Origin of the sequence: Spiroplasma sp. SV19 (genome assembly GCF_030060925.1) — a bacterium.
Taxonomy (GTDB): domain Bacteria; phylum Bacillota_I; class Bacilli_A; order Mycoplasmatales; family Mycoplasmataceae; genus Spiroplasma.
Genome location: NZ_CP045455.1, coordinates 173,015 through 230,685, shown reverse-complemented (window position 1 = coordinate 230,685; position 57,671 = coordinate 173,015). Strand labels below are relative to the sequence as shown.

The window sequence follows — 57,671 nt, the reverse complement described above, 5'->3', positions numbered from 1 at the left end:
TATAATATTGTGGAATCACAATATCAACAATATTTTCAAAACCTAATGGATCAGTTGTTCGTTCTAACTTGTGAACCATTAATTTATCTGTATTAAATAATATGATTTCATCTTGTTGGTTTAACATATGTAAAGTATCATTCGGTTTTGCCAGAAAAATCCATTTTACCAGTTCAGTTGTCTTTTTATTGACTTTAAACATTCTTGTCCCTTTAACTGGTCGGGTTGATAATGGTAATTCTTTTACCGTAATTTTTTTACCTGCATTAAGATTTGTAATTAAAACAAGATTATCTTCTTTACAATAGCCAGCACCAACAACAATATCATCTCGTAAATTAATTGACTTAACACCAGCTGTTCGTAATCCTAACGTTGGAATTTCTTTTGCCTTATATTTAACAATAAAACCATTTGCTGTAGTCACAACCAGATATGAATGTTTATCAACTAATTGACTAGCAACAACTTCATCATCACCTTTTAAATTAATTGCTTTAATAGCTCTACTAATTCGCGTTGCTTCAAAATCTTTTACAGCTGTTTTCTTGATCATTCCATTTTTGGTTGCTAACATAATATATTGTTCTGGCTTATTAAAGTCATTTAGTAAAAAGGCACTAATAATTTTTTCTTCGCCAGGTAATTCTGAGATAGTATTAACATGCTCTCCAATGTCTTTAATCCGAACTGATTTAATTTTATAAACAGGAATAATTACATAATTTCCTTTTGAAGTAATTAATAAAATTTTATCTAAACTATTAGCTTGAAAATCAGCAATTCATAAATCACCTGGTTTACGTTTAAATTCTTCTGTTGATAATTTAACAAGTTGGTTATTTTCTAATGCTTTTAAATAACCATCACGAGAAATTCAAATATTTAAATCTTTTTCAATAATTGTTTCTGTCTTTTCAATTTCAATTGTTTCAATTTCATCTTCAATAATACTACGACGGGGGCTATGAAATCTTTTTCGAATTAATTCTAATTGTTGAATAATAACATGGTTTAATTTATTAATATCACTTAAAATTGCTTTTAAATTAGCAATTGTGGCAATTAATTCTTTTTGTTCTGCTTCTAATTGCAAAATATCTGTTGAAGTTAAACGGTACAAACGTAGTTGGACAATCGCTTCTGCTTGCACTTTACTAAAGGCAAATTTAGCAACTAAATTATTGATTGCATCAGTACGGTCTTTTGAATGGCGAATTGTAGCAATAACTTCATCTAAAATACTAATTGTTTTAATTAATCCGGCCACAATTTCCAACCGTTTTTCCGCACGGGCTAATTCAAATTGTGAACGATTAGTAACAACTTCTTGTTGATGTTCAACATAGTAAGTTAAGATTTCTTTCAATCCTAATTGTAATGGCTGCTTTTTGGCAATTCCAACAATATTAAAATTATATGAAACTTGTAGATTAGTATTTTTCAATAAAAATTTACGAATAACTTCAACATTAGCTTGTTTTCCTAGTTCCACAACAATGCGTAATCCTTCACGATCAGTTTCATCACGAACTTCTTTAATATTTAACCCTGGTTCATTGTATTTAATATCATCAATTTTTTTAACTAAATCTTGTTTAACAACTTCATATGGAATTTCACTAATAACTAAGGCATTATTCTCATGTTTAATTTTACTTCGAATAATAATTTTTCCTTTTCCAGTTTGATAGGCTTCTAAAATCCCATTTTTTCCTTGAATAATACCACCGGTTGGAAAATCTGGTCCTTTAATATATTTTATTAATTCAGTGATTTTACTTTTTGGTTTTTTAATAAAATGAATTGTTGCATCAATGATTTCATGTAAATTATGTGGTGGAATATTTGTCGCATACCCAGCAGCAATTCCAGTAGAACCATTAACTAATAAATTTGGAAATAAAGCAGGTAAGACAACTGGTTCTTGTTCAGAATCATCAAAATTAGGAGCAAAAGCAACTGTTTTTTTATCAAGGTCTTGTAGTAAAAATGATGAAATTTCACTTAATCGAGTTTCAGTATAACGCATTGCTGCGGCAGGATCACCATCAATTGAACCATTATTACCATGCATGTCAATTAACGGATAACGTACTTTTCAATTTTGTGATAATCGCACCATCGCATCATAAACAGACGTATCACCATGGGGGTGATATTTCCCGATTACTTCTCCAACAATACGAGCTGATTTTTTATAACTACTATTAAAAGTTAACCGTAATTCATTCATCGCAAATAAAATGCGTCGTTGAACTGGTTTTAAACCATCGCGAACATCTGGTAAAGCACGATCTTGAATAATATATTTGGCATAACGGCCAAACCGTTCAGCCATAATATCATTTAAAGTATAAATTAATTCATTTGTCTTTTCGCTATTGCTCATTTTTAGATTCCTTTCTCTAAATTAAAGTTCATCATTTTTCGATTAATTACAAATTTTGGATAATTAATTTGATAAAATAATTTTTGTCCTAGTGTTGTTAGGATTCAACAATCTGTTTGTTTATGATAAACAAATAATTGTCGGTCGTGTGTTAGCAATAATAATGTGCGGAAATATTCTAATGTTCGCTCATTAACCATATTAGCTAACTTAATTAAGTGTAATAATTGTGCTAACATTTTTTCATTATCTGAAATTGTAAAGTCAATTTGATTATAAATCGTAGAATTTGTTTTAATTACATAATTGCCTTTTCTTTCTGATCAATTAACTTCGTATTGATAAGTAAGGCAACCTTCAATTAGCATCAATTTATAAATTGTGATCTTCATTGCTGTTAAATCTTTCTTAATTTCTTCAATAAAGTTTATTTGGTTATAATCTTTTATTGGTTCTAAATTAATAAAATCATTAATTTTTCTAAACGACATTAAAATTGTTAAAACATTATAATTATAATAATTTAATTCTTCTTTGATTATATTATCATTAAAAAAATTAACTCCTGGTTTTGTTAATAAATATATGTTACTACTTGGTTCTAACTGGTAAAGTTTCTTATCTTCTTTAATAACCTGTGCTCAAAAAACTTCCTTTGCTTTTGTTTGCTGCTTTGTTAAAGCTAAACTTTCATAACACCAAGTTAAAGTGTCTTGATCGTGTAATGGAATGTCAATTGCATTAACAATTTGATAATCACTATCTTCACTATCATTTAATGTTAATAATTCTAATGTTATCATATTTATTTTTTCCTTAAGGTTAATAATTCATAACTGAAAATTTTGATATTGACTAAGTTTTACATTAGTTTGATTCAAATCAGTAATTAATTCTTTAATTGCTGGTAGTAACATAATAACTCCTATTGATTAACAATTGGCTGAAAATCATCTTCTAATGTAAACTTAACATTTTCATCAATTCAGTCTTTTCGTTTTCTCGCATCATCACCCATTAAAGTTACAATTCGTTTTTCTGCCATAAGAGCATCATCAATTGTTACTAGAATTAATTGCCGTGTTTCAGGATCCATTGTTGTTTCTCATAATTGTTCAGCATTCATTTCCCCTAATCCTTTGTAACGTTGTAATTCAAACTTATCTTTTAAGGTACTTAATTTTGTTTTCAATTCATTTTCATCTCACGCATAATCTATTTTTTTATTCTTCGTATTTAAAATTTTAAATAGTGGTGGTAAGGCAATATAAACGCGATGATTTTCAATCAATGGACGCATATAACGATAGAAGAATGTTAATAATAATGTTTGAATATGAGCACCATCCGTATCAGCATCAGTCATGATAATAACTTTTCCATAATTAGCATCATCAATATCAAAGGCATTGCCGACCCCAGCACCAATAGCATTAATCATGACATTAATTTCTTCATTATTCATTAAGTCTTGTAGCTTTGCTTTTTCAGCATTAATTACTTTTCCTCGTAATGGTAAAATTGCTTGAAAACGACGATCACGCCCTAATTTAGCACTTCCGCCCGCTGAATCCCCTTCGACTAAAAAGATTTCATTACTTAATTTATTTCGGTTTTGCGCTGGAGTTAATTTCCCAGTTAATAGTCGATCGCTATTCCCACGCTTTTTATTATTGCGAGCTGCTTCACGGGCTTTACGGGCTTCTTCACGAACATTTCGTGCCAAAAGTGCTTTTTCAATAATAGCGTAAGCACTTGTTTTATTTTCTGTTAATCAAAATCCAAATTGTTTTGTCACAATTATTTCTACTGCTGTGCGAGCATCATAAGTTCCTAATTTTCCTTTTGTTTGCCCCTCATATTGAATTAAACTTTCGGGGACTTTTACTGAAATAATTGCCGTTAAACCTTCTCGTGTATCAGTTGAATCTAAATTTTTATCTTTTTCTTTTAGTAAACCTTCTTTGCGGGCATAATCATTAATAACTTTTGTTAAACCACTCCGAAAACCAACAACATGACTTCCTCCTTCACTTGTTTTAACATTATTAGCAAAACTAAGTAAATTTTCATTAAATTCAGTAGAATATTGTAAAGCAACTTCCACTTCAATTTCCTTTTCAAGACCCTTCATCATTACAATTGGAGTAATGCTTTTTTTGCCCTCATTCATATAACTAATAAATTCTTCTAATCCATTATTAAATAGATATTCTACTGTTTTACCTGCGCGATCATCAGTTAAAGTAATTTTGACACCACTATTTAAAAACGCTGATTCACGGATTCGTTCTGAAATAGTTGAAAATGAAAAATCAATTACTTTAAAAATCTTTGCATCAGGTAAAAAAGTAACAGTTGTTCCTGTTTCATTTGTTGGTCCAAGTTTTGTTAATGGTTGTTTTACTTGTCCACCATTAACAAATTTAATATGTCAAATTGCTTTATCACGATAAATTTTAACATCAAAAATTGATGATAAGGCATTAACAACTGAAGAACCAACTCCATGTAATCCACCTGACGTTTTATATCCATCACCACCAAATTTTCCACCAGCATGTAACACGGAAAAAATGATTTCTGGAGTGGATTTTCCCGAAGCATGTTTCCCTGTTGGCACTCCACGGCCATTATCATGCACTGTAATGGCATTATTTTTGTGAATAGTAATATTAATTTCATTACAATACCCAGCTAATGCTTCATCAATTGAGTTATCAACAATTTCTCATACTAAATGATGTAATCCACGGACATCAGTTGACCCAATATACATCCCGGGACGTTTACGAACGGCATCTAATCCTTCTAGAATTTGAATTGATGATTCATCATATTTTAAAGTTTTATTTTCTGTACTCATATTTTAATCATTCCTTTTAATTCTAATTTTTCACTATAACTATCATATATTATAATAGTTTTATTTACAATTATTTACCAAATTATTTCTAATATACTATATAATAGTAAAAGAGAGGTGACAAAATGACGTTATATGGATATGTAGGAACCGTAATTGCGGCAATTATTGGATACTTTATTGGATCTTTTAGTTGATCAATTTTTATTAGTAAAACCCTTTATAAAGTTGATGTTCGCGAATATCATTCCAAAAATGCTGGTGCGACAAATACTAGTCGTGTTTTAGGCAAAAAATGAGGTTTTGGAATTATGTTTTTAGATATGTTAAAAGTTACAGTAACAATGTTTATTGCCTTTGGAATTAGTTGTATTAATATTAACGGGGTTAATTTTGGCTCAACTAGTTATTACATTCCAGCCTTTTTTGTGCTAATTGGTCATTCTTATCCCATTTATTATAAGTTTAAAGGTGGAAAAACAGTTTCCTCTTTTCTGGGTTTATTATGAATGACTAATCCCTACTATTTTTTAATTGCAACTGTCGTCTGATGAAGTACAATCTTTATTTGAAAACGTGTTTCGGTTTCTTCCATTTTAGCTGCTTTATTTACTGGTGCTTTATGTTGAATTCCTCAACTAAGCGGAATTAATAGTATTAATTTCAATGGTGATTTACTCCAAAATTCACATGTTGTTTGAATGAATTACTTACATTATGTTAATTACAATAATTATTATGATAGTTTAGCATTAATTAATATTGTTATTACTTTAAGTTCTCTTTTCTTAATTTTTAAACATCATCAAAATATTGTTCGTTTATTTAAAGGAACTGAAAAACCATATGATTTTAAAGGTAAATCTGATTTGGCAGCCGGAAATATTGCCACTAATTCTAAACATAATTCAGTTAAAAAGCATAATTAAAAAAATTGTAAATTATTAAATAATTTACAATTTTTTTAATCTGTTAAAAATTTCATAATTACATCATAAATCAGCAAACTAGCTTTGGGTAAATTTTTTTCAAATTGACTATCAGCACTATCGCCATTTAACTCTAAATAATCACTAACAATTTTAATGCTAATCATTGGTAACTGATGCTTTGCTGCAACTTGAAAAAAGGCAGTACCTTCCATATCAACTACATCAATTTTATTGTTAAACTTTGTTTTAATATGGTCAAAATATTCTGCTTTATCAATAAAAATATCGCTGCTTCCTAAAACAGCTTGTTGACTGTCTAAAATTTTTGTTTTAGCTAATGCTAATAATGCTTTATCGCTATGATAACTACTTAGTTCGCCAGGAATTTGACCAACTGTATATCCAAATGCTCGCGTGTCAGCAAAAGTATAATATGCTTCAGAAATAAGCAAAACACTTAATAATGGCATTGTTTTTTTTAAGCTTCCCACAGTACCAACATTATAAATTGTTTTAATAGCATAGTCATTAATTAGAGTTGCTAAACTCATGGCCGCATTTACTAATCCAATTTTACTAATTGCAAATAATCATGTTCCCTTTTGATACAATTTAATATGATTATATTTAATAACTTCCGTTGGTTGTAAGGCTGCTATTGTTGCAGATAATTCAGCTTCCATCGCACTAATAACTAAATTCATCGTATTATTTTCCTCGCTTTCATTCTTGATAAGTTAATTTAAGGTTTTTTCCTAAATGCGCAAGACCAGTTTGCATTACAGCCCGGTCAAATTGCATTGTCAATAATGCTTGAAATGCTTTTGTCAAATCTTGTTCTGCTAAGGCACGATAACCTTCAACACCAGGATAATTTCGTTCTGCACTAATTTTATCTGCAATAAAAACTATCATTTCAAATAGCGTCATTTGTGGATGACCAACAGTATGTCATTTTATTGCGGATAAAATTTCATTATCTGTAAAAAGAAGATCATATTTTAAGTAACAATATCCTGTATATGAATGTCAAGTTGGAACTGGTTCAGTTAAAAAACTTGGTAAATATTTTGTTAAATATGCTGCTTGTTTTTCTTTTGGTCATTGTTTTGTAATATCATGATAAGTTCCCGCAATTAACGCTTTGTGCGCATCTAAACCATATCGTAATGCTAATTCCTGTGCTTTTTTCCCAACATTTAGACAATGTTGATAACGCTCAGAATCCATATTTTTTTCTAAACGTTCTGGTAAATATAATAAGTTATTATTAATATAATTTGTAATGGTTGGTAATTGTAGAGCAATATTTTCTCCTTCTCGTAACATTGTTGAAGATAAATGTAAATTATTAGTAAAAGGAATCAAAATGGCTTGATATTGTTGCAAAATAGTTTGCTTGATTTGTTCATTTCGTTGAAAAATAATAAATGTTTGCATTTTTATTAATTCAGCAATATTATTTCATTTTCCTAATGTTTGCAATTGATCAGAACCAATCATAAAATAAAACTGATATGTTGGAAATTGCTGTTGTAATTTTAAAACAGTATTATATGTTGTGCTAGGTTCTGCATTCTCCAATTCAATTAAATTTATTTTAACATATGCAAGATTACTAACTGCTAATTTAATCATTGCTAATCGATCGTTAACAGGCGATAATTTTCGTGTTTTAAAAGGATTTTGATTTGTTGGAATAATTCACACTTCATCAATATCTGTTTTAGTTTTAACTAGTTTAATCATTGCCAAATGGTCAGTATGAAATGGATCAAAACTACCACCAAATAATGCTATTTTCATAATTATTTCCTCCTTATCACTTCTTTTCTATTAACTTCACCCTAAATGAAAAAGAAAGAATAATTATTCATCTTTACTTTTAATTCCTAAATCAACCAAAACATCTTCAACAGTGTCACGAACAATATGTTGAAATTGTTCCACTGATAAAGTAATTGTAAAATCGCTATTTTGTTTTGCAACAGAATAATCTTCTTGTGATAATTTTTGTTTAATTTTAGTAATTTCTTTTTTATTACCAATAATTGCAATGTTCTCTTTTTTTGCTTGTTTTGAACCTTTTTTCTCTTTTGGCTCACCATTTTGTTCTAATTCCAACTTGTCATCATCTCGGTGTGAAATTTTAATGCGATCCATAATATAAGCCATCCGGTCATTAAAATTACGTTCTTTAATTTGATTTAACATTTGTTGAAATTCATTTGGCTTTGATTGTGAACTGTCACGAAGATTTTTTAATTGTTCTAATCGTTCTAATAAATTTTCATGTTCATTAACATTGTTTTCTTCTTTATATTTATTTATTTGACTACGTGCGTTTTGAACAAGATTATGAATATTTGTAACATTTTTTTGATCAACATTTTGTTTACCACTAGGTTCTAAATTATCTTTTCTTACTGGTGTTGATGTTGTAGTAACAACACTTTCTCGGAAATCAATTCCACTTGCTGCTTCAATATCATCATCAAAACTACTAGCTGTTTCTAAATTAACAATTATGTCCTGCTTTTTCTTTCTTTTAAATCACTTAAACATATCTTTTCCTCTAACTTCTATTATATATTATATAATAAATTCTAAAATTTCTTGCAGTTTTTTCTAACAATGTTATGATAATAATGTAATTGACAGAGGTAGCTTATTAGTTTTTAATAAGTTTGAGAAATACTCTTAGAACCTGATCTAGTTAAAACTAGCGGAGGGAGTTCAAATTCATTATTTATTAATTTAATAAATTTAGTTTGTGTAAGGAGATTTTTTTATATATGGAACAAAAACCATTTTTTAAATGCAGTTTAAAACAACAAGAAATTGTTTTGTGATACAATAAATTAACAATTTTTATTCCAATTAGTTTATATTTAGGGTTTTTAATTAGCCTTAATGTTTTACCACTAACAAAATTAAGTACCATTTTGCATCTAGAACATGACCAAAATTTTAAAAGTCTATGAATTTTTTTCATTGCAATTTGTGTCTTTGGGTTAATTTTTAGTATTATATATACCATTAGTACATGATTAACAACTTATGAAGAATATATTAATTATAAAATGCAGTTTATTATTTTAAATATTATTAGCCTTAATATTATTAATTTAATTAGTAATATTATTATTTATAGTTATGAAATAAAAGTTAGCGATATTCTTTTTGCAAAAGCAAGTCGGAAAAAACGATTCCTAATTAATTTAGGAATTTGAAAATGAAAAACATTTGATTTTGTGATTATTGCAATGTTTGCCGCAGTAACTCTTGTTTTAGCTTTTTTAGAAACCATTATTCCAAACTTACCCCACGGTGGAAGCATTGCTTTAAAATATATTCCCTTAACAATTATTGCTTTTATTCACTCAGCGTTAGCGGGATTTATCACGGGAACAATTAGCGCATTAATGTCACTTTTATTTATTCCATCAGGATTTATTGTTTCGCCATGATCATATTTACTAGATTACTTTATTCCAATGATTATCCCAATGATTGCGGGATTCATGCGCTTTAAAGTTAATAATGATAAAAAATATATTACATATATTAATTATATTATTATTTGTTTTAGTATTATTAGTTTAATTTATGTTTCGCAAGTGTTAGTTGGGGCTTTAATCTGAACAACCTTATTTCCGGACTCAGTTTGACCAGGTTATACGAATTGATTATACGCAATTGTTTATAACTTTATTCACAGTTTTATTTTTACTTATCCAATCATGCAAATTGTCATTCCCCTAGCGCTCCGTAGTTTAGCCCCTGTCTTTTGACAACGTTATCTAAAATATGAAGGATAAGATATTTTACAAAAAACTAGGTGTTTTCTTCCCTAGTTTTTTTATTATTATGAAGTTTAATTTTTTTTAATAATAATTCTCATCATGTATCATGTAATTTAACTTTTGTTTTTTGTTGATAAATTGGCTTAAATAAATAAATTAGTAATAATCCTAATCCGATTATTGGAATCCCTAAAATAAAACTAATTAAGAACTGTCATGGTCGAGTTAAATCTTTTAATCCTAATGCTCAAGCAATATCGCCAACAATATAATTTTCACCAAAATATTGGTTAAATAATTCAACTGTAACAATGACAATAATTCCAGTAAGAAAACTAGTTTGAATTGCCTTTCGTGAAAACTGATAATTTGTTAACCCATATAAATAAACATAGATAAAACCAAATAAGGTAAAAGTATGGCCAAAATAAAAGACATAATAACTTCACTCTAATATTGTTGGTTGCTTACTTGGAAAGATTAAAGTCAAAATTGGTCCCATAATTCCCAATGGAAAAAAACAATCTAAAAAAATCTTATTTGGATAAAATAACATTATTAATGCTACTCAAGCAACAATCGTGCAAGAATATAAAGTAAAATAATTTGAAAAATGTTGTCATCCACCATGACTTAACATTTCTCACATTCGATCTGCTTCAACAATAACTAACCAAATGGCAATTCCAACCCGTAAATAACAATACTTGGTTGTTTTTGCATAAAAATTTGGAAAAATTCATAATGTTGCTCATAACAAAATAGATAAAATAATTGCTAAAACCCATGAAAAAATAACCATTTAATAAATTCTCCCTCTAGTTTTTTCTTTGTCATTAATTCTTACACAAAAAATGCAATTGACATTCTTTTATGATAATTGCATTTTTTTACTAATTGTATTAACAATATTTTCAACATTAAAGCCAAAATATTCTAGTACATCAAGGAATGGTCCTGATTGGCCAAAAGTATTGATTCCAAAGTTTAACCCTGTATTTGAAGTATATCGTTCCCAACCAAAGGTTGTTCCTAATTCAATTGAAACAATTAGAGCAGTTGGCTCTAACAATTTTGTTTTATAAGTAATGTCTTGCTTATCAAATAATTCCCACGATGGCATTGAAACCACTTTTACATTAATCTTTTTATCGTATTCTAATTTTTTAGCAACCGCAATGGCCATACTGACTTCACTTCCTGTTGCAAGTAAAACAACATCATTATGATGTTCTGAACCATAAACTTGATAAGCTCCTTTTTTAACCATTTCGACACTAGAATGTTCTAATTCCGGTAAGTCCTGACGAGTAATTAAAATTGCGCTTGGTGTATGACGAGATTGGAGCGCAAAATGATAAGCACCTAATGTCTCATTAAAATCAGCTGGACGAAAAACATTTAAATTTGGTTGGCTTCGTAACATTGCCAATTGTTCAATTGGTTGGTGTGTTGGGCCATCCTCACCAACAGCAATTGAATCATGTGATAAAACATAAACAACAGGAATTTCCATCAAAGAACTTAACCGAATGGCTGGCTTCATATAATCAGCAAAAACAAAAAAACCACTAGCAAAAGGTAATAAACCACGATGTAAACAAATTCCATTATTAATAGCTGTCATCGCAAATTCACGAACACCATAAGCTAAATTTCGTCCTTTTCGATTTTCCGCACTATAAACACCATCTGCCCCTTTTGCTTTTGTACTACCACTTAAGTCGGCACTTCCACCAATTCAATTCGGAATAATGCTTGAAATGCGATCAATAATTGCCCCACTACTAATGCGCGTTGCTTGTGGCTTAGTTGGTTTTAAATCACTAAACTGTTTTGGATCAAAAGTGAAATTCCCATGAATTGCTTCATCCACTTCTCTTCCTAATTCTGGATTTTCTTGACAAAATGCTTTGTACATTTTTAATCATTCTTCATACTTTTTAATTCCTCGAATTTTAACATTAACTTCAAAATCATCATAAACTTCGCCAGGAATGTCAAATGGTTTCTCTGTTCATCCTAGTAAATTACGAACTGTCTCAATATCTGTTCCTAATGGCGCACCATGCACTGCGGGAGTTCCTTGTTTAGTTGCTCCAAACCCAATTATTGTTTTTACTTCAATTAAAGTTGGTTTGTCACTGTTTTTGGCCTTAATAATAGCTTCGTTAATTGCTTCAACATCATTACCATCTTTAACTAAAAGATAATTTCAATTTGCTGCTTGAAAACGATCATCAATTTTTTCACTTTGAGCAACATTGACCATATTATCTAATTGAACATCATTTGAATCAAATAAAACGATTAGTTTATTTAATTTTCAATGTCCCGCTAAAGAAATTGCTTCTTGTGTTATCCCTTCTTGTAAATCACCATCCCCACATAAAACATAAGTATAATGATCAAAAAGTGAATATTTTTTAGTATTATACTTTGCTGCTAAATGTGACTCAGCTAAGGCTAAGCCAACTGCAGTTGCAATTCCTTGTCCTAAGGGACCAGTAGTAACATCAACTCCTGGAGTTAAATGTGACTCGGGATGACCAGGAGTAATTGAATCAATTTGGCGAAAATTGCGTAAATCTTCAATGTTAAGATCAAATCCTGATAAATGTAATAAAGAATATAGTAACGCGCTACCATGTCCTGCCGCTAAAACAAAACGATCACGGTTAGTTCATTTGTCAACTTGCGGATTAACATTTAAATGTTTTGTAAATAAAGTATACGCCATTGGGGCAGCTCCAAGGACAATGCCTGGATGCCCTGAATTTGCTTTATTAACTGCTTCAATTCCTAACATTCTAATTGCATCAATTGATTTTTTCATTCTGTATTCTCCTTTTTATACACTGTTTAATTAATATTCATATTAACATTGTACAACGAATTAAAAAAAAGATATTTATAATTTACAAAATAATTATTTAAAATTGTACTTTTTTTAAATTATTAATTTATAATAAGAAAAAGTTAGAATTTTAAAATAGAAAAAGAGTGGTGGTAATGGTTAAATATTTATTTAAGAGTCGTGATAATGTACTTTAATTAACTTATATAAAATAGCATCAAAAACAAATCAAACAAGCAAAGGATGTGATAACAAAAATGACAACTGAATTACGTAGTTGAAAAGTAACACTAATTATTCAAGGAATTTTAATGGGAGCATTATTTTCATTTTTACCTTTTGAAATTTATCAAAAATTTGGACTATCAAAAATTTGATTTTTCCTATTGATTCCTATCGCAATGTTCTTTTTTACACCACTATGAGCAAAAATAAAGAAGAAAAAAGATAATATTTTTATCTTACAAATCAATAGTTTTTTTCTTTTTCTTTTTATCTCTTTACTGATGATGCTTAATTTTTTTGATAATAATTTAATTATTTATTTCTATCCGTTGTTACTCTTTACAACTGGAATTTTTGTTGCTGGAATGGTACCTTTTACAATGGAAATTATTCGTAGTTATGCCCGTCAACATCAATTGAAAATAAATCCAAGTCTTTATTTTACTTTGGGTAGTGTTTTTACCATTATTATTCCTTTTTTATTTCAATATTTTTTAAATGACTTAGGAACTAATATTGCATTACAAACATATTTTACTCTTATTACCTTAATTAATTTTAGTTTAATCTTTTTTAATTCTAATTTAAAAACAGAAGAAGTTACCTTTAAAATTAATCCAACAAGTTGAAAAGTATTACGAAAAAACAAACAATTTTGAAGTTACTTATATTCATCAAGTTTTTTATATAGTATTAACGAAGTATTTGGTTACTTGTTGCCAGTTTTAATTTTTAAAAATACAACATTCATGATTATTGCAATTGGAATTTTATATGTTATTCGAAAACTAAGTTATTTAATGGGATATTTAATTAAGACAAGTAATATTGCCATCAAACGTGATGTTTGTTGAAATACTATTATTGCTATTATTGCCGTTGGTCTATTATTAGGACTAACAATTTCTTATTTTACCCAACAAACACACTTAAACCACCTTTTATATTTAATACTTGGTCTTGGTGGTAGTCAAATTTTAATTGGACTTTGTTTAGGACATTTAAGTCGAATTCAAAAAAATAATATTATTAACTTAGTTGGTACTGAACATCTAACATTAGCCTTAATGTTTGAACATGTTTTTGGCCATGCTATTTTTAGTTTATTATTAAGTATTATCATTATTCCGATTATTATTAATTTTTATACAATAATGATAACTTATATAATTATTTATAGTATTATTATTGCAATGCTAATATTAAGTTTATGCTTTATTTTAATAAAACCAGGCAAACAGCCAGTAGAAAAAATAAACGAGTAATTTGAAAATTAATTAAATAAATAAAAAAGACATCTTTTAATATTTTTATAAAAGATGTCTTTTTTAAATCAATTTTCTATATCTCAATTATTTTTTTATAATTGATTTAACTGTTTCATCAACAGTTGACTTTAAAGTTAACTCATACATGACACTATCTTGAACATGCCGTGGAACAACTAATAAAATTTCATATTCAATACCATTTTCAATCATCCGATCACCTACTTGATAAACAGTTTGAAATTCAATAGCATTAATGCTATCATTTTCAGTTGTATAATCATAATCATTTAAATTAAAGCCTACTTTTTCACGAAATGCTTTATCCTCAATAACTGTTGGGTCATTAAATTCTAACGGAAAAGCTTTAAAAACTTCTTCATCTGCTGATTGATTATCATCTAATTCTAACTCAGTTTCTTTTAATTCTTTTTCAACTTTTTTCCGGTCAAAAATTGAACTTAAAGAAAGTTTTTTCTCACTTTTTGTTTCTGTTAACATTTTTGTTGATAAAAATTGTTGAGTTGGAAAATCATTAACAAAATTTTTATCGCGTTTAGGCATAATATATTCTGTTGGTTTAACTAAACTAATTGGACGTTCAATCCCACTATTTGTTCGCTCAAATTCATCACGATCAACTGTTTTTAACATTTCAGCGCGTTCTGACTGCTGTCCTAATTTTTCTTGAATCACATTTAGATCCTGCCCAAGACGTTCAACTTGCTCTTCATTAGTTCGAATTGAAGAAACCTTTGCTTTTGGAGTAATTAGTCCTGTAAATTTTTTTAAAGCTTTTACATCATTATGCAATTTAATTAAATACTCTTGTATTTGATTCATATTAGTTTTTAAATCATTTAATAATTGATTATCTTTACTTTCAACCGCTGGTACTGATTGTAACAATACTTCTGTTGTTTTGCGCAATGTTAATAACCACACTACTATTGTAATTAAAAAACTAAATCCACATATAGGAACAATAATTATTAAGAAAAAATACCCTATATTAGTTCCTGATAAAACTCTTATTTGAGGATTACCAAGTAATTTATGGATTTGGTTGCCAGCAACTACAATAAATATAATTGATAATAATAGAAACAAAAGCATGAAAATAAAAAAGATGAGAAAAGTAATTTGTGTTTTTGTTAATTTCATTAAATTAAAATTAAATTACGCTTTGCTTCTGTTAAAAGTTCATAACCAGTTTCTGTTACTAAAATATCATCTTCGATTCGAACACCACCTACGTCAGGAATGTAAATTCCTGGTTCAACAGTAATAATCATTCCTGGTTCTAATGGAATATCACAAAATGGTGACACGCGTGGAAATTCATGAATTTCGATACCAACCCCATGTCCAGTTGAGTGAGTAAAATATTCACCATAACCTTTACTTGTGATATAATCACGACAAATTTTATCAATTGTTGCGGTACTAACACCCGGTTTAATTGCTTTAATACCTAGTTCTTGGGCCTGATAAACAACATCAAAAATTTCTAGCATTTGTTCAGATGGTTTCCCTAATCCGATCGTACGAGTGGTATCAGAACAATAGCCCTTATAAATACAACCAAAATCAATTGTAATTAATTCATTATTTGCAATAACTTTATCTGTTGCTCGCCCATGTGGTAAAGCACCACGCCATCCTGATGCTACGATTGTGTCAAAACTTGGTTTATCTGCTCCCGCTTCAATAAAACTATTAATAATAATTTGTTCAACTTGGCGTTCAGTCATTCCTGGCTTAATTTTTTTAACTACATTATTAATGGCAATATCACCAATTGCACATGCTTGTTTCAAAGCACTAATTTCCTCATTTGATTTAATTGTTCTTAATTCAGTAAAATCAACAGGTTTTAATTCAATTGATGTTAAACTTGCTGCTAAATTTTGATAAGTTAAATATGTTAAATAATCACTTTCAAAAGCTAATACTTTTACCTTATTTTTGATTAGATCATTTTGTAACATACCAAAAAAACCACCAGCATTATTTGTTATCATTTCTTTAACATGTGTGACATTTTTAGCTTGTTCTTTACCAGCGGTAATATATCTACCATCTAAATACAAAATTGATTCATTTTTTGTAAATAACAAATATCCTTCTGATGATTTAAATTCAGAAAATCAAAAACGATTAATAGTAGAATGAAACAAAATTCCATCAACCTGATGCTTTTCTAAATATTGTTCTAATTGTGTCTGTTTATTTAATTTAAATTTAACATATTCTTTCATATTCCTTCTCCTTTTTTCTTATATATAAATTTAACCCTTATTTTTTTAGAATACAAGGTTTTTTATTTAATTAATTAAATTCTGTAAAATTTCTTCTAGACTATTAATCTCCTTTTGACCTAATCCATTTTGATAACCATAATGAATAATACTTGTTTTATTACTTTGTAAAAAATCAATTACTTTAGCATATAATCCTGTCTGTTTAATCACTTCTTCAAAAATAATAATTTGTTGATAATTATCTTCCCTAATTTGCATTAGCATGGTTTTATCAACTGGATTAATAAATCTTGCATTAATAACATTAATTTTATTTGTTGCTAATTTAGTAATAATGCTCTGTGCTTTTATCACATTATTACCATAAGTTATTAATAAAATTGATGCTTCTTTATTATTAATCGCATAATCTCATTGTCCAACTTGAAATGTCTTTGCTAAAGGTTGAATCATAATGTCTCCTTTTGGATAGCGAATAAAAAATGGGTCTTGTTTATTTGTTAACGCTAATGTAAACAAATGGTCAAATTCACCACTAGTTGCTGGTTGACTAATAATTGGAGTATCTCCCATACTATTTAAAAAACCAACATCATAAATGCCATGATGACTATCACCATCACCAAGTGCTAATCCAGCACGATCAATTAAAAAAATAACAGGTAACCGATTACGAACAACATCATGTAAAATTTGGTCATAAGTTCGTTGCAAAAAACTAGCATACATACTAACAACAACTCGTTGATGATCTAATGAAAAACCAGATGCTAAAGTAATCGCATGTTCTTCTGCTAAACCAACATCAATGCAATATTGAGAGTTTTTTAGCATAAAATCTTCTAAATAAAGTGAAGCTTGCATTGCTGCTGAAATAAAATAGAATTTTTCAGCAGCAGATTGAAACACCTTTTCAACTGTTTGGGCAATATGATAACTTCATTCGCTAGTTTTAGTATCTTTTAACTTATATGAATGATATTTTTCTTGTTCTGCTTGTTCTAAACCATAACCATAACCTTTTTTTGTTTTGACATGCACAATAACACTACTTGAACTTTTTTTTGCTTGTCGCAAACTTTTATTTAATTTTCGAAAGTGATGCCCATCAACTGTCCCAATATAATCTAAGTTAAATCCGGCAAATAACCCCGGAATTGCAAAACTATGGATAATTTTTTCTACTAATAAATGTGCTAATCATAATAATGTCAATGGTGGAATGTATCGTAATACTTTAGAAATCTTACTAGCACTGCGATATAGCCAACCAGTTCGAACCTTACTAACTGCTGTATGTAGAATATTAACATTTTTTGAAATACTCATCCCATTATCATTTAAAACAATAATAATTTTATTTGAAATTAACCCTAAATGAGTCAAAGCTTCTAAGGTTAAACCATTAGTAAAAGATGCATCACCAATGACACAGATAACATTATTATACTTGGGACTATAACTATAAGCAATTGCAGTTGATAAACCAGTTCCCGCATGGCCATTTGAAATATAATCATATTTACTTTCGTTAACATGTTGGAATGCTGCTAAACCATCTGGCAAACGAATGGTTGAAAAATGTGTTTTTCGATCAGTTAAAATTTTATAAGTATAAGTTTGATGACCAGTATCAAAAATAATAATATCATTATTATCAATATCAAAAGTCTTTAATAAACTAATTGTTAATTCAACTGTCCCTAAGTTACTAGCTAAATGCCCCCCATTTTTAGTTACTGTTTCAATAATCAGTTGACGAACATCATTTGCTAATTCAATTAATGCTTTTGTTTTTAAATCTTTTAGATCATAATGAGTCTGATAATCTCTTAACTTCATCTTCTAACCTCACTTAATATTTTTGTAAAAAATAATTAATTTGTTGCACAAAATTATTAAAATATATTGGTGTAATTTCACCAATTAAATAATGGCAATTAGCTGTTACATCTAATTTAATTTTATAAATTTCAACATTAGCACTATCTTTAAATAGTTTTTCATTACTGTTAAATTAATTAAAAAAACAAGGTAGTATCCATAATCAAAATACAATTTAGCATTTTGTTTTTTCATAAAAGGTTGATAAAAAATATTTGCAATAAAATTATATAATAAATCAAAACGATAATATTTTGCAATCTTTAAATCAGAAATGTTAATATTAGCAAAAATTTCTGTTTCATAATTAGTATTAATTTTATTAATTAAAATTTTTGTTCTAATTCCTTAATTACTTTTAAGATTTGAATTTCTTCTCGTTTTACCCCAGAATGCTGAACATATTGCATATGATAATAAATTAAAACTAACTTAATTAAAATAATACTATCAAAATATTCTTGCTCATCAAAATTATTCAACCGTAGTAAATACACAAAATTTTTAATCAGAATATCTTTTTCATCAAATGTCTTAAAATCTTTTAAAACAACTCGACTTAATTTTAATTCAAATAATTTTTTTCTAATTTTAATATTATTTTTTTTAACTCAGCCACTTCGTTCAAAAATCTGTCCTGCCATAATAAATTATTCTTCGTCAACTTTAAAATCAGTTGGATTATTATCTTTCACAATTTTAGTGACTTTATCTTTAATATCTTGTAACTTCGCTTCTGCTAATTTAGTTAATTTGATTCCTGTTTCAAAAGCATCAATTGCTTGATCTAATGGTAACTGATTGTTTTCCAAATCATTAACAATTTGTTTTAACTGTTCTAAAACTTGTTCAAACGATTTATTATCTGTCATTTTCTTCACCATCCTTCTTAATTGTTTGCACAAGCGACTGAATAATTCCATCTTGCACACGTGTCATTATTATATCATTATTCTCTACTTGTTGAATTGATGTTAATACATTTTTCTCATTATTATAAGTAATACTATACCCGCGTGTTAATGTTTTTAACGGACTTAATAAATCTAATTTACTTAATAAATTATTTTTGAAATATTCAATTGCTACAATTTGCTGTTGCATTAATGTAATTAACTTTTGATAATAAGTTTGAATGACATTTTTGTTTGCTAAGAAAAAAGTTTCTTGGCAAACATTAAAATGTTTTACTAATAATTGATAGGAATGTTCTTGTTGTGTATACAATGCCTTGGGTTTTGTTAAGACATAACTATTTTTTAATTCTGCTAGTTTGTCAACTAACTTATCAACTTTTGTTTTAATAGTTGTTATTAAACTCCGCTGTTGTTGCTTTAAAAAATTCATTAATTCTTTTTGATCTGGTGTTGCTAATTCTGCGGCAGCAGTTGGGGTTGGTGCTCTTAAATCACTAACAAAATCAGATAAAGTAAAATCAATTTCATGCCCCACCGCTGAAATAACGGGAATTGTTGCTTGAAAAATGGCTTCAACAACTTCTAATTCATTAAAAGCTCATAAATCTTCAATGCTACCACCACCACGGCCAACAATTAAAGTATCAATTTTAGGCTTAAAAGCTAATGCGGCTTTAATATTTTTGCGAATATCATGTTTTGCGTCTTCTCCTTGCACCAAACTTGGAAATAAATAAATATTGGCTTGTGGAAAACGACGATGAATTGTAGTAATAATATCACGAATTGCAGCTCCAGTTGGCGCTGTGATTACCCCAATATTAGTTGGAAACTGAGGAATTGGTTTTTTTAATGATTGATCAAATCATCCTTTTTTACTTAATTCCTGTTTTAATGCTTCATATTTTAAAAACAAATCCCCTACTCCATGTAACGATAAAGTCACAACTTGTAAACTGTATGTTCCCTGCGGCTCATAAACTTTAATTGAACCAGTCGCAACAATTTTTAGTCCTTCTTTTAATTTAAACTGTAAGTTTTTAGCATTAAAAGCGAACATAATTGCTCGAATTTGTGACTTATCATCTTTAATCGTAAAATAAATGTGACCTGATGAATGGTTTGTAATATTCGAAATTTCACCTTGTAAAGAAATATTAATAAAATTAGGATTTTGTTCAATTGATGTTTTTAAATAAGCGTTAACTTCACTAACAGTATAAATATTTTTACTCATAAAACCCCTCCATATGCCATTCCCTTCCAATTAATAATATCACTGAAAAGAAATAAAATTAGTTTATTTTTAAACTAATTTTAATAAATATTATTAACTTCTTCTAATTGATCATGATTAATTCGAAACATTTTGTTATTTTGTTCATCAATAATATAACTGCGAATATTATTGGCTGTTTCTTTTTCATTAATAATCTTTTTTAATGAAAAAGTTTGATTTAAATAATCAATTTGATATAAATTCCCAAGCGTAGTCATTACATATGTTACCCCTTTTGCAGTAAATAATGAATTCGTTATTAAATATTGTTCCCCAGGAATAAAACCTTGTTTTAAATTAGGAAAAGTTGGGGTTGTTAAATCTAACATTCAATCTGTACCATCATATTGTAAATTAAATAAAATTGGATCTAAATTTTCTGCTGCTGGATTAATAACAGCAGCATACAGTTTATTACGAATTTCAATAACTTGAAGTAAAGCAACTGTTAATAAATTTCATTGGTCATTTCCTTGCACTTTAACTTCCTTATATTTTGGTTTGGTTAATTGCCCATTATTAACTTCTTGGGTTATCATATATAATTGTTTTTCATTTTGATAATGCTGAATAAAATTAACTCGCATTGTATTATTTGGAATTTTATTAATATTTTTTGGTCATATCATTCGTCCAATTTGCAATAAGTTTTGGTGATTAACAGTATCACAATCTCATTGTAATAATTCTTGATCTGTTGTTTGATAACCAGTTGCAGTTTTTTCAATTGCAACTGCACTTTTACTACCAATTCCTAACACAGTATCATCAGTAATTTGAAAAGCACTACTTGCTGTAAAAATTAAATTATTTTTAATGATTTCATCAGGAGCTAAATATTTTAATAATAATCAAAATGATTGATTAGTTAAAAATTCAAAACCATTATTAATATCATATTTTACTTCAAAAACAATTCCAACTGAAAAGTTCTGATCATCAATAATCTGCCCATCACGATCTAAAACAGTTGTAATTTTAATATTATTAGGTGTAACACCATAAATATTTTTATCCCCTCCCAATGCCTTATAAATTGCATTCACTGCATAAGTTTTGCCTTCCGCTAATGTTATTTTATTATTATTAGTTTCAATTTCTTGGTATGTCTTACTAGTATTCGTAATTTTTTGTACCACTGATGCTAATGTATCTTTTTGTTCCGGATATAAATTATCATTTGTTGCACAACTTATTAATGTTGAAGGTAATCCTAGCATTAATATACCAACTGTTAAAATTATTCATATTTTTTTCATTAATTTTGTCTCCTATTCATCACTTAATGTGACAATTGTTTGAATTGGTAACTGGTTAATTTTTCTTGTTGATAAAACAAAAGTTAAGGCAAAAATAAAACTAATAATTCCAAAGATAGCAATAAATAATAACCATGGCATTGGTAAACTTAATGGCAAACTAATCGTTTGCAATCCCATTTTAACCGCAAAATAAACAGTTGTTCAAACTAGGAAAAAACCTAATAATCAACCTAAAAATGCAAAAGGAATAAAAATTGCTAAGGTCATACTATTAATTTCGCCACGGTGATAACCAAAAACCCGCATTAAAGCAATAAATTTGGTATATCGCTCCATAAAAACATCTGTTACTAAGAAGATAATAATAACTGCTGTTAAAATAATAATTGACACTAATGCTCCTGCTAATATAGTTGTAAAATAACTTAGTTGATTAACAACTTGTTTTTTATTATATAAATAATCAACTTTCCCAACTGCTGAACTGAAAAAAGATAAACCATCACTTAATGAGTTATCAGCACTCGTAGAAGATAAAACATAGCGTTGAAATTGATCACTTGGTTGAATTGCTTTCGTATATTTACCATTAAATCATTGGGGACTGTTTTGATAACCAAGAACTTGATTTGCTAATTTTTGTTCTAAAAAGATCCGAGCTTGGTCATAAGAATGCTGAATTCCAACCACTTTAAATTGATAATTAGATAAAACATTAAAACCAGCTGTTGTTACTCGTAATAATCCTAATTTCAGGGCTTGACTATATCAATTTTTGGCAAAGCCACCATTTACTAAATCAATCAGCGATTTTAAAGGATGATCAAAATTTAAATCATAAGCTCCAATGACATAATTATTTTGTTCAATTTTAGTAACTTTATTATTTAACAAATCAACTTTGGTAGGGCCACTTTCTGGATTAATATCAATTTTATTTTGAGTTCAAACATTTGCATCAATCATATTAACTGGTAAATTTAATTTTAAACCGCTAATTGACGCATACGGTTGATTAACATTTGTTCCTCAATCATCATTATTAGTTCCTGTTAATAAAGAATTTGTTAAATGAGATAAATTTAAAGTTCAAGGATCATTTTTAACATTACCATTTTGATAAGTTCATCATTCTGGATTAATATCATAATATTGTTGATCTTTACCTAAATATTGTAATCGTGGTTGATCGGTGTAGAAATTAATAATATCATTTACTCTTAAATTATATTTTACTGCCGTCGAATCATTAATTGCAATTGGAATTATTTTGTCTTGATTTGAAGAAGATTTTTGTAATTTGGTTTTTAACTCATTTGTAAAAACAACTTGATTAGCATTAAGATCAAGACCATATGATGAAATTTGATTTTTTGTACTATCACGAATAATTCCATTAACAGCTGTGATTTTTGTATCAAAACCAGTAAATAAACTATCTGTGTTTTGATCATAAGCCATCGAGTTAAACCCAAAGTTAAAACGCAACTGATATTTTTCATTTGCTGCTCATTTTTCCTTAATAACACTTGGTAAAATTGTGTTAGTTGCTTGTTCAATACAATATGACCATTTATGTCACGTTGTCCCTGCTGCTTCTGAGTTAGAAACTGGCAATTGTCCAAATAATTGTGGTAAAAAAGTACATGTTACTAATGATAATTGATTATCAACTCGATTTTTAATATTACTATCAATTGGTAAATCATATAAATAACGTAATAATCCAACTGAAATATTGCTTCCTTTAAAGACTGTCATATTTTGCACTAACATATTAACAATAAACGAAGGATAAGATGGGCTGTAATTAGGGTTGGTTGCTAATTCTTGTAAAGTAATTCATTTTGTTGTGTTATCCACACCCCGGGCATAGACATATGGTGCAATTGGAACATTTTCCAACTTTTGATAAATTGGATCATTAACCCCACCATAATCTGGTACATCTTCACTAGGACTATCATAGAGTTCATAACGACTTAATGGATTATTATAAATAACATTTTGATAATTTAATTCATTAGCATAATTTAAATTTTGATAATACTGTTGACTTAAAGTTTTAATACTATTTGGCACCAAAGCCGCTAAGGTAATTGTTCCAGTAGCAATAAAAGTTGTTATTAAAAACATAATGACTGCTTTTCAACTCGCTCCTAATAACACTAATCGAAAGCGGGATTTAAATGATCGATTGCTAAAGCGTAATGATAACTGGCTAATTAATTTGTTAGGTTTAAAATCACGATTTGGATTTATTAATGCTAATACTTCCCGGCCTAATATAATACTACATTCAATAACAACAAGAATAAAAATAATACTTCCACCAACAAGGAAAAATAATAATAGTACTTGTCAGTTAACAACAAACGTACTTGGTAACACAAAATATTGCCCAAATAAGTTAATAATTGGAACTTGTAATCCTAGACCAAGTAATCATCCAATTGGAGTAGCTATTATTAAGGCTGTTAAGAAATACATCACATAAGACAAGGAAATTTTAAAATTATTATAACCATTTGCTTTTAAAATTCCAATTTGACTTCGTTGTTTTTCAATCATACTTTTTAATTGAATAAACAAAATAATCATAACAATTATGGCAAAAAAGAGAATAATCCCAATTGTTACTAAATAATAAATTTTAATAGCATTATTTAACAATTGATAACGATTATTAACTAATTGATTCGCACCAAATTTAGTAAAATTAACATTATTAACAACATCTGTTTTATTTTGAAAAATTGCTTCAGTTGTTTTTCCTAAACGATTAATATTATCAGCTAAGTAAACACGATAATAATTTAAATCAGTTTCCATTTTGTTCTGATTAGCACCATGATATGTTAATTGAACTGTACTAACATCTTGATATTGTTGTGTAGTAAACCCTTCGTTATTATAACCAAATAAACGATTAAACATTTGCGGATGAACATAAATAATTGACTCATTCTTCGCATCAGGTAAAAAATCAGTATCATAAATGGTTGGATAAATATTTTGGGTATCACCCCCAACGGCTTCAATATAAAGTTTCAGTTGATTAACTAAAATCGTATCATCAAAGCGTAAATGATTTGCTTTAAAATATTGTGGCAAGACAATTGCTGTATCAACCATTTCATTTAAACCACGATCAAATCATTTTGATTTTTGTAAGATTTTTAATTGTCCTGAATTATATGGTTGTGTTCAATCAATGAATTTATATTTTTTTCCATCAGTTGTTCAAGCAATTGCTTGATTACGGTTAACAACTTGAAAATTACTAATCATTCCCAACATATCTTGATAAGTTGTTAAAAAATCATTATTAATAAATTTATTATTATAATCATACTGACCAAAAAAATCATATGTACTTAAATTGCGAACTTTATAACTACCATTTAGTAAAAAGTTTTTAGTAACATTACTATGGTCATTTTTATCATTTAAAAGTTGGGCAATATTATGATATTTAGTATCAGTTAAAAAATAACGATAATTTTCTACTCCAGTACAACCAGTACTATTTTGACAATCAAGTTCTTTTAACCCCAAAGTATTATTTGGATCATAAATTGGGAATCCTAATGTTCCTCGCATTCCCCAATATTTATCGGTTGCTACTGTTGGTGTTAAAAAAATTCGATCAGCACGAGCAACATTTTTACCAGGATTATCAACTCCCAAATTTTTTGTTTGTCAATGCTCGCCTAAGTTTGTTCCATTAATAAATTGATTTAAAAGGTCAATATCTGTCGTATTATTTTTTAATGCATAAGTTTCAATGTTTTTATACACTAAATAAGTTAACCGTGACTCTAAAATAAAATGCATATAACGTTTTACTAAATTAATTGCCTGCATTTTAAGAGTTGAATCAACAGAATTATTAAAAATAAAACGATTGTATAATTGTCCTAACAAAGATTTTTGAAATGAATAAGCATTAAAATTGAACCGATACAGTTGTGAAAATTCACCTGTTAAAACATTTTGATTAGTCAAATTAATAGCATTGTAATCTAATAAAACATTTTCAAATGGTACTCAATGACCACTTTTTTCAATTTGGAATTGGTTTCCATCAATTTTAAATTGATATTTTTCACCTTTTAAACCAGTTCCTAAATCAAATGGCTTTAGCACATCATTTGAACCACCAATTGTCAAAGTACCATAGTTTTTTTCAAAAAAACCATTCCCAATACCAGCATAATCAACATCAAAAGCAAACCATGGTGTAATTGTTTGCTGATTATTTGCTTCATAATTAGTTGAAATATAATTATAGTTATAATTAATATTTAATGTTCCATATCCCATTGTTCTGTTTGCTTTTTGTAATCGATCAAAAGAAACTCAACAAACAGTTGAAAAAAGTGCTGTTAAAACAATTAAAATAACAAAAATAAAAACTTGTGCTTTATTTTTAAAAGTATTTAAAATTCCTTGTTTTAACAATAATCACATTTTTTTGACCTCTTTCGTTAAAAATAATAATGCTTTTTTATTTTTTCTTAGCAATTAAATATTGATAAGTTTTAGAAAAACGAAAAATAATTGTAAAAAAATTTTATTTCGATAAATTAAAAGATGTTTGTTTGCAATGATTTTTTTATTTTTATTTTGATCAAAATAACTACCAAATAAATAAAGTCGACCATTTTTTTGATAAATTGTAAAATAGATTGAACAACTACTTAAGTAAATAATTCATAATATTGCTAAAATTAACGTACTTATTCCAAAATAAGCAATATTTAATAATGTTGATTCGTTAGAAATGTCACCGTTACCAAAAATAATTGGTTTAAAAATTGTTAAAAACGATAAAATTACTAAGATTAACAGTATTAATGTTGTTGCAACATTAACTCCAAAAAAAATTCACGATATAGTTCGTTCTTTACAAAGGAAACTTTGACAATAACCATAAATCAAATATATTATTCCAATAAGTCAAATTGCAAATGATAAATAAATAAAAATTTCAAGAATAACTAAATAAAATGGAACCATCTTAACCTCCTAAATATGTTGTTACAACTTTATTAATAATATTTTCAAATGTTTTAACAACCATCACTTCATCAATATTATTTCGTGTTAAAAAGCGATATAAAAATGAGTTTGAAATTTTAATATTGCTTTCTGCTGTTAATGCATTGTAATTAAAATTAAACTTACTATGGCTAGTTGGTTTACTTAATTTAACATTACTATTAACATATGACATCATTGTTGTATAATCTGATAATAAATTTAATTTTTTTAAATACATAATTTTATTATTCATATTAACTCCATAAGCAATTGCATCTAATCGTGTTGAAGGATTGAATGGAACTTTATTATGATTGTTTGGATCGGGATTGGCAATTGATGGATAAGCAAACATGGTATCTCCAGCAATATAAATTAAACCCGTATGTTCATCATAATCCGCTGATCAATATGCTGTTTCGGTTCATCCATTTAAAAGATAGCGCATATAATGTGGTGCATTTTCTTTTAATAAAGCTAATTGAATGTAAGAACTTACCCCCGGCTCTGAACGAACTAAATTAAACGTATTATCAGCATCTAATGAATACTGCCCCGTAATATATCCGTTTTCATTACGTTGTTTTACTAAGTTCATAAATTTACTATTTTCTTCATTATAAATATCTAAAAAATAAATATGTAAAATATCAACTTGATACGTTGCTGGGTCATTATAATCAATATCTCGTTCTCAGTCACAAGCTGCTAATTTAATATAGTCTCGGTTAGGGTCATATTTTTGAATTAATGCTAAATATTTGTTAATTGCTGAACCAGGTAATTCATCAATATAAAGATATGGTGTAACTGTTTGTGCTCATTTTGGCTTAACTGTTTTAATATGATTCAATAATTGTTGTAAAAATCATTCGTTATTTTTAACACCATCCTCAACATACATATTCATACTAATTTGCATATAGTCTTGTTTATCTTCATCTCAAACACTATTAGTTTTATAAGTTGTATTTCAAGCAGCTTGTCATCCACTTAGAAGTGCCTTTGTATAACCTACTTCTGCCATTTTATTCATATAATAATCCCATGCTTTTCAATCTTCATCAGCAATGTATAACCCTTTTTGTTGAGTATAACGTCATGCTAAAAAAGTTTGAACCTTATTTCCATCCAATCAATTATTATGTCATTCAGTACTTTGACGTTCATTTAATGAAATTGAACTTTGAAAATAATCCATTCCTAAGACATCATGTAAATATTTATTTTCTGGTTCTCAATAACGTTCTCAATTATAATCAATGTATTCAATATTATCATATTTGTTTTTAATAATATTTGGAACTTGATAATTATTATAGTAAGCAGCACTTCAACCAAAAAATGAATAAACATCAAAATCAGATTTTTTTTGATCTGCTGGCAATAATAAATCAGCAACTTTAACTTGAATTTCATTTTCACTTAAAACAACATTAGTTTGCTTTGTCCCTGGAACATCTCCAGTTAACTGTATTTGAACAGTATGATTTCCTGGATTAGCAACAACTTTATCTTTAAAACTCATAATTTTAATTCACAAAATATAGACTTTATTCTTATAAGCATTTTTTTCAACTGAATTTGTAGTAATTGCATCAGGAACTAATAATTTCTCGTTAATTCCATATGGATTCGGAATTCGTTGACTTGTTAACGAATATGAAGCATAAATAAAACGATTAAAACCAACCTCTACTGTTAGATTATTTTTTGCTAATTCAGCAGCATTAGTAACAGTTGCTGTTAGATTAGTAATATCATAGTTATTTGTTTTAACAACTAATTGTGTATTAATAAAATCTTGTTTCCATAATTGCAAATTAACATTAGAATTAACACAATTATTATAATTTTCTAAATTACCATAAAACTTAGCATTTTTTAAATCATTGCTCAATTCATTTGGCTGATACAAAGCATAATTATCATGTTGACTCCCAAAAAAAGTGTGAGCATAAGGAGTTTTATCTTTGTTTTGATTCTGTTTTATTGGCTCACAACCCTCTAATCAAACACTTCGCATAAAATTATCTTTTTTCACAAATAAAACAATTGCTACTATGGCAGTAAAAGTTGTTAAGAATAAAATTAATGACATTGAAATTTTTTTAAACATTTATAAACTTCCTCCATATTTTTTGATTAATTAATACAAGAAATAAATTTGTCTTCATGCGCCACTTTGAGTTGACCCGATTCCATTCGTAACTTCCCCTGAGCGAACATAACTATCAATTTTTGTAATAATTCACATTGGTTGTTCTAAATTACCAACATTAGTTCATTCAATATGATATTTATGACTAACTGGTTTTAAATTATCTGATAATCCTAACCCACTATATGCAATGTTTTCTTGTTTATTATCCACACTATAAAATTGTTTTGGATTGTAATGATCATCATAAAATTGATCATTCACATTAATTTGATTTGTATGGCTTTCAGTATATACTTTTGTTACTGAACTATCACCAGGACCACTATATTCAAAATCATATGATAAACGTTCTTCGGCTCCAGTTACTTTTTGGGTATATTGCGGATTACTTACTTTTCAATATTTATCATCAACAACATATTGTAATACATTTTCATGTAAAGTTTTCATAACATTATTAACACCTGCAAAAAAAGGACTATTACTATTAAAGAATAAGTAATTATAATCTTGATATGCAATGGCGTTTGGATCAGAAATAGCAACTAATAAATGTTGTAATAATGAGTTTTTTTCAAACTTGCTTGTTTCTTTATTTCATCCCATTGTTTTTAAAACCTTGTTTAAATTAGTTGTTGTTAACTCTTCAAATGAATTTGCCAGGTTTTGATAACCACTTAAAGTTGTTAAAATATCATTATCACTAGTTAAAGTTTTAATTAAGTCTGTTAAATCAAAGAAAATATTTGATAAAGTAAATTTAAAATTAACTTTATCACCTTGTAAAGCTAATAAAATGTCTAGTAATTGTTGTAAACTTGTTTTTTGTGCTTGTTCAGAAGCTCACAAAATTGCAGTTTTAATTTTTTTAGCTAAATCAATAGAAAGGATTGCTTGATAACCCCATTCCACCCGCGGGATAACTAACATAAAAAGCACGCGTTGCTGGAATTCAAAACTTAATTCCCACATTATTCATTAAAGTTGACAAAGCACCCATATCATAGTTATAACCTAATAGTTCACTCCGATTAGGGTCAATTTGCTGTTTTGCAGGGTCAAAAAAACCATTAGTAAGAAAATCGCGATAATAAGTATTATCATACATTCCAATATAATATTGTGGCAATAATTGTTCACGGATTGACTTAGGATCAGCATTTTTTGTGTGGGCAATCATTTTATTGTAATTGTTGTTAAAATCTTGGATTAATTTTGCTAAATTAATTTTTTGATTATTGTAAGTGTAAATACTTGGGATTGATTTTCAATATGCTGCTGGAGCATATAAACTTCGCACAAGTTCACTTGCATTAAAATTTAAATTTTCATGACGGGCTAATAAGGTAATTTTAGTCAATAATCCTGTTGTATTAATCATATTACGAAGTTTCTCCGGAATATCATTATTGTTATTATTGCCACCTTTAGGATGACAAGCTAATAACGGTATGCTATTTCCAACCGCAATAGTTGAGATAGCAAAAAAACTTAATATTTTTCTCATAAGATAAGGCCTTTCTTTTTTGTAATCTAACAATAAATACTTTTTTATTTTAATAAAAAAAAAAAAAAAAACAAGTGAAACTTGTTTTTCTTTAAATAAAATTGTTGTTTCTTAAATTCCTAAATCTGGATAATTTGGCATTTTTGGTTGTTTTTCTTCTGGATTATTTACCACAACTGCTTCTGTTGTTAACAATAAAGCACTAACACTACCAGCATGTTGCAAGGCATATCTTGTTACTTTAACAGGATCAACAATTCCAGCTGCAATCATATCTTCTCATACATTTGTTGCCGCATTATAACCAACATTATTAGTTTGGTCTTTTAATTTATTAACAATGATTGAACCATCAACCCCAGCATTAGCAGCAATTTGACGAACTGGTTCTTCAATTGCTCGTAGTACAATATTTAATCCCAATTTTTCTTCTTCATTTAGTTTTAAATTACCTAATTTTTGTCCAACTTGCACTAAAGCCGTTCCCCCACCAGCAACGATTCCTTCTTCAACTGCTGCTTTTGTCGAATTTAACGCATCTTCAATACGAAGTTTTTTCTCTTTCATTTCAGTTTCGGTTGGCGCACCAACTTTAATAATTCCAACTCCACCCGCTAATTTTGCTAAACGTTTTTGTAATTTTTCTTGTTCAAATGATGAAGTTGCACTTTTAATCTGTCCACGAATAAATTCTTTTCGTGCTTCTAAATCAGCTTTTTTGCAAGCTCCTTCAATAATTGTTGTAGTATCTTTTGAAACAATAATTTTTTTTGCTGTTCCCAAATCATCTAAAGTTAATGTTTTAAAATCCATTCCTAACTCACCATTAACAAATTTTGCATTAGTTAAAATAGCAATATCTTCTAATAAGTTTTTACGATTATCACCAAATTCTGGTGCTTTAACAACACAAATATTAAATGCACCACGCATTTTATTCAATAATAAAGTTGGTAAAACATCGCCATCAACATCATCGGCAATAATTAATAATGGTCGGCCTTCTTCAACAATTTTTTCTAAAATTGGTAGAATCTCTTTCATATTACTAATTTTTTTATCAGTAATTAAAATATAAGGATTTTCAAATTCTGTTAACATTTTTTCACTATCAGTTACCATATATTGTGATAAATAACCTTTATCAAATTGTAATCCTTCCGTAATACTTAATTCAGTATCAATTGTTTTTGATTCTTCAATCGTAATAACACCATCATTACCAACCTCTTCCATAATTTCGGCAATTAAATTACCAATTTCTGGATCCTTTGAACTAACACTAGCAACTTGGGCAATTTCAGCTTTAGTCTTAATTTGTTTTGCTGATTGTTGTAATAATTCTACAATCGCTTTAACAGTTTTTTCAATTCCATTGCGAATTGCTACTGCATTTGCTCCTGCAGTAATATTTTTTAACCCTTCTTTAACAATCGCTTGTGTTAAAACAATTGCTGTTGTTGTTCCATCTCCAGCAACATCATTTGTTTTATTAGCTACTTCAGCGACCAATTTAGCTCCCATATTTTCAAAATGATTACTTAATTCAATTTCTTTAGAAATAGTAACACCATCATTTGTAATTAATGGTGAACCGTATTCTTTCTCTAATAAAACATATTTTCCTTTTGGTCCTAACGTTACTTTAACAGCATCAGTTAATTTATTAATTCCGTTAATTAACATCATTCTTGCATCTTCTGAAAATTTAATTGATTTTGCCATAATTTGATTCCCCCTTTAAATTTTATTCTTCAATAATAGCTAAAACATCTTCAGCAGAAATTAAAACTAATTTTTTATTATCATATTCAACTTCAGTTCCAGCATATTCACGATAAAGAACTTTATTATTGATTTTTCCTTCAAATATTTGTTCCTTTTCAATTTCGGTACTAATTGCAATTATTTTTCCGATATGACTTTTGCTTTTCTCATCTTCTTGTAAATAAATTCCATTAATAAAAGTTTCTTCTTTTTCCTCTTTTGCTAAGACAATATTTTTTCCCAATGGTTTTATCATCAAAAATCCCTCCTTATTTATAATTTTAGCAAATGGCATATGTAACTGCCAATAATATATTTAACAAATTTTACCAATAAATGCAAGTATTTTTGTCTTAAAAACAAAAAAAACAAATATAATTTGTCTTTCATTTTAAACTAAAAATAGAACTAATAATTTTTGTTTAATATTGTATATTCTAAAATTAACAAAAAGAATTTTATATTGACTTGATACATATTTTCATTTATGTTTTAGTCAACCACTTTGTTGATCAAATTTAAATAAACTAACATCAGGAAGAATTTTATTAGATTGATTATTTTTAAAAAAATAAAATAAACTACTCATGATTTGTCTTTGATATAAACTTCTGTTTAAAATTATATTGAATCTTTCCACATTTACCATAAAATTAAACTCACTTCCATTACTAGTTAAATGGATGTATACCCCTAAAATGAGGACAAAAAAAGATAAAATATTATTTGTCAGACAAACATTCAACTAAAATTTTAATACTAATTAATCCTTTATTAAAACCAATAACAATAATTCCAAATGAAAAAATCTGAAAAAATTAGCAATTCATTCAGATCAAAGTTCAATTTATCTAGCTGCAGAGTAAATCCAACCCTGTAAAAAAGATATTAAATTTAATAATACAACTAGGGTATTATTAAAATTAGCAGAATTTAATCCGTGTTAAGAGGTATACATCCTTTCTTATTACGAAGATTACTTAAATAATTTAATACAATTGCTAAACTAACCGCAATAACTAATAAACTAATAATACCAACGAAAAAAATTGGAAAACCAACTTCAAATGGATTCAATTGATCATACGGAAATGGCGTAAATGCTTTTTGATCTTTCGGCATAAATTTTACTAACATTGTACCTCGTATTGAAACATAACATAAATAAAACATAATTAGAATTAAATTATACCAACTATATTTTTTACAATACTGTTTTGTTGGAATACTTGCTGTTGTAAATAAAAAATAGTAAATAATAACAACAATTGGTATTAACATATGTTCTAACACTGATTTTAAAATTTTGTACCATGTATTAAAACCAACCACATTTGTTGGAGCGATTAATAACGTTGTGTTAAAAACAATAAAACTTATTACATTTAATGTTGTAATTCGAGTTAAATTATTTTTTCCAGTAATTCATTTTGGCATACTCTTGGTATGATAATGAATCCAATTTAGAATCCCATAGCTCGTTGTTGTTAGAGCGACTCATACAGATAAATAAATTGACTGATTAATAATTGAAAAATCAAAATTTCTTGTCGCATCACCATATTGGGGATCGGGTTGAATTGTTGAGAAAAATAAGTCCAATAATACACAAAACAATGGAATAATTGCAAATATAACATAAAAACAATACTTTATCTTTAAAAATCTTGGCTTTACTTGTTGCATTGTAAAATGTTCCTCCTTGTTTATATTACTTTAGTAATATATTTTTTATTATGCCAAAAAAAAAAAAAAAAAAAAAAGACAATGTTTTTGATCTACTTAATAAGTGCAATTTCCTTTATTTAAAACAATATATTACCATTGTTTTAATTTTAAAATAAAAATGGTGTATCAAAAAGATTTACATAATATTATTTAATATCTTTCTTAATACACACTTATATTCTAATTATTGTTTTGTTCTTCTTTAGGTGGTTCAGTAATCGTAATTTCAGCTGAAAACTTATTTCCCGAAACATATTTTTGGTATTTCATTACCATGTTTAATCATTCCGGTGGAATATCTTCGTTATATAGTTTCTTATAATAAGTCTTAATTTCTTCATCAGTAAATTTACTAATCGTAATAGTAATTTTGTCATCTTTTTTTAATGGAAAACTAGTATTTTCCGCCAATTTGAAACTAACATTAAATCCAGCATTAAAAAATCCTCCTTTCTCTTCATTAGAAACTTCGTCTTGTTGTGCTTTAGTTAAAGTTTTTAAATGAATAAGTTCAAATATAATACTATATACGTCTTCTGCACCTTTAGCACCATATAATTTTGTACTAAAATCAGTTGCCTTTAACCCTTTTATGATCTCATCTGTATTGTTATTGTTACATGCCATAACTGTGATAGCGCTAGTGGTAGTTAATCCAAGCGCCCCTAACATTGCAAGTATTTTTTTCATTTTATCTTCCTTTCTAAATATATTACATCAATAAATTATATTTAATTAATAATTAAGTCATGTTTTTCCCATTGCAAATTATAACAAAAAAACAGAAAAAGTTTTTATTATTTTTAAATTTTATCATTATTATAAAAGATATATAACAGAAATTGAACCCAACAGTTGGGTTCAATTTAATCACATTTTAATTATTTTTCTAATATTTTATTGATAAAATTCATTTTGATAAATTTTAGCAAACTCTCAATTTGTAACTGCATCCCAGTTAACTGATCAAGTCATCATTCCTTTCAAATAAATGTTTTGTTTTTTTAATAATTCTGTTGCTTTTCAAATATCATGTATTTTAATTTGGCCATTTGCAGCAGCATCATTATTTGCTGGTAATCCTCATAATAATTTGTTCGCTGGTATTTGATAAAAACTATCTTTTCCTTGCACAATATATTTTGCAATTAAATATAAGAACTCTGCTTTATATTCAGTATTACTTTGTGGTAATCATCAATTTCTAAAACCTAAGACTTCTTGTTCCTCAAGTGGAACATTAACTCCATCACCAGCTTGATTATAAAATTGTGGACTAACAAAATCAAGATAGTAATCACCTAACGCTCTTAAATATGGTAAATACTTCCCTTGATTTGAATTTGTTCGTAAATAAGGAAATTCTGGTGCCATTGTAATTAAAAACTCTTTACCATTTGCGGCATAATAGTCCTTAAGGTCTTTTAATACTTTAGGAATAATATCTTCATTTTCTCCTGCTGTTATTGCTGACTGTTCTAAATCAATATCAATTCCATTGAATCCAAATGTGCTTATTAAATTCATAATTTCCTGTTTAAAAGGTTGGATATTATCAAATTTTAAATCAATATGTGCATCAGCACCACCTAGTGATAAGATAACTTTTTGGCCACGTTCTTGTACTAACTTAACTTGATTAGCAAAATAATCATTTTTTTCATTTTGATTAAAATGTGGTTTATGGGGTACTTCTGGAATAAAAGTTGGAATACCACCAATTTGATATGACTTCATAAATGAAACATTAATGAAATCATATTCATGATGAACATCAACTAAATCAATGTATTTAGCAGTTCCACCCTTATATCCAAGACCATTATCTCAGTTGTGTCAGTATCCAACTAAAATTGGTTTGTGTTCTTGTCAATTATTATAAGTATTAAGATTACTAGTTGCTAATGATAACGGAGCACTTGTTACTAGCGTTAAAGTACTCAACAATGATATTAAGCCATTCATAATGATCATATCCTTTCATTGCATAGTATTTTCAAACATTTCTTCTTATCTTCATTTTACTAAGAAAAAAATAAAAAGTAAATAATAAAATTTTTTTAAAATTTAAAGATTATAATTATTTGTCTATAACAAAAACCCTTAATATTATTGGTTTAAAAAATTTCTTAAATTATGCTTGTCAACGTAGTTTTCAACCAGCAATTCCAATATACATGCCAATTAATCCTAATGAAACCCCTAGATAAACACCATAAGTCGATGTAAAAACGAACTCTTGGCCACTTCATGCTTTTAAGAACGGATCCATTGTGTATTTAAATGGATTTACATAAGTAACATACTTTAAAACATTACTAGCGTTGATTAATTCTGCAGGAATAAAAGTTCCACTTAATAAGGCAATTGGCATAAAAATGATATTTGAAGCAGCAATAAATGCTGTTGTTGATTTAAAAACTGAAGCTAACATCAATCCTAATGAAAGGGTTGAAATAAAAACTAAGACAACAAACGGAATTGCTGGTCCAAAATGATTTGGCGCAGCAATTTCTTTTCAACCAAAACTTTGCCCAAAGAAAATCCCCGCTCATAATAATGTTCATAAAAACGAAGTAATAATAAAGACTAATCCAACTAGCATTACTGACAATACAAAGAAAACTGGTTTAATATTTGTGGCCCCAATTCGTTTCATTAAAACACTATTTTTAAACTCTAAAATAGTTTCTGGAATAATAAAGATTCCAACTGACATTGCTTGGACCATTGCAATTGAACCAACTAAAGTATGAATACTTTGCACTGGATTATTATTTAATTGTTTAAAAGCAAATCCGCTTAAAAATAATAATAAAATAGGATATACAATTAAAAAGATTGGCACAAAAAAACCCTTATAGTAATATTTTAGAATTAAATCAATTAATGGTTTGTTTTTACCACGAACACGCCCATCACAAATTCACTTATCAACTTTATTTACCCGGGTGCTTTCTCTGCTTTGCTTGACCATTTTTCGAAATTGCTGATCTAAATCAGTTTTCTTGTTTTGCTCAAACATTTGCCAAGTAAAGTTATGAACTGAACCATATTTTTTAATAATGTCTTGCACCATTCCCGCTTCTTTAATTTCACCATTATGAACATAAATATATTTTTCACAAAATTCTTCAATTTCACTCATCATATGGGTTACTAAAATCATTGTTTTTCCTTTTTCAACAATGTTCTCTCGTAAAAAATGAAAAATTTCAGAACGAACCTCAATATCTAACCCAGTTGAAATTTCATCTAAAATCACTAAATCTGGATTATGAACTACTGACAACAAGATATTTAATCGCTGTTGTTGTCCCCCAGAAAGTCTTTCCACAAATTTATTTTCCATTCCAATTAATTGATATGTCCGTAATAATTCGCGCAACTGATTATCAGTCATTGCAATACTAAAAGTATTTAAATAATACTTAATCATATCCATAACTGAAATTCCAATTGGATATCTTGACTCTTGAAACTGAAGACCAATTGTTAAGTTTTCTTGGCGAACTACTTTTCCAGTTGTTGCTTGTCGAATCCCACCAATAATTTCACTTAATGTTGACTTCCCACTACCATTAGCACCAATAATCCCAATACGATCACCAGAATTAATAACTAAATTAATATTATTTAAAGCAATTTTACTTTTATACTTTTTTGTAACATTAATTACTTTAACTAATGGTTTCGTAGTATCAATTGCTTCACGCTCTTTTACAACTATTTGCTTCATATGTTATCCTTTGCTAGTGATATTTATTTAATGTTAATTAATAAATACACTTGTTTATTTTATCTAAATAAAAAAAAAAAAAAAAAAAAAAAACATTTCCATGCTTTTAACAAATTATTATTACAAATTTAATTTTATTACAAATAATTTGATATAAAGGAATCTTACGAAATGAATCGTTTAAATACCAAAACCTATTTCGATAAAGGCCTTTTTATCTATCTAATAATTACTAGAAAAATCCTGTGGGGTTGAACCAAAAAAATTTTTCTAAATTATGCTTGTCAACGTAGTTTTCAACCAGCAATTCCAATATACACACCAATTAGTCCTAACGAAACTCCTAGATAAATCCCATAAGTTGATGTAAAGACAAATTCTTGTCCACTTCATGCTTTTAAGAACGGATCCATTGTATATTTAAAAGGATTAATATAAGTAACATACTTTAAGACATCACTACCATTAATTAATTCTGCTGGAATAAAAGCCCCACTTAAGAAGGCAATTGGCATAAAAATAACATTTGATCCAGCAATAAATGATGTTGTTGATTTAAAGACTGAAGATAACATCATTCCTAATGAAATTGTGGAAATAAAAACTAAAACAACAAACGGAATTGCTGGTCCAAAGTGATTTGGTGCAGCAATTTCTTTTCAGCCAAAACTTGGCCCAAAGAAAATCCCCGCTCATAATAATGTTCATAAAAACGATACAATAATAAAGATTAACCCAACTAACATTACTGACAATACAAAGAAAACTGGTTTAATATTTGTAGCTCCAATTCGCTTCATTAAAACACTATTTTTAAACTCTAAAATAGTTTGTGGAATAATAAAGATTCCAACTGACATTGCTTGGACCATTGCAATTGAACCAACTAAAGTATGAATACTTTGCACTGGATTGTTATTTAATTGTTTAAAAGCAAACCCGTTTAAAAATAATAGTAAAATAGGATATACAATTAAAAAGAATGGAACAAAAAAACCTTTATAATAATATTTTAACATTAAATCAATTAATGGTTTGTTTTTACCACGAACACGCCCATCACAAATTCATTTATCAACTTTATTTATTCGGGTACTTTGTTTACTTTGTTTAACCATTTTTTGAAATTGCTGATCTAAATCAGTTTTCTTGTTTTGCTCAAACATTTGCCAAGTAAAGTTATGAACTGAACCATATTTTTTAACAATGTCTTGTACCATTCCTGCTTCTTTAATTTCACCATTATGAACATAAATATATTTTTCACAAAATTCTTCAACTTCACTCATCATGTGAGTTACTAAGAACATTGCTTTTCCTTTTTCAACAATATTTTCACGTAAAAAATGAAAAATTTCAGAACGAACCTCAATATCTAACCCAGTTGAAATTTCATCTAAAATAACTAAATCTGGGTCATGAATCACTGACAATAAGATATTTAACCGTTGTTGTTGTCCTCCAGAAAGCCCTTCCACAAATTTGGCTTCCATTCCAATTAGTTGATATGTCCGTAATAATTCACGCAACTGGTTATCAGTCATTGGAATATTAAAAGTATTTAAATAATATTTAATCATATCCATAACTGAAATTCCAATTGGATATTTTGACTCTTGAAACTGAAGACCAATTGTTAAGTTTTCTTGGCGAACTACTTTTCCAGTTGTTGCTTGTCGAATCCCACCAATAATTTCACTTAATGTTGATTTTCCACTTCCATTAGCACCAATAACCCCAATACGATCACCAGGATTAATAACTAGATTAACATTATTTAAAGCAACTTTATTTTTATACTTTTTCGTAATATCAATTACTTCAACTAATGGTTTTGTAGCATCAATTGCTTTACGCTCTTTTACAACTATTTCCTTCATAGTTTCCCCTTTCCAAACTATATTTATTTAATGTTAATTAATAAATACGCTTGTTTATTTTATCAAAAAAAAAAAAAAAAAAAAGCATAATCTTACTCTTTTTTGTTTTTATATTTTTTAATAAATGTATTAAAACTTTAAATTTGATCTAATACTGAATTAATATAGTTAAAATCAGTATCTTCACTATAAAGTTTTAAAATTTCTAAACTTTCATTAATAACAATGGCCTTTGCTAATCCTTGATCGTGAATTGCATAAACTCCATACACTAAAACAGCTTTATGATAATTACTTAATCGTTTAAAATCTCATCCTGATTTTAAATGTTGATTAATAATCACAATAATGGTCGGCAGATTTTCTAAAATATTATCAATTTGTTCTGATTCAGCGGTAGTTGTTACAACTTGGGAAAAATCATAGGCCTCTTGCTTTGTTGTTAGAACATCATGCTGTAAAACAAAATGACGATATAATAAATTAATAATATTGATCCGTTCTTGACGTTTTGACACGTGACATACTCCTTTAAATATAGTGATATAAACAAAATAAACTTTGTTTTTGTAACCGATAATTATGACGATGACTATGAACCCCAAATAAATGATGTAACATTAAAATTGTTTCATCAGCTAAAAGATCTTCTGTTAAATCATCATTCTTTTCAATATGTTTTATTATATCACTTCAATGATATTGCTGTTGATTAATTATTTGAATATGATCATAATTTAAAGCATCCGTTACCGTAAATGGCAATTTACTATTAATAACGACTAAATTAATTGTTGCAGTTCGTAAGAACTGATTAGCATTAATCAATGTCATCATTCGATTAATCATAAATTGTTGGGTAACAACTGGTGAAGTAATTAATGTTTTATTTTGTTCTCACACAGGAGCCGTCATTGTTGTGATAACTGGAGCAATTAATGTCTTCATTTTTAAAAAATAAAGATTTTTACGTGTTAAAATTAGCCGAGGAAAATAGTATGTTATTTTGCTAACATTATCATAAAAAGCAACATTTTTAAAATACCACATATAATTAACAGTTTTAACATATCGTTCAATAATTTTATCAAAATAACGATATTGTTCTAATTCTAATTCTTGTTTTCAATTTAACGCTGGTAATCCTAATTCTTGACGGACTTTTGTTAAATAAGATTGCTTTTTATGAGTTAACATTATTTTTAACTCCTTTCTTTTAAATTAAGTAAAAAAGAAACCTATGGTTTCTTACGATGTCAAAAATGACTAGTTCGTTTTTGATTTTGATAACGATATTTGATTTCATTTTCAGCAATTAACCTTTCAATTAAATCATCATTATCTTTCCGAGTTAATGTCTCTTGATAATCAAAGGTTTTTTCATGCACACGAACATGAATCCCATTAAGTAACAATGGTGCTTTAATTTCTGCCATCTTTAGAAATCTAATTTCTTTGGGACATAAATATAATAATTTCCCATGTAATTTGACATTTTGTAATAAAATAAAGTCTTTTTTACTAGGAGCATTTGCAACATTATCTTCTGTATAAACATTATAACTAAGAAAATGATTATAATCTTGTTCATTACCAGCAAAAAACATTTGATTTTTATGCATGCGATCAATACAAATAATTTTCCCATTATGTAAAAAATATAAATGTCCGGTTTTAATATCTCTTATCATTTCTCGTTACCTCCTCTTCTATCTCATTTTTATTACTAATTTTGGTTGATAGTTAACGAGTTGATAATTAATACGTTATTTTTTATTCCGTGCTTCTTGCATCAATTGTGCTTGCACTCGTAGTGACTCAATTAAAGCTTGCCGATTTTCTTTTATTTCTTCACGAATCCGTAATAAACGTTGAAATTCTTTTTGGTGTTTAATAAACTCTTCAATATTTCCTTTTGTGTTTTTATATTTAAGAACTTGTTTATCTAATAACTTAATTTCAGCATATTGCTTTTGGTTTAATAACATCACATGTTTTCGTAAAAGTGATATTGATTTATTACGATTTTGTAAAATTGCCTCTTTTAATTTGTCATCCTTTGTTTTAATTGTTCGTGATAAATTTATTGCCCGATTAAAGTCGGCTAATTCTTGTGAAATTTGGCGATTATAACCTTGTTCGTATTGTTGACGAACTTCTAATAAATACTGCAACATTTTTTGCTCATAAGCTAAGCGTTGATCAATATTTGGACGTTTATTTTCATCATAACGATGATGATAATTTGTTTTTTTATAACGGTCTTTATTCAGTGATTCTGTATCTTCATTGGCAAGAACCATAGTTGGATCTTGTGAACTTTTACTTTTTGTTTTAACTGAAGAAATTTCTTTTTTATTCTTTTTTTGATTTGTTTTCAAAGCAAATGTTGCTCTTAAATGTTCTAATTGTGTTTTTTCTTCCTCATTTAATTTGTAAAAACGTGCTTTATTTTCTAACCGTAAAATTAATCGTTCTTCCATTGATAATGGATCTTCAGCAGTTCGAATTATTTTAACTGGTTTTGGTTTTGGTGGAACAATATCTTTTACCGCAAATTCATTTAAATTAATTTCAACTTGATTTTGTTTAATTAAACGAACAAGAATTTCCTCGTCCCCTTTTTCAATTTCAATTTTATCGGAAGGATCTACAACAAAGTCAACAACTGATAACCCATTTTGTTTAATTTGTGAAATTTGTTGAGCTAAAATCGGACGTAAATCACGGCGAATTGTTGTTACTTCCTCTGTTTCGCTTCGACGAATAATTGTTTTCGCCTCGTTTCCTTCAGATTCTACTGATCCTAACTTTGTTTTAACGCTATCAACATCTAAACCATTTCAATTTGAGAAAGCATTAAACTGTTCACTAATTACTTCACTATCTTTTAGTGGTGGTTTAATTAAATTAGTTGTTTTTATAGTGGCATTTTTAACAGACTTTTTTGCTGCATTAATAGTTTTATTAGATTTTGCTTGATCTAATGGTGTTGAAATTAGCATGTCTTCTTGAAGTGATTGTTTTGCTTTTGTTCCTGTTTTTTTACTATCTGTTTGTTTTGCTTTATGGTTATTCAATCTTGCAAAAACCGGAATTTCTTTGTCAACACGATAACTATAATCAATGAATTTACTTTTATTCTTTTGCTCTTGTCAAGCATTATTTTTATCTTTTAGGTGAATTACACCCTTCTTTTTACCAACAACCTCAGTTAAATATTTTTGTTTTAATGTTTGATACTCTGGACTTTTTTCATCTAATTGTCCTAACAAAACTTTAAGAGTTGCTGGGGTTAATTTTTTATCCATTAGTTCTGTTGTATCTCGTTCTGAATCAATAATACTGCCATAATTGACACGAGTAACAACAACAGTTTCTGAGTCTTTTTCTTTTGCCATTTTTCCTAATCCTCTTTATTTACTTTCTCATTTTTAATACATATATATTATATAAAATTTTTGAACTTTTTTAAATACTTTTAGCAAAAAACCTTGCTTTTTTTAATAAAATATTTATAATATTATTTCTATTATTTTATTTAAGTGTTATCAGCGTGATTTTGGACCTTTTTTATAAATAAAACGATGCCTTTTTGATTTTTTAGAAACAGTCATTTGCATAATTGGTTCTTTATTTTGTTCAGAATGATACATCTCATATTCATCTGCTAACGCTTGACCAATTTCTCGCATCAAAATTGTTCCATAATTATCCTCATTATGCGAAGACATAATATTGATATGTTCTTTAACAAAAGGTTTTGAAAATAAATTTTTTTCTACAACATCACTATTAAGCATTTTCTTATTTATCTTTGGTAATTTAACTGGTTTTGCTAACTTCGCTAGATATTCTTCTCGTTTTTTTAACTCTATTAACCGTGATTGTTGTAACTCACGTAAAATTAATTCTTGTTCTTGGTGCAATTGTTGTGCTTGTTTTCTTTTGTTAGCTTTTAATACTCGCAATAATTGTTGTTGCATTAGAGTATCAGTTTCTTGAATTCAATGTTCTTTTTCTTGTGCTCATTGAAGAACAACACCTGGTCGTTTTTGCGGATCAATTCCACTTGACGTAACAACTTCATCAAAATATTTTCGAATTAACTCTGTTGTTGGCAATGTTGTTTGCTTTGTGCCCATTGTTATTTCCTCACTATTTTACTTTTCTTTATTTACCTTAGCAGCCTTTTCGTCTACTGTGTCAACTAAAAAACCATTAACAACCTTTTTTCCTTCTGCAAGATATTTGTTAATTAAAATTTGAGGTAATGGTTTTGGTACAGTTTTTCGACGTCGCAGTTTCTTTTGATGACGTGTTTCTTTTCGAATGTTTTTTTGAATCAATTTTTCTTTAACTAATTGTTGATGTTGTTGTGCTAATTGTCGTCGTTCAATCTCACGAATCTCACGGGGATGATAACCAGCATAAGTATATTGCTTTCTTGTAAAATCTATTGCTAAATTAGGTGTCTTTGTTGGATTAACATAATTAATTTGATAATCTTTTAATTCTTTTTGGGTATATAATGTTAAATCAATTAATTTTTCTTTTTCATTAAAACTTTTTTTTCTTTTTGCATTATCTAACATCAATTCCTTTTCTTCAATTGCCAAAATATGTGATTTTCTTTCTTTTTTTTCTTCATAACTATTACCAAATTTTAATTTTTTTAAATTAGGTCGTTTTTTAGGATCAACAATTGAAACATATTTTTCTTCAGTTACGTTTGAAGTAACAGTTGTTGTTTTAATTGGTGCACTTCCTTTTGCAACACCATTTAATTCTGGTTGCACTAATGTCCTACTACTTGTTACTGAAAACGCTGTCATCGCAGGATTTGACATAACTTTAGCAGCAGCAAATTTTGGTGAAACTTTTGATTTTGGTTTTGTAGTTGATTTAACAAACAATGGTTTAATTTGATTAGTAATTGCTGTGTCTAAGTACAGATCCGTTTTAAAAATTGGTTGTTGTTTTGGTTCATCATCAGTTATAAAATTTCGAACATATTTACCATTAATTTGTTTTTTAGTTTTCCCTAAACTACGTGCTAAACTTTCTTGGACTATTTGATTACGTTTTTTAATAACATTTTCGGGATTAATCATAACCTTTTCTTCATTCTCGTCAATTGTCTGCAGAGGTATTTCTTTCATATGTTGTTTTCATTCTGATGGATGTGAATCTCGTCGTGCTAATAATTCTAATTGGTTTTTACTTAAATTCATTTGTTCTTTAATTTCATCAAACGAGCGAGGCTTAAGATCATTATTTGCTCGAGAATAATCTTCTTCAGGATGATAAACACCACGTGCTTGGTTCAAATAAGGATGTTCATCCCGATTTGTTACATCACGTCGTGCTAATAATTCAATTTGATTTTGATTTAAACCTCAACTTTTAGCATGTTCTTTAACTTGGTAATTAAAAGTCTTTAATGCATCACCGGAATCTTCGTTTTGATTCTCAGCAACCATTCCTTCCTTTTTCTTTTGTAAATGACTATATTGTTCATTACGTTGGCGAATTAAACGTTGTTGATTTGGATTTAACTTACTAATTAAATCTTCAACTTCATTTGAAAACGATTGCTCATCTAAATTTTCAACATTTAAAATATCATCTGCTTGTTCAAAAGTAGGACTCATTGTTGAACTAGGTATTACTTGTTTTACGATTTGACCACCTGATAAAGCATTAATATTATTATTTAAAAAACTTTCGCGTGGTTCTTTTAATTCTGATTCAATTGCTGCTTGTGATTCTTGATATCCTCTTACCACTCGAGCTGGAAATAAATCTTCTGACCGGTATAATTTTCGTTTTGCTAAAAGATCTAATTGGGAAGAATTTAACCCCATATTGCTTTTCTTACTTGTTGATTTTTTTTTAGTATTCGTTCTTGGTTTTGATGGTTTTTTGCCTGTTGGTTTTTTGAAATTAACATTTTGGCCTAAAACAGTTTTAATAAATTTTTCGTATTCTTTTTCATAACGATTATCTCAATCAACAGTGCTAGTTTCATTTAATGTTTTATATTCTGTCATTAACTTTAAATATGGTTCTGATTTTTTTCAAGCTCTTGTTAAAACCTTAATAACAGTTGTTTCATTAACATTCATTTTTAAACTATTGTTAACCTCTTGTAGTTGTTTTGTTTCATTTAATTTTTTCTTAGTCATCATCTTTACCTCAATTTTTATTTATAACTATAAGTAAAATGCTTTCCATAAAATTATATCATTTTTTTGTTGCTTTTTCTATGGTAACTTGTATAATAGATTGCATTTTAATTTTGAAACTTGATTAAGTGTCTGAATTAAGGTTATCAAAGTAGCATTTTAATTTTAAGAAAAACAAAAAAATAAGGAACATCCCCTATTAATTTATTTATTGAAAAAATAATTAATAAGGTCCTTATATTTTATAGTAAGGCAATTTAAAAATTAATAGATTTATCATAAAATTAAACAACTTTAAATTCAATTGTCTGTAAAAATTCATCACCCTTATCGGTATTTGTTTCCTTATCACTTGGGTTAAAGAAAAAACTATAAGCAAAACTATTATAACTAAAATTTATATCCATTCATGGATAATAATTCCTTTTAGTTTTTTCTCGAAATAATTGAAAAGCAAATGATTTTTGTTTTTTATTTAAATTCACTTTTTGTTTATTACTATCTTCAAATCTAATTCTTGTATCTCGTGTAATTTTTGAGTCCAATTTATCATTAAATATCTTAAAAATTGTTCGAAACACGGGTGCCAAATTTGTATATGAGTTATTTTTTGGTGAAAAATTAGCAGTTGCTTTTAGCACACTATCAAAATCAGTTTGAGCCATTTTAAAAACAAGTTTATCATTATATGTTTCAATTTGATAATACTGTCATAACTTCATTGTTGTTTCTGCAAATTCTTCTAACCTTTGATCAATAAAGTCTTTTGACATTAACACTTTAATTGGTGTTTTTAACTTTTTAGAACTATTCATATTATTAAACGGTAAGTTCTCAATTGTGAAACGATATGGAATAAAAGAAGTAATATTTCCTTTAACATAATAATCATCATCTTGAGTACTTATATTAAAATATTGTTTTTTATAAAATTCTAAGAAATTTTCTGGACTTAATTTATCTGCATGATACCCCTCACCAGCCCACGCTAAAACCGAGTCACTTTTAATAACTGTCTTATTAAGACCAAATGTACCCTCCAAAGAACTTCAGGTAGGCGTCGACGTCTTACTAAATAAAATTTTCCTTGTTGTTAATTCTTGTACAATGATTGGTCAGATAGTATTATTATAAGATATATTGTCAAAATCACGATTTACAGTATCAATAATTTCATATTTTTGTTTTTGAAAAAGTTCATCAATAAAAATAATAAAATAGTTTTCCAAATTCTTTTGAATACCACTTAATGCTTCTAAATCATTACAAATAACAACAAGTCCCTTTAATTCCTGAGGTTGTTCAAGTTCTTTAAATTTAACTGTATATTTAATATCAAAATTAATTGTAATGCCCATAATACTCTTACTACTATCTTTAATTAAAGCTGCTATTTTATCAAAATTAATATGACTTAACGTAAACATAATATCATTTGGTTCAATTGATAATGGCATTGTATTAATATAATAATTTGAATACTCATTCGCAATTTCGCGATTTAAATTATCAAACTCTACTTTAAAACCGGTTACTAATTGGTCAAGAAAACGATATTGATTAATAGCATTGCCAGTTAAAACTTCACCATCATTTGTTTTCAAATGAGTAACTAATTCTTGAAATTTTGTAATTTGATCAGGATAAGTGTTAATATCAATTGTTGCTTTTGTATCTCATCATGCTTTAAAAGTTTCTTTTACTTTTGTCATAATTTTATTGATAATTTCAACATCATTTGTACCTTGTCCAGCATCATCATCAGGAATATGTTTTGGCTGGTTATTACAACTAACAATTGTATTAACGGTCGGCGCTAATAAACTAACACTTGTTAAAACTGTTAACAATTTTTTCATTTTTAATTTTCCCCTTACAAAAACTATTTATACTTTAATTGTATTTAAAAAAAAAAAAAAAAAAAAAAAAAAAAAAAAAAAAGAGGGTAGTCTTTGTTTTTTTGTAAAAATTAGACTTGATAGTAGCGGATGTGTACCCCTAAATGAAGACAGAAAAAAATAAAAGAGACCTACTCTTTTATTTTTTTCTGTAAAAATGTTTCTAAAATTAATTGCGCTGCTAAACTATCTTTTTTACTTTTTCGTTTTTGACGCGATAAATTAGCTTCTAACATAATTTGATGTGCTTGTCGTGTTGTTAAACGCTCATCAATTAAATGTATTTCAACTGGGGTTGTTAACACTGATTTTAATAAAACAATAAAATCATCAACCATTATTGCACGTGGCCCAATCGTATTATTCATATTTTTAGGATAACCAATAACAAGATCAGTAATCTTTTCATTTGCAATTAACGTTACTAAATATTGTGCCGCATTTAAAAAATCATGTTCAGGAAATTGATAAACACCATAACTGGTTGCAATCACCCCACGACTAGTTGCAAGTCCTAATGTTTTGGTCCCTAGATCAATTCCTAAATAATATCTAGCCATGTTGTTGTAAAAACGCAAGTGGGTCTGCTAGTAATTCTGCAATAATACTTTTATCTTTAAAACCACTTTGCGCAACACTATTATTTCCGCCCCCCTTACCATCAAGTAATGGGTTTAATTGTTGAATAATCCGACCAGCTTGATAATGATTATGTAAAGCATCACTAACCCCAACCACTAATTTTTGTTGTGTTGAATCAGTTGTATCGACAAAGAAAATTAAAATCTTAGGATAGCGTGCTTTATAATCATCAACTAAGACCTTCAAAGCATTCACATCAACTTTTGTTGAAAACTGATGTGTTAAAACTTGAATACCATTGTTTTCTTGCAATGGTAAGGTGTGATATTGTTTTACAAAATCTTGAATAATAACATTATCATATTGTTTTTGTCAGTGCTTAAAACTTTCCTTAAATTGATTTACTAATTGTTTTAATAATTTTCAATTTTGTTTCGAAACAGTTAAATTACTAATTTGAGTTCAAATTTGTTCTAACTGTTGATCAGTTAAAACTGTTTTACCTTGATTATATTTTTCCAAATAATTAACTGCTTCAGTTTTTTCTTTTAGAAATTGTTCATTTAAATAACTAGCAATGGTTTTATTTGATGTAATGGCATGAATTCGAAATGTTCCGGCTCCTTTTGATTCAATTCCCGTTACTAATAAGTCCTCAACATCTTGGGAATTAGCAACATGGGTCCCCCCACAAAGTTCACATGAATAAGTTCCAAATTTAACAATTCGAACTTCTTCATCATATTTTTCTGTGAAAAAAGCTAAAGCCTTGTGCACTTCTAATGCTGTTTGCATATCAGTATAAATTACTTCACAAGGAATTGCAGTACAAATAGCTTTTGCCACTGATGCTTCAACAGCACTAATTTCTTCCGCAGTAATCGCCTGATTATGGGTAATATCAATCCGTAAACGTTCATCATCATTATAAGAACCAGTTTGCATAACATGTGTGCCCAAAACTTCTCGTAATGCAGCATGAATTAAGTGCGTTCCAGAATGATTTTTTCGCGTATAAAACCGGCGATCACTATCAATTGAAGCGTTTACTAAATCACCTTTTTTTAAGGTCCCTTCCACTTTTACATAATGTAAATGTTGTTTATTTGGTCCTTGCTGGACATCTAAAACATAAGCCGTGTTATCATCTTTTAAAATTAAACCATGATCAGCAGCTTGTCCCCCTTTTTCAGCATAAAATGGGGTTTCTGCTAAAATAAGATATCCCGTTGTATTTGTTAATTCAACAACCGGTTGATCATTTGCAAACATAAAAACAATTTCCATATTATTAACTTGTTCATATTCATAACCAACAAACTTGCTAACAACATCTAATTGTGTAAAAAGTTCACTTTGTAAATGAATTGCTTTAATATCTTTACGATTAGTACGTGAAATTTCTTTTGCATTTGCTAACAATTTTTCAAAACCAACGCGATCAACTTTTATGCCAGCTTCATGAGCTTCTTCTTCAATTAATTCAATCGGAAAACCATAGCTTTCAAATAAACGAAAAGCATGTTCTTTTGAAATTGCGCCATACTTTGTTTTAACCTCATTAAATAATTTGTTTCCTTGTTCTAATGTTTTTAAAAATTTATTTTCTTCATCTAAAACTGCTTGTTCAATAATTGGTTGTTTTTCGATTAAATAAGTATAATATTCACTCATAATATTAATTACTGTTTGGACTAATTGATATAAAAATGGTTGTTCTAACCCTATTTTTTTGCCATATAAACTAGCACGACGAATTAACCGGCGAATAACATAACCACGATCCTTGTTTCCTGGAAAAGCACCATCCGCAATTGCAAATGTTACTGCGCGTAAATGATCAGCAATTACTTTAAAAGCGGTATTAATTTTAATTTGTTGTGTATCACCAGTAAACAATGCTGTTTGATCATAATGATATTTTTCATCCACTAATTTTTCAACCGCTTTGATAATTGGCATAAATAAATCAGTTTCAAAATTAGTTGGTGTTTCTTGAATAATAGAAGTAATTCGTTCTAATCCAGCACCGGTATCAATGTTTTTTCGTGGTAAATCCGTATAAGTTCCGTCGCCATTATTATTGTATTGTGAAAAAACAATATTCCAAACTTCTAAGTAACGATCATTTTCCAAGTCTTCTTGTAATAACTTTATCCCAACATGGTCGGGATCATATTTTTCACCACGATCATAAAAGATTTCAGTATTTGGTCCACATGGTCCCTCTCCAATTTCTCAGAAATTAGTATCCTTATCTCCTTTAATAATTCGGTCAGGGTTTAACCCAATTACCTTATGTCAAACATCATAGGCTTCTTGGTCATCTTTATAAACAGTAACATATAATTTATCAGGATTAAAACCAATTCATTTTTTATCAGTTAAAAATTCTCAAGCATAAACAATTGCTTCTTTTTTAAAATAATCCCCAATTGAAAAGTTCCCTAACATTTCAAATAAAGTATGGTGACGAGCCGTATGTCCCACATTCTCAATGTCATTTGTTCGAATTGATTTCTGTGAATTTGTTAATCGTGGTGCAGGAGGAGTTTTACGACCATCAAAATAAGGTTTTAATGTTGCAACCCCAGAATTAATTCATAACAATGATGGATCATCAACAGGAATTAACGATACTGATGGCAACTCGTAATGACCTTTACTTTGAAAAAAATCCAATCACATTCTTCGAATTGCATTTGCTGTAAGTTTTGTCATCCTAACTTTCCCTTCTTTTTAATAATTAATCAATAGAATTATAGCATACCAAAAGAAAAAAACTTCTTTATTTCAAAGAAGTTAAAGTCTAATTCTTATTTTCGATAACCACGAACTAGTAAATAAAATGAAACTAACAAGATATTAACAAAGAAGAAAATCATAATAACTGGTACCACCGCTGGATATTGGAAGTATTGTTTAAACTCTGTTCACATTAAAATCTGTCATATTAAACCAATTACTAATCATGTTAGCATTTGCACAAACATTAATAAATTATAAGAAAACTCTTGTAATCGTGCTAAACAAAAAAGCATAAAATAAAGGGGAATAAAACTAATAACCATTAGAACAATTGCAATTGCTAAAATAATTCAATTGGCTTTTACATAACGAGTTGTTGAAGTAAAGGCTGGGAAAATCATAACAATTAGAAAACCAATCATTAATAAAATCATTCCAATGTTACTTCCTAAACGTTTACGTAATTCACGACGTGAAGAAATATTAATATATCCCAATCAATGACCAAAACTTGCACCAATCCCACCACGATGTCCTGATGATGATGGTAATAATAATTCAATTGCAATACGAATTGCTAATCCAACTGTTAACATTGCCACCGCAATTGGAGCAATAAAAATAATGAAAGCTGCTCCAACTTGTAATACCCCAGGGGCTTGCACAAAAAAGTTATTCAAACCACTTTGATTAATAATTAGCCCTAATACAGAAAAAACATTTGATTGATATTGAACTTGATTAGTTCATGTTACTAAACCACCATTCGGTAAATTATACCAGTGTTTTTCTTCGCCACTAACAAAACTTGAGTTATCTACAATTGCTACTAAAAACAATCCTAAAAATAAAGCAAGATATAAAGTAATACCTCCAGCTGTTGTTAAAATTTTTCCCACTAATAAACGAGCATTCCATTTTCAATGAGCAGCGGTTGCATTTGTTAATAAAACCACAACAAAAATTGCTGTTCCAACAGCAAATACTCCTAAAACCGGTAAAAAAATATATAAATCAATTACTCAAAATTTAAAAAGACCAAAACCATTTAAACTAAAAATCGCTTGAAATGATCCATATGATAATAAAAAATTTAAAATATTATAAGCACTATCACCTTTCAAACCGGTTAAAGGATTTGGCGTTAAACCATTGACACTTAACGATTTAATAATTTCTTCTTTTAGCGCATCTACTTGTTGATTCAAAGTTGGAACAACTGCTCCGGCCATAATAATTACAACTCCTGCTAAAAACCATATGCTACTAAATTTTAGTCAAGACTTTAATGCCATAACTTCCTCCATTTTCTATTTTCTAGGTACTTTTATTATACCAAGAAAACCAATAACCGTATATATTATTTGTTTTGAAACGTTGCTTTTACATCATAACTCGTTCAACAACTTTAATATCAGGAATAGCTAATAAAGACGAGCGAATTTGTTGAAAACGATCAGCATTACTAATTTTAATAATTGTTTTAATTGTAATATTCATTAAATCACTAGAAATATTAGCTGTCATCATTTGAACTGAAGCATTTAAATGGCTAAGAACTTTGGTTACATCAACCAACAAAGCAGGACGGTCAATTGCTTCAATCCGAATGGCACAATCATACTGTTTATTTTTACAAACTGCTTCATTTCAACTAACTTCGACTTGTCGTTCTTGTTTATCACTACTTTGTAAATTTCGACAAGTTTTTAGATGAACTTTAATTCCTTCTGCTTTTGAAACATACCCAGTGATTTCTTCATATGGCAATGGCAAACAACATTGTGAAATTACAACCTTAATACTTGAAATTCCTTGAACAATAATATCATCTTTTAATTGTGCTTTTTTATATTGTTTATCTTGTAATTTCTTCAGAATTTTTTCATTCTGACTTGTTTCACGATCTAAATAAACAAGATTAATTGCTTCTGCTAACGTATATTCATCATTAGCAACATCTAATAAAAAGTCCTCAATATTGTTATAGTTAATAGCATGTAAACGTTCTAACTGAGTTTCTGAATCAACTAATTTTCATTTTAAATCCTTTTTAGCAATATATTCTTCAATTTGGCCTTTTGTCTGCTTAATTTTTTCAAGATTAATTGATTTTGTATCACTAGTTGCTTCTGCTAGTTCTTTTTTTAAAGATTTCTTAATTTTTTGCAAAGCTGAAGATGTTTTAGCAACAACTAGCCAAGAGTGATTTGGTTTTTGCGTTGAGGCTGTTTTAATATCAACAACATCTCCTGATTTTAAAACTGTTGAAATTGGTGAAAATAAACCATTGATTTTAGCACCAATTGTTTTTTCACCAATTTCAGAGTGAATTTTATAAGCAAAATCAAGCACGGTTGAACCAAAAGGCAATGTGACAACTTTCCCATTTGGGGTTAAAACATAAATTAACGAAGAAAAAATATCATTTTGAATAATTTCCTCCATTAATTGATCAGGTTTATAAACTTCTTGCTGAATTTCATCTCGTTCTTGAACTGAAATATTTTCTAAATCTAAAATTCTTTTAAAAATATCTAACCGATCATCAATATCTTTCTGCTTTTTAGCAATATCATAATTTTCACCTTCTTTATAACGCCAGTGGGCAGCAACTCCTTGTTCTGCTAACTCGTCCATTTCCTCAGTTCGAATTTGAACTTCAAAAATAACCCCATCATCAGCAGCAATTGTTGTATGCAATGATTGATATAAATTATGTTTTGGAGTTGCAATATAATCTTTAAAACGATTATTCAACGGCGTATAATGCTGATGGACAAATCCTAATACTTTATAACATTCATCAACACTATTGGTAATAATTCGCACAGCTAAAATATCATGGATATCATCAAAGTTTTTCCCAAATTGATTCATTTTCCGATAAATTGAATAAATTGATTTACTACGACCATATACCTTGACAGACATTTTCTTTTCAGTAATTAGGATTTGTTTTAATTCCTCAATTTTCTGATTAATAGTATTTTCACGTTCTTTATTACTTGATTCTAATAAAGAAACAATTTTATTATATTGGACAGGATTAATTGTTTTAAAACTAATATCTTCGATTTCTTGCTTGACAGCTTTCATTCCTAACCGATGCGCAATTGCAGAATAAATTTCTAAACTTTCACGCGCAATAATTTGCTGACGTTCTGGTTTTAAATAACCAATTGTTTTTAAATTATGTAAACGATCAGCTAATTTAATAATAATTACACGAATATCTTTTGCCATTGATAAATATAATTTACGTAAATATTGGGCTTTAATTTGCGTACGATTTTCTTTTGCAAAATAACTAACTTTTGTTACTCCTTCGACTAAATTAGCAATTTCAATGCCAAATCGTTCTTGTAATTCTTCAAAAGTAGCAGGAGTGTCTTCTAATACATCATGTAATAACCCAGCAATTAGTGTTTTTGGTCCCATTCGCCATTGCGCTAAAAAAAAGGTTGTTCATAATGGATGGTTAATATACGGTATTCCACTATTTCGAACTTGGCCTTGATGTTTTTCTTCAGCATATTCATATGCTTTGTGAATTTCTTTTAATGTTGTTGTATCCTTAATATACAACTTAATTTGGGCTAAGACCTCTTCGTATTTAATATCCCGATCCTCGTATTTAATATCCCGATCCATTATAAACAACCCCTTTTCTTTGTACTATCTATCATTATATACCGATTAGGCCGCATATTCAATCAGGGTTTTAATTGGATATGAAGCTAAATCTTTTTTACCATTTAAATATGTTAAGTCAACAACAAAGGCTAACCCAACAATTGTTGCCTGTTGGGTTTTGACAAGATCACAAATTGCTTGTACAGTTCCCCCCGTTGCTAAAACATCATCAACAATCAAAACACGATCATTTGGTTGTAAATCTTCAACATGCATTTCTAACTGGTTAGTAGCATACTCATAACTATACTTAACACTAACAACTTGTCGTGGTAATTTCCCAGCTTTTCGAACAGGAATAAAACGAAGGTTTGCTGCATAACTAACAGCTGGTCCAAATAAAAATCCACGGGCTTCAGGCGCAATAATCACCGTTGCTTGTTGGGCAAGAGCATAAGCCGCCAATTGATCAACAATTGTTTTAAAAGCAACGGGATTATTTAAAATTGGTGTAATGTCACGAAAAATAACTCCTGGTTCTGGATAATTAGGAATATCAACAATAAAGTTTTTTAGTTCCATTTTTAAAATCCCTTTCTTGGCTAATTAATCATTTATACCAATCACAATTTGTTCATCGATTTCAACACGTTGTGAATCTAAATAATTTTTAACACGAATTTTATTTAAAGCGCGATATTTTTCTAATGCCACTCAAATTGGAATCCCAACAAATAATGTTGCAAACATCCCAACAATTAATCCAATTAAAATCACAATATTAAAGCCAAATCATGACCCTGAAAAAGCAGCTAATGTAATTAATAAAACAGCAAACATGATTCCCAATGTTAAACAATGTTGAACCATTTGTTTAATTGTAATATTAGCAACTTTTTGTAAAAAGTTGTGTTCATAATTATAAACTCTAAAGTCTTTACGAACTTCACGAATTACTTTATGATTTTTACTTTTAATATCTTTTGCCGCTAATTGTGTACGTTTTAACTGTTCATGATATTGTTTTTTAATTTCTCGCAAAGTTAATTCAGGGTGTTTTAAAGCTAATTTTTTTAATTCTTCTTGATAATAAACTTTATGTGCGCGACGTAAGCGTTTAATTTGTAAACGATGCTGTGACATATATGTGAAAAATGTTTCATATTCACGAATATTAATAGCTTTTTTATTTTGTTTTGCCCGAACCATTACCATTGTTGCAAATGCAATCGCAAAACCAAAAATTGCTAAGAAGGCGATTGACATTTCAAAAGTAATTAATACTTGGGTAATAATTGCAATCGCAATTGTTATGATTAAAACAAATAAACTAGCTAATAACATCCCAACAAATTGTGCTCAATCTAAACGGAATAAAGTGTAGACAAAGATACATGCTAAACCAATCCCAATACTAATTGCCGCAATTTTTAAAATATAACCTTCCATCACCGGATCAGTTTGTTGCAATGCCAATGAAGAATCATCCGGGGTTGCGTTATAAAATGATGCAATTGATATTAACAATTCGCGTTCAAAAGTCCCTTTGGTAATATTGGTACTAACAACTAAAATGCGGTTATTAGCACCATTTTCTTGTCTTTTAAGGATATAAATATTATAAGTAAAATTATAATGTTTTATTTTACGAGTATTTTCTAATTGGGCTGATAACTTTGCAATTGCTGTTTCATCGTCATCAGCCCCTCATAAATCTTGATTAATAGTAAAATTAATCCCCTGTTTAAGTGAATTAGCAACATTTGCTTTACCAGCAAAGGCAATTGCTAAAGCAACAATTAATAAAATAATTCCAACAATTGGGGTTCATTTCGTAATATTATAAAATGTTCATTTTCCTTGTTTCTGTTGCTTTTCTTTTTTTGTTCTGATGGCTGCAGTATCAGTGCTTTCTATGACAACAGTTTCATTTGGATTTGTTGTTCCTAACTGAGTAGTAGTATCTAATGCTACTGGTGCTGTTGTACTAGCAACTTTTTTGTTCAGAAATAATTTTCATAATGAAAAGCGTGAAACATCTAATCAAGGGTGTCTTTCTTGTCAACGTAATTTAATTACAATTCAATACATTAAACGTGCCACCGCAAACACCATTACTACGGAAATAATTAATCCAACCAATAAGATTGTGGCAAATGATTTAATATTATTTGTTCCTTGTCAAAATAATGCTAATCCTAAAATAATTAAAACTACTAAAGCATCAATAAAGACTGCAATTGTTTGTTTATTAGCAATTTTCATTGCTGGTTCAAATGGCACTTGATTTTCATACCGCTCACGTTTATACCGTGAAAAGAATAATAAGTTTCCTTCAAGGGCTAAACCAAATGCAATCATTAAGGCTGCAATACTTTCTGGGGAAATTTGTACTTTCAATAATGAAGAAAAATATAATGTTGCAATTATTGTAAACAATAAAGTTAAAATTGCGATAAAACCAAATAAACGATAATAAACTAATAAAACAATGAAAATCGCTAAAACTAATACCCCTAAAATAATTAAAGAAATTTTAAAAACATTAGCTGAAACAACAGGCGGAATTTCACGATAACCACGAATAACAAATTCTAAACCACTTAGTCCCCCATTAATTAAATTACTAATTTGACGAGCTTCAGTTTCAGTTGAGGTTGTAATTTGATTTGAATTTTCAGCAGCTCCTGTTCCAAGCTTAATTGAATTTCAATTAATGATATGTTCTTTATATAAATCTGTTAATGCTGTATTATATTCAATAATTGTTTGTAAATATGGACGTAACGGATCAATAAACTGATTTGTTGTTGCAGACTTATCATTTGGATCAATT

The 57,671-nt window shown here is 28.2% G+C and carries 43 protein-coding genes and 1 riboswitch (2 of these 44 running past the window's edge); of the genes, 3 read left to right on the top strand and 40 right to left on the bottom strand.

Annotated features, from left to right (window positions below; genetic code table 4):
* The 3 genes in view from parC to parE are tightly spaced (at most 8 nt apart) and all read right to left on the bottom strand, a layout consistent with a single transcriptional unit that may run on beyond the window.
* Positions 1-2,392: the 5' portion of a DNA topoisomerase IV subunit A gene (parC, locus tag E7Y35_RS01050; RefSeq protein ID WP_283272502.1), read on the bottom strand. The gene continues 746 nt to the left of window position 1, outside the view; the window shows 2,392 of its 3,138 coding nt (coding positions 1-2,392); it begins with the start codon at positions 2,390-2,392; its stop codon lies beyond the left edge, outside the window.
* A 2-nt stretch (positions 2,393-2,394) separates the two neighbouring features.
* Entirely contained in the window at positions 2,395-3,309 is a 915-nt protein-coding gene (locus tag E7Y35_RS01045) for a hypothetical protein (RefSeq protein ID WP_283272501.1), read from the bottom strand.
* Between the two features lie 8 nt (positions 3,310-3,317).
* Positions 3,318-5,258 (bottom strand): DNA topoisomerase IV subunit B, encoded by a 1,941-nt coding sequence (gene parE, locus E7Y35_RS01040; protein WP_283272500.1) that lies wholly within the window; start codon positions 5,256-5,258, stop codon positions 3,318-3,320.
* 125 nt (positions 5,259-5,383) lie between these two features.
* Here parE and E7Y35_RS01035 point away from each other — a divergent pair, with 125 nt between their 5' ends.
* Entirely contained in the window at positions 5,384-6,187 is an 804-nt protein-coding gene (locus tag E7Y35_RS01035) for a glycerol-3-phosphate acyltransferase (RefSeq protein WP_283272499.1), read from the top strand.
* A 35-nt stretch (positions 6,188-6,222) separates the two neighbouring features.
* Here the strand turns inward: E7Y35_RS01035 and mtnN are convergent, their stop codons facing one another.
* The 3 genes from mtnN to E7Y35_RS01020 all read right to left on the bottom strand — a co-directional run bounded on the left by mtnN (position 6,223) and on the right by E7Y35_RS01020 (position 8,755).
* Positions 6,223-6,894: a 5'-methylthioadenosine/S-adenosylhomocysteine nucleosidase gene (gene mtnN, locus E7Y35_RS01030; protein ID WP_283272498.1), complete on the bottom strand. Its 672-nt coding sequence runs from the start codon at positions 6,892-6,894 to the stop codon at positions 6,223-6,225.
* A 4-nt stretch (positions 6,895-6,898) separates the two neighbouring features.
* Positions 6,899-7,996 (bottom strand): nicotinate-nucleotide adenylyltransferase, encoded by a 1,098-nt coding sequence (locus E7Y35_RS01025; RefSeq protein ID WP_283272497.1) that lies wholly within the window; start codon positions 7,994-7,996, stop codon positions 6,899-6,901.
* A gap of 63 nt (positions 7,997-8,059) precedes the next feature.
* Entirely contained in the window at positions 8,060-8,755 is a 696-nt protein-coding gene (locus tag E7Y35_RS01020; protein ID WP_283272496.1) for a hypothetical protein, read from the bottom strand.
* Between the two features lie 84 nt (positions 8,756-8,839).
* Positions 8,840-8,941, top strand: a riboswitch (TPP riboswitch).
* A gap of 44 nt (positions 8,942-8,985) precedes the next feature.
* Here E7Y35_RS01020 and E7Y35_RS01015 point away from each other — a divergent pair.
* Positions 8,986-10,011 (top strand): energy-coupled thiamine transporter ThiT, encoded by a 1,026-nt coding sequence (locus tag E7Y35_RS01015; RefSeq protein WP_283272495.1) that lies wholly within the window; start codon positions 8,986-8,988, stop codon positions 10,009-10,011.
* Positions 10,012-10,027: 16 nt separating this feature from the next.
* Here the strand turns inward: E7Y35_RS01015 and E7Y35_RS01010 are convergent, their stop codons facing one another.
* Entirely contained in the window at positions 10,028-10,798 is a 771-nt protein-coding gene (locus E7Y35_RS01010; RefSeq protein ID WP_283272494.1) for a TMEM164 family acyltransferase, read from the bottom strand.
* 69 nt (positions 10,799-10,867) lie between these two features.
* Entirely contained in the window at positions 10,868-12,832 is a 1,965-nt protein-coding gene (tkt, locus tag E7Y35_RS01005; RefSeq protein ID WP_283272493.1) for a transketolase, read from the bottom strand.
* Between the two features lie 278 nt (positions 12,833-13,110).
* Here tkt and E7Y35_RS01000 point away from each other — a divergent pair, with 278 nt between their 5' ends.
* Complete coding sequence (locus E7Y35_RS01000) at positions 13,111-14,343, top strand: hypothetical protein (protein WP_283272492.1); 1,233 nt, start codon at positions 13,111-13,113, stop codon at positions 14,341-14,343.
* A gap of 87 nt (positions 14,344-14,430) precedes the next feature.
* Here E7Y35_RS01000 and E7Y35_RS00995 read toward each other — a convergent pair whose 3' ends face one another.
* The 32 genes from E7Y35_RS00995 to E7Y35_RS00840 form a co-directional block, all read right to left on the bottom strand.
* Entirely contained in the window at positions 14,431-15,276 is an 846-nt protein-coding gene (locus E7Y35_RS00995; protein WP_283272491.1) for a hypothetical protein, read from the bottom strand.
* A 233-nt stretch (positions 15,277-15,509) separates the two neighbouring features.
* Entirely contained in the window at positions 15,510-16,607 is a 1,098-nt protein-coding gene (locus tag E7Y35_RS00990; protein ID WP_283272490.1) for an aminopeptidase P family protein, read from the bottom strand.
* A gap of 66 nt (positions 16,608-16,673) precedes the next feature.
* On the bottom strand, positions 16,674-18,452 hold the full coding sequence (locus tag E7Y35_RS00985) for a 1-deoxy-D-xylulose-5-phosphate synthase (RefSeq protein ID WP_283272489.1): 1,779 nt from the start codon (positions 18,450-18,452) through the stop codon (positions 16,674-16,676).
* Between the two features lie 368 nt (positions 18,453-18,820).
* Positions 18,821-19,138 (bottom strand): hypothetical protein, encoded by a 318-nt coding sequence (locus E7Y35_RS00980; protein ID WP_283272488.1) that lies wholly within the window; start codon positions 19,136-19,138, stop codon positions 18,821-18,823.
* A gap of 6 nt (positions 19,139-19,144) precedes the next feature.
* Positions 19,145-19,366, bottom strand: coding sequence for an exodeoxyribonuclease VII small subunit (gene xseB / locus E7Y35_RS00975; protein ID WP_283272487.1), 222 nt, complete (start codon positions 19,364-19,366; stop codon positions 19,145-19,147).
* Positions 19,356-20,648 (bottom strand): exodeoxyribonuclease VII large subunit, encoded by a 1,293-nt coding sequence (xseA, locus tag E7Y35_RS00970; RefSeq protein ID WP_283272486.1) that lies wholly within the window; start codon positions 20,646-20,648, stop codon positions 19,356-19,358. The genes xseB and xseA overlap by 11 nt, the downstream gene beginning before the upstream one ends.
* Positions 20,649-20,728: 80 nt before the next feature.
* Entirely contained in the window at positions 20,729-21,949 is a 1,221-nt protein-coding gene (locus E7Y35_RS00965) for a hypothetical protein (RefSeq protein ID WP_283272485.1), read from the bottom strand.
* Between the two features lie 12 nt (positions 21,950-21,961).
* The gene (locus E7Y35_RS00960) at positions 21,962-26,425 is read right to left on the bottom strand and encodes an ABC transporter permease (RefSeq protein WP_283272484.1); all 4,464 of its coding nucleotides are present in this window, start codon (positions 26,423-26,425) and stop codon (positions 21,962-21,964) included.
* A gap of 54 nt (positions 26,426-26,479) precedes the next feature.
* Positions 26,480-26,974, bottom strand: coding sequence for a hypothetical protein (locus E7Y35_RS00955; RefSeq protein WP_283272483.1), 495 nt, complete (start codon positions 26,972-26,974; stop codon positions 26,480-26,482).
* A 1-nt stretch (position 26,975) separates the two neighbouring features.
* The gene (locus tag E7Y35_RS00950) at positions 26,976-29,117 is read right to left on the bottom strand and encodes a glycoside hydrolase domain-containing protein (RefSeq protein ID WP_283272482.1); all 2,142 of its coding nucleotides are present in this window, start codon (positions 29,115-29,117) and stop codon (positions 26,976-26,978) included.
* Between the two features lie 30 nt (positions 29,118-29,147).
* Entirely contained in the window at positions 29,148-30,092 is a 945-nt protein-coding gene (locus E7Y35_RS00945) for a hypothetical protein (RefSeq protein ID WP_283272481.1), read from the bottom strand.
* A complete protein-coding gene (locus E7Y35_RS00940; RefSeq protein WP_283272480.1) occupies positions 30,031-30,669 on the bottom strand; it encodes a hypothetical protein in 639 nt (212 codons plus the stop codon). The genes E7Y35_RS00945 and E7Y35_RS00940 overlap by 62 nt, the downstream gene beginning before the upstream one ends.
* Before the next feature lie 111 nt (positions 30,670-30,780).
* Complete coding sequence (gene groL, locus E7Y35_RS00935) at positions 30,781-32,394, bottom strand: chaperonin GroEL (protein ID WP_349306596.1); 1,614 nt, start codon at positions 32,392-32,394, stop codon at positions 30,781-30,783.
* 22 nt (positions 32,395-32,416) lie between these two features.
* Entirely contained in the window at positions 32,417-32,692 is a 276-nt protein-coding gene (locus tag E7Y35_RS00930) for a hypothetical protein (RefSeq protein WP_283272479.1), read from the bottom strand.
* Positions 32,693-33,369: 677 nt separating this feature from the next.
* Positions 33,370-34,122: a hypothetical protein gene (locus E7Y35_RS00925; protein ID WP_283272477.1), complete on the bottom strand. Its 753-nt coding sequence runs from the start codon at positions 34,120-34,122 to the stop codon at positions 33,370-33,372.
* Between the two features lie 222 nt (positions 34,123-34,344).
* Positions 34,345-34,854, bottom strand: a complete 510-nt coding sequence (locus E7Y35_RS00920) for a lipoprotein (protein WP_283272476.1) — start codon at positions 34,852-34,854, stop codon at positions 34,345-34,347.
* A gap of 207 nt (positions 34,855-35,061) precedes the next feature.
* Positions 35,062-36,168, bottom strand: coding sequence for a glycosyl hydrolase family 18 protein (locus E7Y35_RS00915; RefSeq protein ID WP_283272475.1), 1,107 nt, complete (start codon positions 36,166-36,168; stop codon positions 35,062-35,064).
* 130 nt (positions 36,169-36,298) lie between these two features.
* On the bottom strand, positions 36,299-37,903 hold the full coding sequence (locus E7Y35_RS00910) for an ABC transporter ATP-binding protein/permease (protein ID WP_283272474.1): 1,605 nt from the start codon (positions 37,901-37,903) through the stop codon (positions 36,299-36,301).
* A gap of 275 nt (positions 37,904-38,178) precedes the next feature.
* Positions 38,179-39,783 (bottom strand): ABC transporter ATP-binding protein/permease, encoded by a 1,605-nt coding sequence (locus tag E7Y35_RS00905; protein WP_283272473.1) that lies wholly within the window; start codon positions 39,781-39,783, stop codon positions 38,179-38,181.
* 137 nt (positions 39,784-39,920) lie between these two features.
* Positions 39,921-40,301 (bottom strand): transcription antitermination factor NusB, encoded by a 381-nt coding sequence (locus E7Y35_RS00900; RefSeq protein ID WP_283272472.1) that lies wholly within the window; start codon positions 40,299-40,301, stop codon positions 39,921-39,923.
* A 13-nt stretch (positions 40,302-40,314) separates the two neighbouring features.
* Complete coding sequence (locus E7Y35_RS00895; protein ID WP_283272471.1) at positions 40,315-40,980, bottom strand: hypothetical protein; 666 nt, start codon at positions 40,978-40,980, stop codon at positions 40,315-40,317.
* A gap of 41 nt (positions 40,981-41,021) precedes the next feature.
* Positions 41,022-41,474, bottom strand: coding sequence for a hypothetical protein (locus E7Y35_RS00890; RefSeq protein WP_283272470.1), 453 nt, complete (start codon positions 41,472-41,474; stop codon positions 41,022-41,024).
* Between the two features lie 75 nt (positions 41,475-41,549).
* Entirely contained in the window at positions 41,550-43,184 is a 1,635-nt protein-coding gene (locus E7Y35_RS00885; protein ID WP_283272469.1) for a hypothetical protein, read from the bottom strand.
* A 147-nt stretch (positions 43,185-43,331) separates the two neighbouring features.
* Positions 43,332-43,928, bottom strand: coding sequence for a hypothetical protein (locus E7Y35_RS00880; protein WP_283272468.1), 597 nt, complete (start codon positions 43,926-43,928; stop codon positions 43,332-43,334).
* 18 nt (positions 43,929-43,946) lie between these two features.
* Positions 43,947-45,971: a hypothetical protein gene (locus tag E7Y35_RS00875; RefSeq protein ID WP_283272467.1), complete on the bottom strand. Its 2,025-nt coding sequence runs from the start codon at positions 45,969-45,971 to the stop codon at positions 43,947-43,949.
* A gap of 284 nt (positions 45,972-46,255) precedes the next feature.
* Positions 46,256-47,830 (bottom strand): lipoprotein, encoded by a 1,575-nt coding sequence (locus E7Y35_RS00870; protein ID WP_283272466.1) that lies wholly within the window; start codon positions 47,828-47,830, stop codon positions 46,256-46,258.
* A 170-nt stretch (positions 47,831-48,000) separates the two neighbouring features.
* Positions 48,001-48,429 carry a Holliday junction resolvase RuvX gene (gene ruvX / locus E7Y35_RS00865; RefSeq protein WP_283272465.1) on the bottom strand — a complete coding sequence of 143 codons (429 nt, stop codon included), beginning with the start codon at positions 48,427-48,429 and terminating at the stop codon, positions 48,001-48,003.
* Complete coding sequence (gene alaS, locus E7Y35_RS00860) at positions 48,422-51,172, bottom strand: alanine--tRNA ligase (protein WP_283272464.1); 2,751 nt, start codon at positions 51,170-51,172, stop codon at positions 48,422-48,424. The genes ruvX and alaS overlap by 8 nt, the downstream gene beginning before the upstream one ends.
* Before the next feature lie 95 nt (positions 51,173-51,267).
* Positions 51,268-52,494, bottom strand: a complete 1,227-nt coding sequence (gene scm1, locus E7Y35_RS00855) for a motility-associated protein Scm1 (RefSeq protein ID WP_283272463.1) — start codon at positions 52,492-52,494, stop codon at positions 51,268-51,270.
* 88 nt (positions 52,495-52,582) lie between these two features.
* On the bottom strand, positions 52,583-54,853 hold the full coding sequence (locus E7Y35_RS00850) for a RelA/SpoT family protein (RefSeq protein ID WP_283272462.1): 2,271 nt from the start codon (positions 54,851-54,853) through the stop codon (positions 52,583-52,585).
* A gap of 45 nt (positions 54,854-54,898) precedes the next feature.
* The gene (locus tag E7Y35_RS00845; RefSeq protein ID WP_283272461.1) at positions 54,899-55,417 is read right to left on the bottom strand and encodes an adenine phosphoribosyltransferase; all 519 of its coding nucleotides are present in this window, start codon (positions 55,415-55,417) and stop codon (positions 54,899-54,901) included.
* A gap of 24 nt (positions 55,418-55,441) precedes the next feature.
* On the bottom strand, positions 55,442-57,671 hold the 3' portion of the coding sequence (locus tag E7Y35_RS00840; RefSeq protein WP_283272460.1) for a protein translocase SecDF, variant type. 917 nt of this gene lie beyond the right edge of the window; 2,230 of the gene's 3,147 nt are visible here — the last part of the coding sequence; its start codon lies off the right edge, out of view; the stop codon is at positions 55,442-55,444.